This is a genomic window from Erwinia plantamica, from assembly GCF_043420595.1.
In the GTDB taxonomy this organism is placed as follows: domain Bacteria; phylum Pseudomonadota; class Gammaproteobacteria; order Enterobacterales; family Enterobacteriaceae; genus Erwinia; species Erwinia aeris.
On sequence record NZ_JBGCUC010000004.1, the window covers coordinates 1 to 57,333 of the forward strand.

Below are 57,333 nucleotides of genomic sequence, written 5' to 3' on the forward strand. Positions count from 1 at the left end.
GATTGCTGTTCAGCTGCCTGCACGGGCTGGCTTTCGGTCGTCTGCACGGCGTCGTCAGCAGAGGCTTTCGCGGCCGCTGCTTTCTTCGCTTTGGCGCGGGCAATTGCGGCCTCAACGGCTGCCTTACGCGGATCGACCGACGCGGCTTCCGGCTGTTCGTTTACCTGTACGGATTGCTGTTCAGCTGCCTGCACGGGCTGGCTTTCGGTCGTCTGCACGGCGTCCGCAGCAGACGCTTTCGCGGCCGCCGCTTTCTTCGCTTTGGCGCGGGCAATTGCGGCCTCAACGGCTGCCTTGCGCGGATCGACCTGTGCGGCTTCCGGCTGTTCGCTTACCTGTACGGATTGCTGTTCAGCTGCCTGCACGGGCTGGCTTTCGGTCGTCTGCACGGCGTCGTCAGCAGAGGCTTTCGCGGCCGCCGCTTTTTTCGCTTTGGCGCGAGCAACTGCCGCCTCAACCGCTGCCTTGCGCGGATCGACCGGTGCGGCGGCTGCCTGAACGGGTTGCGCCTGGGCTGCCGCTTCGCCTTCCGTCGTCGCTTTTTTCGCTTTGGCACGCGCGATAGCCGCTTCGACCGCTGCCTTACGCGGATCGCCTGCCTGACGCGTTGCCGGCTCGGTCTCGGACTGCTTTTCAGCCTGCTGCGCGCGCGCCTGCGCTTTCCGCGCTTCACGCTGCGCTACGGCCGCCGCAGTTTCCGCAGCCAATGCGTCTTCGCTGGTTGTCGTCTGCTTCGCTTTCACCCGCTCCAGCGCCGCTTCGACCTCGCCGCGATCCCGCTGGCTAACGGTGCGTTTTGCCTGCTGATGACGGTTTTCACGCGCCAGCTTTTCACGTTCCAGACGGGCCTGGCGTGCTTCAAAGCGCGCTTTTGCCTGCGCGGTGCGCTCCGCTTCCAGATCGATAGCGCGGATCTCCGCTTTTTCCTGGCGGTAATACTGCACCAGCGGAATATTGCTGGGGCAGACATAGGCGCAGGCGCCGCACTCAATGCAGTCGTCAATATTGTGCTCGCGCGCCTTATCGTGGTCGCCGCCCCGGCTGTACCAGTAAAGCTGCTGCGGCAGCAGGGCCGCCGGGCAGGCGTCCGCACAGGCGCTACAGCGAATGCAGGATTTTTCCTCTTCGCTATCGCCCATCTCGCTGGCGGAAGGGGCCAGGATGCAGTTGGTGATTTTCACCACCGGCACGTCCAGCGTCGGCAGCGTAAAGCCCATCAGCGGGCCGCCCATCACCACCATCTGGCCGGGGCCTGGCGTAAAGTCGGCCTGCTGTAACAGATGACTGATGGGCGTGCCGATGCGTCCCCAGACGTTGCCTGGGCGCTTAACTGCTTCGCCGGTCAGGGTCACCACGCGCTCGGTTAGCGGTTCGCCGTCGATAATGGCGCGTTTAACCGCCCAGGCGGTGCCGACGTTCTGCATCAGCACGCCGATATCGGTGGAGCGGCCGCCGTGCGGCACCTCCAGCCCGGTCAGAATTTTAGTGAGCTGCTTAGCGCCACCGGAAGGATATTTGGTCGGGATAACCCGGATCTGCATATCCGTCGCGCCGCCCAGCGCTTTTTTCAGCGCGGCGATCGCTTCCGGCTTATTGTCTTCGATGCCGATCAGCACGCGCTCGGCCTGCAAGACCCAGCCCAGGATGCGGCTGCCTTCGATGACCTCGTCCGCGCAGTCCTGCATCAGACGGTCATCGGCGGTGATATAGGGTTCGCACTCGGCCGCATTGATAATCAACGTTTTTACGCCGCGCAGCCCGCCTCTCAGCTTGGTAGCGGTAGGAAAGCCCGCGCCGCCAAGCCCGGCCACGCCGGCCTGATGAATACGCTCGACTATCGCCGCGCGCTCATGCTGGCGATAGTCGGCCAGCGGATTTTTTTCAATCCAGCGATCTTCGCCGTCCGGCGTGATAAAAATGCACATTTCCGCCAGCGCGGAAGGGTGCGCCGTCATATGAGGCGCAATATCGTCCACGGTGCCCGAAGTCGGCGCGTGTACCGGCAGCATCCGACCACGGCCAAACGTCAACGGCTGACCGCGCAGCACTTTATCACCCGGCTTCACCAGCATTTCGCCCTCGTGGCCGATATGCTGCTTAAGAGGAATAATAAAGTGGGAAGGCAGCGGCAGCTGGCGCAGCGGCGTGCGGCTGGACTGGGTTTTCATTTCCGGCGGATGAATACCGCCCTGAAAATCCCACAGCTTCTCTTTTTTAAACAGCTTGAACAGGTTACGCATGGCTTTCCACAGAAATGACTTTGACCGGGATAGTTTGCAGATCCCACTTCCAGTTTGCCGTTGTGGTGGCGACCGGACGCATCTCGATGCAGTCAGTCGGGCAGGGCGCGACGCAGAGATCGCAGCCCGTGCAGACATCGCTCAGCACGGTATGCATGGCGCGCGTGGCGCCGACGATGGCATCGACAGGGCAGGCCTGGATGCATTTGGTGCAGCCGATACAGTTTGCTTCGTCAATCCACGCGACTTTGCGCTCGGGTTCCCGTGCCGCTTCGTCGCCCAGCGGCTGTGGCTCGACGTTCAGCAGCGCGGCCAGCTTGAGCATGGTCTGTTCGCCGCCGGGCGCGCACTTGTTGATCTGCTCGCCGTTGTTGCCCACCGCATCCGCATAGGGGCGACAGCCGGGATAGCCGCACTGTCCGCACTGGCTTTGCGGCAAAATAGCGTCGATCTGCTCGACGATAGGATCTTCTTCAACTTTAAATCGGCGCGAGGCATAGCCCAGCAGGCCGCCGAAAATCAGGCCCAGCACGCTTAATACCGCCACCGCAATCCATACTGCACTCATCAGAATTTCACCAGACCGCTAAAGCCCATAAATGCCAGCGCCATCAAACCTGCGGTCACCAGCGCGATAGAGGAGCCTTTAAAAGGCGCAGGCACGTCGGCCAGCACCAGCCGCTCGCGGATACCGGCAAACAGCACCATCACCAGCGAAAAGCCGATCGAGGCGCTGAAGCCGTACAGCGCGGCCTGTAAAAAGGTATGGTTCAGGTTGACGCTCAGCAGCGGCACGCCAAGCACCGCGCAGTTAGTGGTAATCAGCGGCAGAAAAATGCCCAGCAGCCTGTAGAGATCCGGGCTGGTTTTACGCACCACCATTTCGGTGAACTGCACCACTACCGCGATCACCAGGATATAGGCCATGGTGCGCAGATAAACCAGATCCAGCGGCAGCAGGATCAGATGATTCACCAGCCATGCGCAGATCGAGGCCAGGGTGATCACAAAAGTCGTGGCGAGTCCCATGCCAATCGCCGTTTCCAGTTTTTTGGAAACGCCCATAAAGGGACAGAGGCCGAGAAACTTCACCAGGACGAAGTTATTCACCAGCACTGTGCCAATAAAAAGAAGCAGGTAGTCGGTCATTTTTACGCCTGAGAAAAAATAAAAGCGGCTTATTATCGGTCATTCGCGGCCGGACAACAACATCAGCGCGCCGTAGAGCAGCAACGACCGCACGGAGGATTAAATTATCGCCTGTTTTTTCGACACCGAATGCGCCAGAAAGCGTGATTAAAGCGTGCAGTATAGCGGAAGGTGGCAGGCCGACCGTCAACGTAGCCTGTCAGAGATAAAAAAACCGGGCGTTGCTCAGGCGAGCGGCAACGGCAGCCCGCCTTGATACAGGTTCAGGTTATAAAAACGCTGAGGATGGTACAGCGCGCCCGCGGGGGGAAGAGCTGCAGACTGGAGCAGGTAACAGGATCAGAACGGAAAACCTAAACGACATAATGCCAGACGGATTTGGGTACGCAGCCGAGATCGAACAGACGTCCACCCGAAGCCAGTTCAGCACGACGATGATCGGCGGCGCGATACATATCCATAATCTCTTTATTATCGGTCAGAGAATAGTTGAGATGATCAAACAGCTTCTCCAGGGTATCCGGAGAGCTTACTTTACGAAATTTTAACAGATAGTCTTGAACTGTCATGGTTGCCGTTATGATAAGAAATGAGGAGTTTTAAGTATATGACCAGGCAAGGGGCTGTCTATAGTAGAAAATGCACATTCCCGGTAAATTCAGAATAAAGAGTAAGGCATTTCCGCATCCTGCCGCCGTGATTGTCGACTTTAATTAGCATTTGCCCGACTCTTGTTAATAAATGTTATCAGTGTTAATAACTGGATCCAACGGGATGTGGTATTGCTCACAAAATAACGTTTTGCTCTTGCTACAGGCTATTTACGTAAGTCGGCAGATACAGTGCTTCTCATTGTAATCGCTTTCATGAAGCAGACGGATAAGCGCTTATCTTTATTACACTTATTTAACAATGACTTTTCCGCCTTGATGCATATTTTATCCATATTCCTTTCTTCACTGAAAATCCCTGCCGTTTTGCCCCGCCTTAATTGCTGAATTTTGTGAGCATTGTCGTAAATGTTTTTTTCTGGCTGAGCCACCCTTAAGCGGCAATCACACCCGGATAATGACCCCCGTCAGAGGAACAGACCTATGTGGAAACGTTTACTTTTAACCACGCTGATTGGCGCGGCGCTGAGCGGTAACGCGCTGGCAGAAAACCTAACGGTTGGCTTTTCTCAGGTTGGCTCCGAATCGGGCTGGCGAGCGGCGGAAACCAGCATGGCCAAAAGCGAAGCGCAAAAACGCGGCATCACGCTGAAAATTGCCGACGGACAGCAAAAGCAGGAGAACCAAATCAAAGCGGTGCGCTCGTTTATCGCGCAGGGCGTGGACGCCATCTTTATCGCGCCCGTGGTACAAACAGGGTGGGAACCGGTGCTTGAGGAAGCTAAAGACGCCAAAATCCCCGTGTTCCTGCTGGATCGCGCCATCGTGGTAAAAGATAAATCGCTCTATATGTCCGTCGTCACGGCGGATAACGTGCTGGAAGGCAAGCTGATTGGCGACTGGCTGGTCAAAGAGCTGGCCGGTAAACCCTGTAATGTTGTGGAGCTACAGGGCACCGTCGGCGCCAGCGTGGCGATAGATCGCAAAAAAGGCTTTGCCGAAGCCATTGCTAACGCGCCCGGCATTAAAATTGTGCGCTCGCAGTCCGGAGACTTTACCCGCAGCAAAGGTAAAGAAGTCATGGAGAGCTTTATTAAAGCGGAAAACAACGGCAAGAACATCTGCATGGTTTACGCCCACAATGACGATATGGCGATTGGTGCCATTCAGGCCATTAAAGAAGCCGGCCTTAAGCCGGGCAAAGATATTCTGACCGGCTCGATTGATGGCGTGCCGGATATTTACAAGGCGATGCTGGCAGGCGAGGCTAACGCTAACGTCGAGCTGACGCCTGATATGGCCGGCCCGGCATTCGACGCGCTGGAGAAATTCCGCAAGAACGGCACCCAGCCGCCAAAAATTATCAAAACCGAATCGAGGCTCTTTTTGCCAGCCGACGCCCAGGCCCAGCTGGATAAGAAAAAAGGAATGGGTTACTGACACCTTTGCCGTCCGCTTGTCGGACGGCGCTGCTTTCGAGGCCAGCCATGACCAGCTCATCGCAAACATTGCCGCTGCTCAGCATCAGCGGACTGAGTAAAAGTTTTCCCGGCGTCAAAGCGCTGGCAGGCGTTTCTTTCGATCTACAGGGCGGTGAAATCATGGCGCTGCTGGGCGAGAACGGCGCGGGTAAATCCACCCTGATTAAAGTGTTGACCGGCGTTTACCGGCGCGATGCGGGCACCGTTACGCTGGCGGGCCAGGCTATCGATCCGCGCAGCACGGCGGAGGCCCAGCAGGCGGGGATAGGTACCGTCTATCAGGAGGTCAATCTGTTGCCCAACATGTCGGTCGCGGACAACCTGTTTATCGGGCGCGAACCGCGTCGGCTGGGGATGATCGATCGTCGCCGCATGAATAAAGAGGCGCGAACGCTGCTGCACAATTACGGCTTTGAGCTGGACGTGACGCGCCCGCTTGGACACTATTCGGTTGCGATGCAGCAGATTATCGCTATCTGCCGCGCGGTCGATCTCTCCGCACAGGTGCTGATCCTGGATGAGCCAACGGCCAGCCTGGACGCCAGCGAAGTGACGATGCTGTTTACGCTGATGAACCAGCTGCGCGCGCGCGGCATGGGGTTGATTTTCGTTACCCATTTTCTGGACCAGGTATACAAAATTTGCGATCGCATCACCGTGCTGCGCAACGGCCAGTTTGTTGCTACGCGAGAAACGCACGCGCTGCCGCAAATCGAGCTGATTAAGCTGATGCTGGGGCGCGAACTGCTGGAAACCGCCCTTCAACGCGCGGGCAGCACCTTAAAAAGCCATCAGCCGGTGGTGGAGTTCAAAGATTACGGCAGGAAAGGGACGATAGAGCCCTTCAGCCTTAGCGTTCGTCCCGGCGAGGCCGTTGGCCTTGCCGGTCTGCTGGGCTCCGGACGCACGGAAACCGCAGAGCTGCTGTTCGGCATTAAAAGCGCCGACAGCGGCAGCGCCTTCATCAGAGGAAAACCTCGCTCTATCCGCACGCCCGCGCAGGCCTCGCGCGCGGGGATCGGCTTCTGTCCCGAAGATCGCAAAACCGACGGCATTATCGGCGCGGCCTCCGTGCGGGAAAATATCATTCTGGCGCTACAGGCCCAACGCGGCTGGCTCAGACCTATCGCCAGGCGCGAGCAGCAGCAGATAGCCGAACGCTATATCAAAAGCTTAGGCATTCGGACGCCGCATGCCGAACAGCCGGTGGAGCTGCTGTCCGGCGGCAATCAGCAAAAGGTGCTGCTCTCCCGCTGGCTGGTGACCAAACCGCAGTTTCTGATCCTGGACGAGCCGACGCGCGGCATTGACGTTGGCGCGCACGCGGAGATTATCCGGCTAATCGAAACGCTTTGCGCGGATGGCCTGGCGCTGCTGGTTATCTCTTCCGAACTGGAGGAACTGGTCGGCTATGCGGACAGGGTGATTATCCTGCGGGATCGCCGACAGGTTGCGGAGATCCCCCTGGAGGATCTCTCCGTCACCGCTGTGGTTAAGGCGATAGCCGCCGGAGGAACCCATGCTTGAGACAAGGCTGATGAAAAAAACCGCTTCGGGACGGAAACTTCCGCCGGGCATGCCGCAGCTCGCCGCGCTGATCCTGGTGCTGCTGGCGGACAGCCTGGTGGCAAACAACTTCTTTGCCGTGCATCTTCAGGACGGGCGGCTGTTCGGCAGCCCGATTGATATTCTTAATCGGGCCGCGCCGGTAGCGCTGCTTTCAATCGGCATGACGCTGGTGATTGCCACTGGCGGCATCGACCTGTCGGTAGGCGCGGTGATGGCGATTGCCGGTGCCACGGCGGCCACGCTGACCGTTTCCGGACACAGCCTGCCGGTCATCGTGCTCGCCTCGCTGGGCAGCGGGCTGCTGTGCGGCTTGTGGAACGGCGTGCTGGTGGCGCTGTTAAAAATCCAGCCTTTTGTGGCGACGCTGATTTTAATGGTGGCCGGGCGCGGCGTTGCCCAGCTGATTACCCAGGGGCAAATCGTCACCTTTAACAGCGACTCGCTGGCGCAGCTGGGCAGCGGCACGCTGTTGCTGCTGCCGGTGCCGGTATGGATAACCCTGGTCGTGGCCCTGCTGGTCTGGCTGCTGGCAAGAAAAACCGCGCTGGGCATGTTTATCGAAGCGGTGGGGATTAACCTGCGCGCCGCGCGCAACGCCGGGGTCAACGGCTGGGCGGTGGTGATGACAACCTATATCATCAGCGGACTGTGTGCCGCCGTGGCGGGGCTGATTGTCGCGGCGGATATTCGCGGCGCGGACGCCAACAATGCCGGGCTGTGGCTGGAGCTGGACGCTATCCTCGCCGTGGTTATCGGCGGCGCTTCGCTGCTGGGCGGCCGGTTTAACCTGCTGCTGTCGCTGCTGGGCGCGCTGACTATTCAGGCCATGAATACCGGTATTCTGCTTTCCGGCTTTCCGCCGGAGCTGAACCAGGTGGTCAAGGCCGTGGTGGTAATGGCGGTGCTGCTGCTGCAATCGCCCGCCTTTCTGCAACTGTTTAAGCGAGGTCGCCGTGATTAAACGCTATTTGCCGTTAATGATTACGCTGCTGGTGTTTGTGGCGGGCTACCTGTTCTGCCTGGCGCAGTATCCCGGCTTCGCCTCCACCCGCGTGATCGCCAATATCCTGACCGATAACGCCTTTTTAGGGATTATTGCCGTTGGCATGACCTTTGTGATCCTCTCCGGCGGCATCGATCTGTCGCCAGGCGCGGTGATCGCTTTTACCGGCGTTTTTCTGGCGCGGGCCATTGGCGATTTTCATCTCGATCCCTGGCTGGCGTTTGCGCTGGTGATGGTGCTTGGCTCGGCATTCGGCGCGCTGATGGGCTGGCTGATCGACGCGCTGAAAATGCCTGCTTTTATTATCACGCTGGCTGGCATGTTTTTTCTGCGCGGCAGCAGCTATCTGGTGTCGGAAAGCTCTATCCCCATCGATCATCCGCTGTACGGCACGCTCTCTTCGCTGGCCTGGAAAATTCCCGGCGGCGGGCGGCTCAGCCTGCTGGCGCTGATTATGCTGGTTGTGGTCGCGGCGGGGATCCTGCTGGCGCACCGTACGCGCTTTGGTAACGAAGTCTATGCTATTGGCGGGAATATCACCTCCGCGCGCCTGATGGGCATCGGCACGCGCAGCGCTACCGTACGCATCTATATGCTCTCTTCTGCGCTGGCGACGCTGGCGGGCATCGTGTTTTCGATCTATACCTCGGCCGGTTACGCGCTGGCGGGCATGGGCGTAGAACTGGACGCCATCGCGTCGGTGGTGATCGGCGGCACGCTGCTCTCCGGCGGCGTCGGCACGGTGCTCGGCACGCTCTTTGGCGTGCTGATCCAGGGGTTAATCCAGACCTGGATTAACTTTGACGGTACGCTCAGCTCATGGTGGACCAAAATCGCCATTGGCATCCTGCTGTTTGCTTTTATCGCGCTGCAAAGGCTGCTGACGGCAGTCTGGGATCGCCAGCAGAATGCGCCGGTGAAGCGTCTGAGCTGACTCGACTATTTTTTGCCGAAGAGGTAAACCGCACTGATTTATCGTGATTGTAATCACAGTATGCCCCGTCGGCAGTTGTGGGAACGGCCGTCGCGGGCTTAGTGTCATCCACGGCAGGGCGTAACCGCAGGGCGGGCGAAACCTGAAAAAAGAGCGTGAAATATTCCGCTTTTTTTTCAGGTTTTTTTTCGCCTGTTAGTCAGGGAAGGCATCGCAGCAGCACGCGTGATAACGCACCAGGAGGGGGTATGCAGAACGGCATCAATTTTCAGCTCATGGCCAAGCCTCCCGGCGCGGCCTGCAATCTTCGCTGTGATTACTGCTTTTATCTGGAAAAAATCCAGCTTTATCCGCAGCATACCGCGCACAGAAAAATGGATGACGCGACGCTGGAAAACTATATTCGTCAGACCATTGCAGCCCAGCACGCGCCCGTCGTCGACTTTATCTGGCAGGGCGGCGAACCAACGCTGGCGGGCATCGATTTCTACCGTCGAGCGCTCGAACTTCAGCAGCGTTACGCTCAGGGCCGGCAAATCAATAATTTTTTCCAGACCAACGGCGTCAATCTTAACGACGACTGGGCGCGCTTTTTCAAACGGCACCGCTTTCTGGTGGGGCTTTCGCTGGATGGCGACAGCATCACGCACGACCGCTACCGGCGTTCGCGTGCGGGCAAAGGCACCTTTAACGAGGTAATGGCCGGGCTGGCCTGCCTGAAACGTCACCATGTCGACTTTAACACGCTAACGGTAGTCAACGCCGATAACGTCGACAGGCCAAAGGAGATTTACCATTTTTTGCGCCGCGCAGGCAGCCGCTATATGCAGTTTATTCCGCTGGTGGAGCGGCGAGCGTCCGAGCCGGACGCCAGCGGCCTGACGCTGGTCACGCCGGATTTCAAAGGCGACTGCCGGGTCGCGCCCTGGTCCGTACCCGCGCTGGCTTACGGCCGCTTTCTTAACGCGATTTTCGACCACTGGGCGCAGCACGATATCGGCGCCATTTTTGTGATGAATTTTGAACAGATGCTGGCGAAGCTGGTCGGCCAGCCCGGCATCTGCGTACAGAGCGAAACCTGCGGCGGTAATCTGGTGGTAGAGGCGCAGGGCGATATCTATTCCTGCGACCATTTTGTTTATCCGCAGCACCGGCTGGGCAATATCAACCATGATGTTTTACGCACGCTGGTGAACGGCGAGAAGCAGCGCGCGTTCGGCCAGCGCAAGCTGACCCAGCTGAATCAGGCCTGCCTGCGCTGCGACGCCAGATCGCTTTGCCATGGCGGCTGCCCCAAACATCGTTTTCTGTATGCCGAAGGCGACTGGCCGCAAAACTATTTCTGCGCGGGGCTGGCGTTGCACTACAGGCACGTGCTGCCGGTGATGCAGCAGATACTCTCGCTGGCGCAGCAGGGAGAAAGCGCGACGCAGCTGCAAAAAAGCATCCGGCGATTTTACCAGGGGCTGCGCTCCTGAACCAAACGGACGAGCGCGCAGGTCGTCGCCGTCCGGTTACCGTCACGGAGGATAAAGTTATGAAGAAAACAACCTTAACCGCGCTGGCGCTCTGCTGCCCGGTATTATATCAACCCGCTACGGCGGCCCCGCCGCCTGCGGCAGGCGCGTCGGCAAAACCCAATATCGTTTATATCCTGCTGGACGATCAGCGCTACGACGCCTTCGGTTTTATTAACCCGCGGATCAAGACGCCGCATATGGATGAGATCGCCCACAACGGCACCTGGTTTAAAAACGCTTTTGTTACCACGTCGCTCTCTTCGCCCAGTCGGGCTTCTATTCTTACCGGGATGTACGCGCATAACCATGGCGTAGCGGACAATAATCCGACCGATCTTTCGCGGCTACGCTATTTTCCGGAGCTGCTGCAAAAGAGCGGCTATCAGACCGCCTTTTTTGGCAAATGGCACTTCGGCGGCGCAGACAGCACGGCGAAAGCGGGTTTTGCCGGATTTGACCGTTGGGTAGGGCTGCTGGGCCAGGGCGACTATTATCCCATCAATATGTTCGGCGAACCGGCGATGCTGAATATCGACGGTAAGCTCACGCCGCAACAAGGCTACATTACCGACGAGCTGACCGACTATACGCTGGACTGGCTTGACCATACCGACAAGTCCAGACCCTTTATGGTTTATCTGTCACACAAGGGCGTTCATGCCGATTTTTATCCCGCCGTGCGCGATAAGGGCAAACTTTCCAGTGTGACTTTCCCGCTGCCGGAGACGTGGGCCGATACGCAAGAAAACTACGTCGGCAAGCCAATGTGGGTAAAAAACCAGCGTAACAGCTGGCACGGCGTGGACTATCCCTATGACAGGAAAATGGATCTCCAGCAGTTCCAGCGCGACTACTATGAAACGCTGATGGCGGTGGACGACAGCGTGGGGCGCGTGCAGGCGTGGCTGAAGAAAAACGGCCTGGCCGATAACACCATCGTGATGGTGATGGGCGATAACGGCTTTATGTTCGGCGAGCATGGTCTGATCGATAAACGCGCCGCCTACGAGGAGTCGATGCGCGTGCCGCTGATAGCGTCCGGTCCCGGTTTCGCTAAGGGCAAAGTGGTCGAGGACGTGGTGGCGAACATTGATATCGCGCCGACCCTGCTGGATGCGGCGGGCATGGCAAAGCCGGCGAACTACGACGGCAGCAGCTTTCTCGGGCTGGGTACCGGCCGTAAAGATTTGCCGCCGCGTAAGGATTACTTCGTCTATGAATATTTCTGGGAATACAACTTTCCCTATACGCCGACTACCTTTGCCATTCGCACGCCGCAGTATAAATACATTCAGTACTACGGTATCTGGGATAAAGAGGAGCTGTACGATATCGCCAAAGATCCGCATGAGAAGCACAATCTGATCGACGATAAATCCAAAGCGATGATTGAAACCAAAATCGCGCTGCGCAAAAAGCTGTTTGACGGTCTGAAAGATCATCAGGGCAACAGTATTATTCCCTACAACGAGCGCACCAGTCAGGGCGTGGTGTTGCGTTATCGGGAAGGCGGAAAAAAAATGGCCGATTTTCCGGCGGAGTGGCTGCGTGGCGACAATCCCCGGGACAAATACGACGGCGTGCTGCCGGACCAGTATCAGAAAGAGAAAGCAGACGAGCAGGTGTTCGCCTCTTTTGAAAAAACGGAGGCGCTGATCCACCAAATGCTCCAGCAGCCAGCCCGATAACGGCGGAGAGCCCGTCCGGCGACAGATAAAATAAAAGCCCCGACGTCTCCGTTGGGGCTTTATAGGCTTGCCAGATCGGCAGGCTTAACGCTGGTTCAGCCGATAGTACGCCTCGTTCCAGCGCAGCGCGTCCTTAAAGCCGTGCAGCGTGGTTTCTTCGTCAATCACCAGCACCTCAATACCGTGCATTTCGCCGTACTGACGCATATCCTCCACCGTCAGCGCCTGGCTGAACACGGTATGGTGCGCGCCGCCGCCGAGGATCCAGGTTTCGGAGGCCGTTGCCAGCGAAGGCTGTGCGCGCCACAGAGCGCGGGCTACCGGCAGCTTCGGCAGCGGTTTTGGCTGCTCCACGGCGTCGACGACGTTCACCAGCAGGCGGAAGCGGTCGCCCATATCGATCACGCTGGCGTTTACCGCGCGTCCGGCTGGCGTGGAGAAAATCATGCGCGCCGGATCGGCCTTGCCGCCAATGCCCAGATACTGCACGTCAATCAGCGGACGGCTTTCTTTGGCGATGGAAGGGCAGACTTCCAGCATATGCGAACCCAGCACCAGCTCGTTGCCCGGCGAGAAGTGATAGGTGTAATCCTCCATAAAGGAGGTGCCGCCCGGCAGACCTGTCGCCATCACTTTAAAGATGTGCAGCAGCGCGGCGGTTTTCCAGTCGCCTTCGCCGGCAAAACCGTAGCCCTGGCCCATCAGTCGCTGTACCGCCAGGCCCGGCAGCTGGGTCATGCCGTGCAGGGTCTGGAAGTTGGTGGTGAACGCCATGCAGCCTTCGGCCTGCAAAAAGCTTTTGATCCCCAGCTCGATGCGGGCCGCATCCAGCACGTTCTGTCGCTTCTCGCCGTTGGCTGCCGCCGCTGGCGTAAAGTCATACAGGCTCTCGTATTCATCGATCAGCGCGTTGACGTCGCCATCGCTGACGCCGTTAATCACCTCCACCAGGTCGCCCACGCCCCAGCCGTTAACCGAGTAGCCGAACTGGATCTGCGCCGCCACCTTATCGCCTTCCGTTACCGCTACTTCGCGCATATTGTCGCCAAAGCGAGCGACCTTAAGCTGCGAGCTGGCCTGCTTAGCGGCAGCGGCGCGCATCCACTTGCCGATGCGCTCCTGGGCAGTTTTATCCTGCCAGTGGCCGGTGATCACGCTGTGCGGTAGCCGCATCCGCGCGCCGATAAAGCCGAACTCGCGGCCGCCGTGCGCGGTCTGGTTCAGGTTCATAAAGTCCATATCCATGCTGTCCCACGGGATCTCCGCGTTGAACTGGGTATGGAACTGCAACAGCGGCTTGTTCAGCACCGACAGGCCGCCAATCCACATTTTGGCGGGCGAAAAGGTATGCAGCCAGGTGATGATGCCTAAACACTCGTCGGCATAGTTCGCCTCGCGGCAGAGCGCCAGCGCCTCGTCAGGGCTTTTCACCAGCGGCTTGAGCTGAAGACGAAACGGCAGATTGCCGTCGCGGTTAAGCCCGTCCACCACCTGCTGAGCATGATGCTCCACCTGACGCAGCGTCTCACTTCCGTAAAGGTGCTGTGTACCGATAACAAACCAGACGCTGAGCGCATTGAGCTGAGCCATACTTTCTCCTTAACTGTTGAGCTGGCGCGGGGCGAACAGGGGTTCGGCCACGTCGCACCATTGAAGGTAACGCTGATAAAGCTGCTGATAGCGATCGACGCGGCTGGCGTCGGGCTGCAGCGTGGTAGCAATTGGGCTGGCCATTTTCTGCTGGGCGGCAGGCACGTCGGGATAGACGCCGGCGGCCACGGCGGCAAAAATCGCCGCGCCCAGCGCACAGCATTCGTCCGACGCGACGATATCCAGCGGTCGGTTCATCACATCGCAGCAGACCTGCATAATGGCCGGGGATTTACGGGCGATACCGCCCAGGGTCAGGATGTTTTCTACCGGAATATCCTGACGCTCGAAACATTCCATAATGGCGCGTGCGCCAAAGGCGGTGGCGGCGATAAAACCGCCGAACAGCGTGGCCGCGTCGGTGCCCAGGTTAAGATCGGTAATGACGCCTTTCAGGCGCTGATTGGCAAAAGGCGTGCGGCGGCCGTTAAACCAGTCCAGCACCACCGGCAGATGATCCAGCTGTGGATCGGCAGCCCAGGCCTGAGTTAATTCGTTAAGCAGATTTTTCTGTATCTCCGCCAGCTCCGCCTGAAGATGCGGGTGTTTTTCGGCGGCCTGAATTAGCGGCCAGCTGAGCAGGCGGCTGAACCAGGCGTACATATCGCCAAACGCCGACTGGCCCGCTTCCAGCCCGATCATATTCGGCACCACGCTGCCGTTAACCTGGCCGCAGATGCCGTCAATGGCGCGCTCACCGACGCGATCCACATCAGCGATCAGGATGTCGCAGGTTGAGGTGCCAATCACTTTTACCAGCGTGTAAGGCGTGGCGCCCGCGCCAACGGCGCCCATATGGCAGTCGAACTCGCCGCCGGAAATCATCACGCCAGACGGCACGCCAAGCCGCGTCGCCCATTCCGCCGTAATCTGCCCAACGGGCTGTTCGGCCGTCCAGGTTTCGCTGAACATCGGCGTATCCAGATGCTCCGTCAGCAGCGGATCCAGCGCGTTAAAGAAATCCGCGCCCGGCAGGCCGCCCCAGGCAGGATGCCACAGCGATTTATGCCCGGCGGCGCAGCGTCCACGGCGGATCGCTTCCGGCGCGGTAGTGCCGCTGAGCAGGGCGGGCACCCAGTCGCACAGCTCCACCCAGGCGACCGCCGCCTCGCGCACCGCTTTATCCTCACGGCTGACGTGCAGGATTTTTGCCCAGAACCACTCTGAGGAGTAGGTGCCGCCAATAAAGCGAGCGTAGTCCTCGAAACGCCCGCTGTGGCACAGCGCGGTAATTTCTTCCGCTTCTTTAATGGCCGTGTGATCTTTCCACAGCACAAACATGGCGTTGGGGTTTTCGGCGAATTCCGGACGCAGCGCCAGAACGTTGCCGTCGCGATCGATGGGCGCTGGCGTGGAGCCGGTGGAATCGACGCCGATCCCCACGATGTTTTGGCGCTGAGCGGGCGTTAATTTAGTGACAACGTCACTTATGGCCCGCTCAAAGGCGTCGATATAGTCCTGCGGATGATGACGGAACTGATTGATGCGGCTCTGGCTGTACAGACCCGCCTGCCAGCGCGGATAGGCGACGACTCCGGTTTGCAGCTCTTTACCGCTTGCACACTCTACTGCCAGCGCGCGTACGGAATCACTGCCAAAGTCCAGACCGATTGTGATGGCGTCCAACTGCATTTTTCTCTCCGGGCGGTCAATGAATACGATATGACTACCCTAAGAAATCGCGCGCCAGGCGGTTAGTCTAAAGAGCGCTGCAAATATGCACTTTTCTGTCGTCGCGCAGCGTTTTGTGACCAACTTCAAATGTTTGATTTGTGTTAATTTTGCTAAATATATGGATTAAACAGCTAAAAGCTCAGGGTGTGATAGCGCTCTCCCTTTCTACGCATCTTTACCATTACAACTAGCGCTTATCGGCGTCTGCGCTAATGCCGAATATGCTGGCGTTACAGCGTGCCAGGACCGAATGATACCGTTTACATTAAACCGCCAAAAGCGGGCACTGAGCCGGAGAGCCTCATGCACAAATTTACTCAGGCGTTAGCCATCGCTGGCCTCGCCGCCGTTATGTCACATTCAGCTATCGCTGACACCATGAAGCTGGGTTTTTTAGTCAAGCAGCCGGAAGAACCCTGGTTTCAGACCGAATGGAAGTTCGCCGATAAGGCGGGCAAAGATTTAGGCTTTGAGGTAATTAAAATCGCCGTGCCCGATGGTGAAAAAACGCTGAACGCTATCGACAGCCTGGCCGCAAGCGGCGCGAAGGGCTTTGTGATCTGCACGCCCGATCCCAAACTCGGTTCCGCCATCGTGGCGAAGGCCCGCAGTTACGATCTGAAAGTGATTGCCGTGGACGATCAGTTTGTTACAGCCAAAGGCAAACCGATGGATACGGTGCCGCTGGTGATGATGGCGGCAACCAAAATTGGCGAGCGTCAGGGGCAGGAACTCTATAAGGAGATGAAAAAGCGCGGCTGGGACGCGAAAGAAACGGGCGTCATGGCGATTACGGCGGACGAGCTGGATACGGCACGTCGCCGCACCAGTGGGTCAGTGGACGCGCTGAAGGCGGAAGGCTTCCCGGAAGCACAGATTTATAAAGTACCGACCAAATCCAACGATATCCCCGGCGCTTTCGACGCGGGCAACTCGCTGCTGGTGCAGCATCCGGAAGTGAAACACTGGCTGATTGTCGGCATGAACGACAACACCGTCCTCGGCGGCGTGCGCGCAACCGAAGGCCAGGGCTTTAAGGCGCCGGACGTGATCGGCATCGGCATTAACGGCGTGGACGCCATCAGCGAACTCTCCAAAGGCAAGGCGACCGGTTTCTTCGGTTCGCTGCTGCCAAGCCCGGACGTACACGGTTATAAAAGCATTCAGATGCTCCACGACTGGGTGACCAAAGACGCCGAGCCGCCGAAGTTTACCGAAGTCACCGACGTGGTGCTGATCACCCGCGACAACTTTAAAACCGAGCTGGCTAAAAAAGGCCTGATGTAATCGGACGGGGGCCGCACTGCGGCTCCCGGCGCACCTTATAGCGAGGAATGACCATGGCATCCCCGTATCTGAGCTTTCACAATATCGGCAAAACCTTTCCCGGCGTTAAGGCGCTGACGGATATCAGCTTCGACTGCGCGGCGGGCCAGGTGCACGCCCTGATGGGCGAAAACGGCGCGGGCAAATCGACGCTGCTGAAGATCCTGAGCGGCAGCTATCAGCCGTCCAGCGGCGAAATCCGCCTGAAAGGCCAGCCGGTTAATTTTGCCAACACGCTCGACGCGCTGAACGCGGGCGTGGCGATTATCTATCAGGAACTGCACCTGGTGCCGGAAATGTCGGTAGCGGAGAACATCTATCTGGGCCAGCTGCCGCAGCGCGCGGGCTTTGTTAACCGCTCGCTGCTGCGCTACGAGGCGGGATTACAGCTAAAAAACTTAGGGATGGATATCGATCCCGATACGCCGCTGAAGTCGCTGTCGCTTGGCCAGTGGCAGATGGTGGAAATCGCCAAGGCGCTGGCGAGGAATGCCAAAGTCATCGCTTTTGACGAGCCGACCAGCTCGCTCTCCGCCCGTGAAATCGAGCAGCTGTTCCGCGTGATCCGCCAGCTGCGCGACGAGGGCAAAGTGGTGCTGTATGTTTCGCACCGCATGGAAGAAATCTTCGCGCTCAGCGATGCCATTACCGTCTTTAAAGACGGCCGCTACGTGCGGACCTTTCAGGATGTTGGCGCCACCAGCCATGATGAACTGGTGCAGGCAATGGTTGGCCGCGAAATTGGCGATATTTACGGCTACGCGCCGCGTAAAACCGGCGAGGTGCGCCTGAAGCTGGATAACGTGCAGGCCAAAGGCGTGCGGACGCCGATCTCGCTGGAGGTGCGCGCGGGAGAAATCGTCGGTCTGTTTGGCCTGGTGGGCGCGGGCCGCAGCGAATTGCTGAAAGGGCTGTTCGGCGGCACGCGCATCAGCGGCGGCGAAGTGCAGCTTGACGGCAAAGCGTTAACCATTCGTGAGCCGTCCGACGCTATCCGCGCCGGGATCCTGCTCTGTCCGGAGGATCGCAAGGCGGACGGCATCATCGCGGTGCATTCCGTGCGCGACAACATCAATATCAGCGCGCGGCGCAATAACCTCACCGCAGGCTGCCTGATCGACAACCAGTGGGAAAGTAAAAACGCCGCCAGCCATATTCGCTCGCTGAATATTAAAACGCCCGGCGCCGACCAGCTAATCATGAATCTTTCCGGCGGTAATCAGCAGAAGGCGATCCTGGGACGCTGGCTGTCGGAAGAGATGAAAGTGATCCTGCTGGACGAGCCAACGCGAGGCATTGACGTCGGCGCCAAGAATGAAATTTACCGTTTGATTTACGCGCTGGCGGAAGAGGGCATCGCCGTGCTCTTCGCCTCCAGCGATTTACCGGAAGTGATGGGGCTGGCCGATCGCATTCTCGTGATGCGCGAGGGCGCCATCGCGGGCGAGCTGAGCCATCAGGAAGCCACCGAAGCCCTGACGCTGGCGCTTGCCATGCCGAAAACCACGCAGCGCGTAGCCTGACTTAAGGAGTCAATCATGTCTTTAACTACCTCTTCCGCCACGCCGCCAACGCAGCGCGTCAACCTGAGCCGCATCTGGGATAATTTCGGGATGCTGGTGGTGTTTGCCGTGCTGTTTATCGGCTGCACGATCTTTGTGCCCAACTTCGGCACGCTGATTAATATGAAAGGGCTGGGCCTGGCGATGTCGATGTCCGGCATGGTGGCCTGCGGCATGTTATTCTGCCTGGCCTCCGGCGACTTCGATCTCTCGGTCGCCTCGGTGATTGCCTGCGCCGGCGTCACCGCCGCCGTAGTGATCAATATGACGGAAAGCCTGTGGATCGGCATTGCGGCGGGCCTGCTGTTGGGCGTGCTCTGCGGGTTCGTCAACGGCTTCGTGATCGCCAAACTGAAAATCAACGCGCTGATCACCACGCTGGCGACGATGCAAATCGTGCGCGGCCTGGCCTATATTTTCTCTGACGGCAAGGCCGTGGGCATTGAAGACGAACGTTTCTTCGCGCTGGGCTACGCCAGCTGGCTGGGCGTTCCGGCACCGGTCTGGCTGACCATCGGCACGCTGATTGTCTTTGGCTTTCTGCTGAACAAAACCACCTTTGGCCGCAACACGCTTGCTATCGGCGGCAACGAAGAAGCGGCTCGCCTGGCTGGCGTACCGGTAGTGCGCACGCGTATCATCATTTTCATTCTTTCCGGGCTGGTTTCCGCCGCGGCGGGCATTATCCTCGCTTCGCGCATGACCAGCGGCCAGCCGATGACCTCGCTGGGCTATGAGCTGATCGTTATCTCCGCCTGCGTGCTGGGCGGCGTCTCGCTGAAGGGCGGCATCGGCAAAATCTCCTACGTGGTGGCGGGCGTGCTGATCCTGGGCACGGTGGAAAACGCGATGAACCTGCTGAATATCTCGCCGTTCTCGCAGTATGTGGTGCGCGGCCTGATCCTGCTGGCGGCAGTGATTTTCGACCGCTACAAACAAAAAGCCAAAACGGCCTGAGGAGGCGTTATGTATCATCGTCTGGCGCCGGTGGCGCAATCCAATCCGCTGCTGCCCGGCTATCCCTTTAACGCCTGGCTGGTGGCGGGCCTGACGCCAATCGGCGCGGGCGATCCGCTCGACTTCTTTATCGATCGGCCCTCCGGGATGAAAGGCTATATCATCAACCTGACCATCAAGGGCCGTGGCCAGGTCTTCAGCGGCGAAGAGGCGTTTGAGTGCGAGCCGGGCGATCTGCTGCTGTTTCAGCCTAAAACCTCGCACTACTACGGCCGCTCGCCGGAGAGCGACTGCTGGCACCATCGCTGGATCTACTTCCGCCCGCGCGCCTACTGGAGCAGCTGGCTGGTGTGGCAGGATGAGAAGCGCGGCGTCGGCAGGCTGCGGCTGCCCGAACGGCTGTGGGGCGAGTTCGAACGGCTGTTTACCACCATTGAGCAGACGCACACCTCCGGCAAACGCTTTGCGGAAGAGCTGGCGATGAACCTGCTGGAAAGGCTGCTGCTGCGCGCGGTGGAAGAAGATCCGCGCAGCCATCAGCAGATCCGCGATCCGCGTATCATCGAAGCCTGCCAGTACGTGACCAACAACCTGGCGGGCGAGCTGAAGATTGACGAGGTCGCCAACCACGTGTGCCTGTCGCCGTCGCGGCTGGCGCACCTGTTCCGCGAGCAGATGGGCATCAATCTGCTGCGCTGGCGAGAGGATCAGCGCATCATTCGCGCCAGGCTGCTGTTGCAGACCACTCAGGAGCCTATCGCCACCGTGGGGCGCATTGTGGGCTATGACGATCAGCTCTATTTTTCCCGCGTGTTTCGCAAGCGCGTAGGCGTCAGCCCCAGCGATTTCCGTCGTCGCTCGCTGGACGCCGACACGCTGGTGACGCGCGAAAGCTGGGATCTGCTGAGCGCCAGTCAGTAACTTTCTTATAACATTCAGCCTAATCCGTCTTGTCCTTGCCCGAACGATAGTCTTAAATCATTCGGGTAAGCGACAAGAGGAATTGACATGAACGACACTATTCGCGTTGGCCTGGTGGGCTACGGCTTTGCCAGCAAGACGTTTCACGCGCCCCTAATCAGCGGCACTTCCGGCATGGAACTGGCCGCCGTATCCAGCAGCGACGCTGCTAAAGTACATGCCGACTGGCCCACCGCCACGGTCGTGGCCGAACCGCAGGCGCTGTTCGATGACCCATCCATTAAGCTGATTGTTATTCCCACCCCTAACGACACCCATTTCCCGCTGGCCAAAGCCGCGCTTAACGCAGGCAAGCACGTGGTGGTGGACAAGCCCTTTACCGTGACACTGTCACAGGCGCGCGAGCTGGAAGCGCTGGCGGCCGCCAAAGGCCTGCTGCTGTCGGTCTTTCATAACCGCCGCTGGGACAGCGATTTCCTGACCCTGAAAACGCTGCTGGCAGAAGGCACGCTGGGCGAAGTGCGCTACTTTGAATCCCATTTTGACCGTTTCCGGCCGGAAGTGCGCAACCGCTGGCGCGAGCAGAAGGGCGCGGGCAGCGGCATCTGGTACGATTTAGGGCCGCACCTGATCGACCAGGCGCTCCAGCTGTTCGGTTCGCCGGTGGCGATTAATGTGGATCTGGCGGAGCTACGCACGGGCGCGCAGACTACCGACTATTTCCACGCCGTACTGACCTATCCAAAGCGTCGGGTGGTGCTGCATGCCAGCATGCTGGCGGCGGCGGAATCGCCACGCTATCAGGTACACGGCACGCGCGGCAGCTATGTAAAATATGGTCTGGATCCGCAGGAAGACAGCCTGAGAGCGGGCGCGCGTCCGCCGCAGGAAGAGTGGGGCTACGATATGCGCGACGGCGTGGTCACGCTGGCTAACGGCGAAATGATGGCGGAAGAGACGCTGCTGACCACGCCGGGCAACTATCCGGCCTATTACGCCGGCATTCGCGACGCCATCAACGGCGACGGCGCGAATCTGGTGACGGCGCAGGAAGCGATTCAGGTGATGGAGCTGATCGAACTGGGCCTGCAATCCGCCGAGAAGCGTCAGACCCTGTCGCTGAAGTAGTCTTATGGCACTGCAGCAGGCTTAGCGAAAACTGCCCCGGCGCGCTGCCGGGCAGTTTTAGCGATCAGGCCGCTACGCTGGCGCGGATCGCCTCTTTTTCCGCTTCGCTTAAGAAAGCGATTTTCAGGCCGTTTTCCTGGGCGGTACGGATCTGCTGCTGGCTCAGGCCTGCCTGCGGCGCGGCGATTTTGTATTCGTGCCCAATCTCAATACCCTGCACGGCAGGATCGTCAGTATTGATGGTCGCCAGAATGCCGTGATCCAGGAACGTCGCCAGCGGATGGTGCAGCAGCGAAGAGACGGTGCTGGTCTGGATATTGGAGGTCAGACAGGACTCAATGCCGATCCCTTTTTCCGCCAGGTAATCCATCAGTTTTGCATCTTCTACCGCTTTCACGCCGTGACCAATACGCTCGGCGCCCAGCTCGTGGATCGCCTGCCAGATGCTTTCCGGCCCTGCTGCTTCACCGGCATGAACGGTAATACGCAGGCCAGCGTCGCGCGCGCGGGTAAAGTGGCTTAAAAACTGGCTGCCGGGGAAGCCCAGCTCGTCGCCAGCCAGATCCAGCGCGGTGATGGCGTCACGGTGCGCCAGCAGCGCCTCCAGCTCCAGCAGACAGGCTTCTTCGCCAAAGGTGCGGCTCATAATGCCGATCAGGCGTACGGTAATGTTGTGCTTTTCGCAGCCCGCGCGTACGCCGTCAATAACGGCTTCCACCACGCCCGCGATCGGCAGGTTGTGGGTCATCGCCATATAGCCGGGAGAAAAACGCAGTTCCGCATAGTGGATACCGGCGCGGGCGGCGTCTTCAACGTTCTCCATCGCGATACGGCGGCAGGCTTCCAGCGAGCCAAGCACCTTGACGCCCCAGTCCAGCTTTTGCAGAAAGCTGACCAGATCCGGCTCGTTTTTCATTACCTGCACGTGCGGGCGCAGCGTTTCCAGCGTGGTGGCGGGCAGCGTAAGGTTAAATTCACGGCCTAAATCAAGAATGGTTTGTGCACGGATATTGCCGTCAAGATGGCGATGGATATCGGTAAGGGGAATACGGGAATCAATCATGGCGGTGCACTCTGTAGTGATAAAAGTGCATAACAGTATAAAAACATTCCGCGCTGCTGTACCAGCGAATTGCGCGATTGTCGGGCCAACTGCCGATTAATTGCCCGCTGGCGCAATAAAAAACCGTACCGGCCTTGCGCACGGTACGGTTGGTAGCTTAACGATGGGGTTACTGCTGCGGCATTGCCGCCGGTTCGCCGCCCAGCATATAGCGGGCAAAGAACTGGTCGAGCGTCATTTTCTCGCCGTTCATCGTAACCTGGCCGCTCGCATACTGTAGGCTGGTGACGATATTGTTGTCCTGCTGTTTGGTCAGACGGAACATCTGGCCCATTGCGGCCACGCCTTTCACCTGCTGATCGGCCAGCTTAGCGGCTTCTTCCTGCTTATAGCCTTCCGCCATAGCAACCTGCGTCATCATCTCCGTGGCCATATCCATAGAGATAGTCAGCTTGCCGTCCAGCGTTTTCAGCACGTTATCCAGCGCCTGGCTCAGGGTTTGCGGCTGCGGCGCACCGGCAACGCGATCTTTAAAGTGCACGGAAAGGTTAAAGTTGCTTTCGCCTTTGGCGTTTTTCCAGCTCAGCGGCGCAATAGTGATGACCGGGTTACCTTTCAGCAGCAGCGGCAGGTTGGCATTGAGGATTTCGCCGATACGCTGCTGATAAAGCGCAAAGTTATCGCTCACGCCCGGTTCGTTCATCAGCGCCTGCACCTGGCTTTGATAGTTATCGCTGAAGGCCTTAAGACCGTCGGCGTCAAACTGGGAAAGCTTGAGCGACAGTTTGACCTGACCGAAGTCCCGATCGCGGATTTTCATCGCGTCCAGCGCAAGGTCGGTGGTGCCGGAAACCTGATTGTTCACGCTATCGTAAGCGGAGTTCAGCTTAATGCCGTGCAGTTCAAAAGAGGGCTGGCCGTTTACGGTCGAGCTGAGCTTATCCAGGCTGCTTTTCTGATCGCCAATGCGCAGGCCCTGGGCGTTAAGGTGCGTTTTGCCGTCCAGGGTCAGGCCGTTCAGGGTAAACATAACCGGCATATTAAGCTGATTGCGCATGGTCAGCACCAGGCTTTCCAGCTTGCCGTCGTAATCAACCTTATCGCCTTTTTTATCGGCGCTGAGGTTGATGGTGCCGCCGTTAGAGGCAAAGCGCTCACCGGTCTGGGCATTGGTATAGTCCAGCGGCAGCAGCTTAATAACGGAAGCGGTCGCGCCGCCGTAGCCTACGCGGGTTTCCGCCTGCAACGCCGACTTGCCTTTAGCCATCTCAAACAGCTTTTTCACCGCGTCGGTATTTTCGAGCTGGGTATGTACCGAAGCCATGCTGGGGATCAGATTGAATTTTTTCAGCTGGGCGAAAGGGAAAGGGCCGTGATCGATTTTTTCGTCAAATACCACGCTCTGGCCCGGCTTCAGCGGCGAAGTATCTTCGGTCTGTGAGTCAGACTGGACAACCAGGCGCAGCGAGCTGCTGAAAACGCCGCGCTGCCAGTCCTGATAGCTTACCTTCAGGCGGCTGTTCGGTGCCAGCGCGTTCAGGCGAGCGTTGGCCTCCTGCACCAGTTCATCCCTGTTCTTTTCCAGCTGTTTACCGGTAAACCACGCCGTACCGGTCCAAATCACGCCAAGAGCGACAATCACGCCCACCGCTACTTTTGTTTTTTTCATCTGTAAAATCGTCCTTTTTTAAGTCACCGATGCCGACAATCGCATCCGGCGCAATCCGGCAAGAAAAACGTTTCTGTATAACAGGTTAATTATGATAGCAACTGTGGCTCGCGGCGTCAGCCGCAATCTGGCTTCCGTGCGTAATGTAAAAAGAATGCGGCAGGTTGCCAGAATAAATGCGGGCCAGACAGAAAGAAAAAAAAGTATTAACTCTGTGTTATATGAAAGAAATTTTCGGCGGCGGCGAAATGCGATAAGGACGACCGGCTCGCAAAATGTTAAATTATTGTATGTCATACTATGGCCCGCGCAAAACGCCCGGACGGGCAAGTTGGGTTTCATCATAACCAGTAAAGGAGAGAGACATGGCCGCCAACCGCATTGAAAAAGATTCAATGGGTTCCATCGAAGTGCCGGCAGATAAACTTTGGGGCGCGCAAACGCAGCGTTCTCTGGAGCATTTTCGCATCTCCAGCGAAAAGATGCCTGTTGAACTGGTGCACGCGCTGGCGTTAACCAAACGCGCAGCGGCGAAGGTGAACAGCGATCTGGGCCTGCTGCCCGCAGAACGCTCGCAGGCGATAGTGCAGGCTGCCGACGAGGTTCTGGCCAACCAGCACGCAACCGAGTTTCCGCTGGCTATCTGGCAGACCGGTTCCGGTACCCAGACCAATATGAATATGAATGAAGTCCTGGCCAACCGCGCCAGCGAGATCCTGGGCGGCGAGCGCGGCATGTCGCGTCTGGTGCACCCTAACGACGACGTTAACAAGAGCCAAAGCTCTAACGACGTTTTTCCTACCGCCATGCACGTTGCTGCCGTTATCGCGCTGAAAGAGCACCTGATCCCTCAGCTGAAAGTGCTGCAAAAAACGCTGGATGAAAAAGCACAGGCCTATAAGGACATCGTGAAGATTGGCCGTACCCATCTTCAGGACGCCACGCCGCTGACGCTGGGCCAGGAGATTTCCGGCTGGGTGGCCATGCTGAAGCACAATCTGACGCATATTGAGCAGAGCATTCCGCACGTGGCGGAGCTGGCGCTGGGCGGCACGGCGGTTGGTACCGGGCTGAACACGCACCCGGAATATGCGGTACGCGTAGCCAAAGAGCTGGCGGAGCTGACTAAGCAGCCTTTCGTCACCGCGCCAAACAAATTTGAAGCGCTGGCAACCTGCGACGCGCTGGTGCACGCGCACGGTTCGCTGAAAGGACTGGCGGCCTCGTTAATGAAGATCGCTAACGACGTGCGCTGGCTCTCTTCCGGCCCTCGCTGCGGTATCGGCGAGATCGCCATCCCGGAAAACGAACCGGGCAGCTCTATCATGCCAGGTAAAGTGAATCCGACGCAGTGTGAAGCGATGACCATGCTTTGCTGTCAGGTGATGGGCAACGACGTTGCAGTCAATATGGGCGGCGCGTCCGGTAATTTTGAGCTTAACGTTTATCGTCCAATGATTATTCATAATTTCCTGCAATCGGTGCGGATGCTGGCGGACGGTATGGACAGCTTTAATCACCATTGCGCCGTAGGCATTGAGCCGAACCGCGATCGTATTTCACAACTACTGAATGAATCGCTGATGCTGGTAACGGCGTTGAATACCCATATCGGTTACGACAAAGCGGCGGAAATTGCCAAAAAAGCGCACAAAGAAGGCCTGACGCTGAAAGCGTCCGCGCTGAAGCTGGGCTACCTAACGGAAGAAGAGTTTGACCTTTGGGTCAGGCCGGAAGAGATGGTCGGCAGCATGAAAGCGTAATAGCTGAATAAGAGCGGAAATGTTTCCGCTCTTTTTTTATGCAAGGCGGTCACTGTAAAGGTGTAAACGAGGGATCAGCGAAAAGAGCTTTTTTGCTTCCGGTTTAAATCGATGCACGATCTTACCGGCATCGTAATTTAATAATTCGCCCAGCTTAGGGACGGATAAGGCATCGGGGCAGAGCACCAGCAAGGGAGAAGGGCAGGCGAGCTGCGTTTGTTTTTGCTGTTCCTTATTCCATACGCGGGCAATCGGCTGCACCTTGACCGGCCTTTTTATCTTCAGCTTTGCCGTAGCGGGCAGCGAATTAAGCATGGCGATCTCATCCTGTAATTTTTCCCCCCACTGTTCGCGCGTCCAGGGCGCCATAGCGCGACCGGAGCGCAGGCTTTTTTTCAGTTTTTCTACTATCTCTTCGCGGCTAACGTTTTTAATTATATGTTTATTTGCCCAGCCGAAACGCACGGAATCGGGCGCGTCGAGTAAAGAGATAGAGCGATAAGCGTTAAGCGTTATTAGCCCCCGCAAATGGCTGTGCACAAATTCAAAACGATCTTCGCTGGGCACGCCCGACTCTACCGTAATAATTTCCTCCAGCCGCTTTTTTAGTTTATTAACGGTCTCTACCTGCTGCCGTAAAGCATCGGCCTGTTCCGGTGAAGCCTCAAGGCAAATGGCGCCGGGCAGGCGAACGGCGGCCTTGGTGCTGACCGTTTCCGACTGGTGCTGCATATAAAGGCGGCCGTAGTGGGCGAGGGCCATGGCGAAGGCGGGCTGCGCCAGATGCTGCACGACGGCGATTTCCGTGACGGGATCGTGTTCCTGACCTTTTTGAACAGGCGGCAGTTCAAACACGCGGGCGGCCAGCAGGCGCTGCCCGGAAAGCCGCTGCGTAAGCTCGCCTAAAGCGGCCTGCAAATCCGTGGCGCAGCGGTGCAGATTTTCAACGGCGTCGTATCGACTCATCATATGTCCTTAGTTACAACATACTTATAAGAGGGTAGAGAGTAAAGATTAACTACGCAAGCGAGGGAATAAAGGAACCGGTCAGAAAGGGAATAAAAGCTGCCACGCTGAATGACCAGCGTGGCTGAAGATTTAAATCAGGAAATCTTCCAGCTTTTTACCCTGATCCAGCGCCTGCTTAATCACCGCTGGCGTACGGCCCTGGCCGGTCCATGATTTGGTTTCGCCATTTTCATCGGTATATTGATATTTAGCAGGACGTGGCGCGCGCTTGGCACGAGATTTACCTGAATTAGTTTCAGCTGCGGTCAGCTCGCTTAAATCGATACCGTCGTCCAGAAGCATCTGACGATATTTCGCCAGCTTCTCTTCTTTTTCTTTGATTTCAGAAGCGATAGCCGCTTCTGCATCACGACGTTCGTTAACGACTGCTTCGAGTTTTTCCAGCATCTCTTCCAGTTCAGATAAAGAAACTTCACGAGCCTGTGCACGAAGAGTTCGAATGTTATTTAGTACTTTCAGAGTTTCGCTCATAAAGGAATCCGTAGCGTTAAGTTAGTTAAAAAACATAATCAGTGTATGTATCGTAGGACAGTGTACATAGAATTGCCTCAGTTAAAAACACTAAATCTCAAAAAAAATCCTTAATTACGCGACTTTTTCATATTTTTTGCAAAATAGCGCCGGCAGAATGACGCTATATTTTTTTATGAATGGGAAAATTCTTAACGCCATACTGAAGTGTGACAATAAAAAGGCACGTCAGGCTTATCAAACACCTCTACAATTACAGCGCCGAAGCGCACGGGTAAAGAGAGCTGATTTAATCTGCTGTAACGGCATCGTAAGAAATTTTTGCAAGCTGCCAGCAGGATTGTTTATCGGCCTGTTATGCTGCACGGCTTTAAACTCTGCCGCCAGGTAAAATCAGTAAAGCCGCCGCTTATAATGAAAGCGGCAAAGATAAAAATATCAGGATACAAAGTTGCCCTGCTTCGCCTTGCCCGTTTCACTAATTATCGTCAAATTCATCCGTTCGGCTTATCTTTGTAGTTACAACATACCTTTAGTCAGGTTTTTAAAGGTGGCGTTAAGTCCGCTATTACATGCAGCTCCTCTGTGGCTTTAAAACAGAGAACTAAAGCTTTATAGCTCGGGCAGGTAATAACCAGCGATACTGGTACGGTTTGTTTTGATGTGCCAGGATAAACTTATCTGTTTCAGCAGGATAAATTAATGCACGCCTCTTTTTTACGCTGGCCCGTTCTCATTCTGTTGTCTGCGCTTGTAGTAAGCCTTCTTGAACAGCTACGGCTGCCCGCCGCGCTGCTGCTTGGCCCCATGCTGGTGGCGATTGTCTTTGCCGCTCGCGATAAGCCGGTGATCATTGCCAGACCGCTCTTTTATTTAGCGCAGGGCGTGGTGGGGTGCATGATCGCCCGCGCCATGCCGCCCTCAATATTTACAGAAATAGCCGCAAACTGGCCGCTGTTCGGCGCGGCTATTTTCTCCGTTATTATCGCCAGCGCGCTGTCGGGATGGTTGTTAACCCGCTGGCAGGTGTTGCCAGGCTCAACGGCAATATGGGGATCGTCGCCCGGTGCCGCTGCAGCAATGACGCTGATGGCGGAAAATTATGATGCCGACGTGCGGCTGGTCGCCTTTATGCAATATCTGCGTGTGGTTATTGTCGCGGTGCTGGCTACCTTCATCGCACGTATCTGGGCGCCTTCGCCAACAGCCTCGTCAGCTTCGGCGTTTGCCATTATTCAGCCGGTGGCATGGCCCGCGTTCGGCGCCACTTTATTAGTGATTGTGGCCTGCGTGGGAATTAGCCGCCTGTTAAGGCTGCCTGCGGGCGCTTTATTAATTTCGCTGGCTGGCGGACTACTGGTGCAAAATACCCACTGGGTAAAACTGGAATTACCGCCTGTTTTACTGATGACGGCCTATGCTTTGATTGGCTGGAGCATCGGGCTGCGCTTCAATCGCGCTATCCTTATCTATGCGGCAAAGGCGCTGCCGCGTTTGCTGCTGGCGATATTTAGCCTGGTGGCCGTTTGCTGCGGGCTGGCTTTTTTACTGGTACGTTTCGCCGGTATCGATCCTTTAACCGCTTACCTGGCAACCAGCCCCGGCGGCGCCGACTCCGTAGCCATTATTGCCGCGTCCAGCCATGTCGATCTTTCCTTTGTTATGGCCATGCAAACCGGGCGTTTTATGGTGGTGCTGCTTACCGGGCCGCTTTTAGCTAAATGGTTAGCGAAGCGGGCAGGCGCGCGGCAGCTGACAGGCAATAAAAAGCCGGACTAAAAGTCCGGCCCTTGTTTTTTTATCAGGCTTCCGGGAAAGGCATGGTGCTGCCCGGCGCTTCCCGATGAATATGCAGGAAGGTCAGATGACGCTCGTACTGATCGAGAATGTCATTGATGATCTGCTCTTTGGTATAGTCCATCAGATCGTTGCCCTGCGTACCCTCAAGCAGGAAGGTTTCCAGACGGAAATAGTCCGACTTGCCGCTGCGGGCGCGATAGGTAAACGCCGGTACGGAGTAGCGCTGCGGCCAGATCTGATACAGGAAGCTCTGCTCGTCGCCCAGGTTGACCACCATTTCCAGATGGTTGAGGCGTTCATCCTCCAGCGGCGGCAGCTCGCTGACCTGCACCTTAGCACCGCGTCGCTCCAGCTCCAGCGCGACTTCTTCCATCGCTGGTCGACAAACATTATCCAGCATCTTTTTCGTATGCGTGCTGCCGGGATAGTTCATCACGCGGGAGATACGCTGTTTCCAGTTCAGGCGATCCTCGCGGGAAACCGGCGCTGGCGGCGTGCTGACGATGGTACTGGCGCGGCGGTGATCTTCCACGCGCAGCGACTTATAGAGACCGGCCATCACAAAGAAAATCACAAAGCTGAAGGGCAGACCCATAATCACCGTGGTTTTCTGTAGCGCGGTCACGCCGTTAACCATCAGCATACCCAGCGTCAACAGGCCAATCGCCAGCGACCAGAAAATACGCAGCCAGTTAGGCGCATCGTTATTGATGTCGCTCAGCTTCGAGGTAAAGTTGCCCAGCACCAGCGAGCCGGAGTCCGCCGAGGTGACGTAAAAGAGCAGGCCGGTGATAGTGGCTACAGAGGCGCTGAAGGTAAAGGCAGGATACTGCGCCAGCAGGCTGTAGAAGCCGCGTTCCGGGTGAGCCAGCGTTTCCTGCGCCAGCGCGGTGTTGCCGTGAATAATTTCATACAGCGCGCTGTTGCCGAAAATCGACAGCCACAGCAGGGTAAAGATAAACGGAATGGTCAGCGTGCCCACCACAAACTGGCGGATGGTGCGGCCGCGTGAAATTCGCGCCAGGAACAGGCCGACAAACGGCGACCAGGCAACCCACCACGCCCAGAAGAACAGCGTCCAGTTGTTCATCCATTCGGTAGGGCGGTCGAAGGCAAAACTGTTCAGCGTCATGCCCATAAAGCGGTTGATATAGTCGCCAACGTTCAGCACCAGCGCATTAAGCAGGAAGCTGGTGTTACCCATGCACAGCACGAACAGGATCAGACCCAGCGCCAGCAGCACGTTAAGTTCCGACAGCAGACGGATCCCTTTATTCACGCCGGAAGTCACCGAAATAGTCGCCATAATTACCGACAGCGCAATCAGCGCTGCCTGGGCCGTCAGCCCTTCCGGCACGTCAAACAGCACCTTCAGACCGTAGTTCAGCTGCACCACGCCAATCCCCAGCGTGGTGGCGATACCGAAAATAGTCCCGATAACCGCCGCGATATCCACTGAATGGCCGATAGGGCCGTTGATCCGCTTGCCGAAGATAGGGTAGAGCGCAGAGCGGATAGTCAGCGGCAGGCCATAACGATAGCTGAAGTAGCCCAGCGCGATGCCCATCAGTGCGTACATCGCCCAGCCGGTTAAACCGTAGTGGAACAGCGTCCAGACCATCGCCTGTCGCGCTGCCTCCAGCGTCTGCCCCTGGCCTTCCGGCGGCATCATATATTGCGTGACGGGTTCCGCTACGGAGAAAAACATCAGATCGATGCCGATGCCGGCGGCAAACAGCATCGCCGCCCAGCTCATCAGGCTGAACTCCGGCTTGGACTGCTCCGGGCCGAGCTTGATAGAACCAAAACGGGAAGCGGCAATCAGCACCACAAAGACGATATAAACGGTGGCCGCCAGCAGGTAATACCAGCCGAACGTATTGGAGACCCATTGCAGGGTATTATTTATCCAGCGATCGGATAAATCGGTAAAAAAGATAGTGGCAAGCGAGAACAGCAGAATTAACGCTGCTGAGGTATAAAAGACCACGGGATTAATGCGGTCTTGCTGATCTTTCCTGGGTATTTCAGTCGTCGGCATAGATTCTCCGAAAAAATGCTCAAGAATAAACCCGGTTTTCACAAAGCGTGCCTTAGCGCATACTGGGAAACATCCGCCGCATATCCGCTAACTACACTGGGGAACCGCTCGGGCAGGTAGTTTATGAGGTTGATCTTTGTCGATTATTTAGCTGTTTGCTCTGTCTCCTTCCTTCAATTGTTAAAAAATAAGCTCCACATGATAGTTTTTATTGATTGAGCATTCAATTAAAAATAACAAAGCGGTAAATTCATCGCATCAGACCTTATAGTTTCTGTGCGTTATTGGTTTTGGCTTTTACTCTAATAACCAGCACCGCATGGAAGGGCGTAGCAATAATTAAAAACTTATGCTGCAATGATTAACGAGGCTTGCAAAAGCAAATAAGGAATTATGATGACTGAATATGCAATTATCGCGGGTGGCTGTTTCTGGTGTACCGAAGCCGTGTTTAAACAGATTAACGGCGTGGAATCGGTAGAGAGTGGCTACATTGGCGGCCACGTTGCCAACCCGACTTACAAGCAGGTCTGCACGGGCGAAACCGGCCATGCGGAAGCTATCCGCCTGGGCTTCGATCCGGAAAAAATCAGCTACGGCGAGCTGCTGGATATCAGCTTCGCGACCCATGATCCAACCCAGCTAAACCGTCAGGGTAACGATATCGGTACCCAATACCGTTCGGCGATTTTCCCGCTGAATGAAACGCAGGCGGTGGAAGCCAAAGCGGCTATCGCGCGCGCGCAGGCGGAGCTGGCGGAGCCGGTGGTAACGACCATCGAAAGCGCCAGCGAATGGTATCCGGCGGAAGATTATCATCAGAACTATTGGGAAGGCGAAGGGCAGGAAAACCGTTATTGCCTGGCCGTGATCCCGCCAAAACTGCAGAAGCTGCGCAAGCACTACGCCAGCCAGAATAAATAAGGCCTTACTTCTGAAAGCGGGCAGCCAGCCCGCTTTTTTTACAGCTTTTTACTGCGCAGGCGGAAACCGGTCATCAGCGCCAGCAGCAGCAGCAGCGTAATAAAACCGGCAATGCCCGGCCAGCCGAAATGATGCCAGAACACGCCGCCAAGCGTACCCGCCAGGCTCGATCCCAGATAGTAGCTAAAAAGATAAAGCGAAGAGGCCTGTCCTTTGGCACGTCTGGCGCGCGGGCCTATCCAGCCGCTGGCAACGGAATGCGCCGCAAAAAAGCCGGCCGTAAACAGCATCATGCCCGGAAAAATCAGCCATAACGTATTCGCCAGCGTGATCAGCACGCCAGCCAGCATCAGGGTCACCGACGCCAGCAGCACCGCCGCCCGGCCGTATTTAGCGGTCATCGCGCCCGCTTTCGGCGAGCTCCAGGAGCCGGTGAGATAGACCACGGAAAGCAATCCTACTACCGCCTGGCTCAGCGACCATGGCGGTGACAGCAGCCGGTAGCCAATATAGTTAAACAGCGTGACGAACGCGCCCATCAGCAAAAAACCTTCTGCAAACAGCAGCGGCAGGCCGCTGTCGCGCCAGTGCAGCCGAAAATTGATCAGCAGGCTGCGCGGCCTTAGCGAGGCGGGGCGAAAATGGCGCGAGGGCGGCAGAATTTTCCAGAACATCAGCGCCCCCGCCAGCGCAAAGCAGCCAATAACCGCGACCGCGACTCGCCAGCTGGTAAAATCGGCGATCACGCCGCTTAACAGACGGCCGCTCATGCCGCCGATGGAGTTGCCGCTAATATACAGGCCCATCGAAAAGGCGATGGCGCTGGGGTGGATCTCTTCGCTCAGATAAGTCATTCCCACCGCCGCCACGCCGCTCAGCGCCAGGCCGGTCAGCGCCCGCATCAGCAGAATGCCGTGCCAGCTGGACATGCCTGCCGACAGCAGCGTAAACAGCGCGGCCAGCATCAGCGCCGTCACCATAACGTTTTTACGGCCGACCGCATCGGAAAGCGGGCCGGTTACCAGCAGGCCCAGCGCCAGCAGACCGGTAGAGATAGACAAAGAAAGGCTGCTGGCGGCAGGCGAAACGCCGAATGCCTGCGACAGAATGGGCAAAATGGGCTGTACGCAATACAGCAGCGCAAAGGTGGCTAAACCCGCAGAAAACAGTGCCAGCGTCACGCGCATAAACTGCGGCGTGCCGCGCTTAATGTAGATTTCGGCGGGTGGGGTAACGCTTTCTTCTGCGGTAACGAGTCGGGTCGCAACGTTCACTGCCTGTCCTTAAACGTAGAAAAGTTGATGTTAATTTTATGTAACATTGAGCAGGTTGTATAATCTATTAATCCTCTCGATTGAGATTTTTAAGATATGAATATTGAGCTTCGTCATCTGCGCTATTTTATTGCCGTCGCGGAGGAGCTGCACTTTGGTCGCGCCGCTCAGCGTCTTGCCCTTTCCCAGCCGCCGCTCAGCCAGCAGATCCAGCAGCTGGAGCAGCAAATTGGCGCCAGGCTGCTGGCCCGCACCAACCGTAGCGTACGGCTCACGCCTGCTGGCGCCCAGTTTCTGGTCAGCGCCCGGCAAATCCTGCAAAACGTGGCCGTAGCGGGCGATAAGGCCGCCAGGCTGCATCGCGGGGAAGAGGGCACGCTGCGGATCGGCTTTACCTCCTCCGCGCCGTTTATTTCTGCGGTTTCCGACGCGCTGTTCAGCTTTCGCCAGCGCTACCCGGACGTGCATTTACAGATGCAGGAGATTAATACACGCCAGCAGCTGGCTCCGCTGCATGAAGGACGGCTGGATCTGGGCGTGATGCGCAATACGCCGCTGCCGGACACGCTGGAGCACCGGCTGCTGCTGCGGGAACCGCTTTGCGCCGTGGTTCATCGCGCGCATCGTCTGGCCGGGCGCGGCTCTGTCTCGCTGCGCGAGCTGGCGGCTGAACCCTTTGTTTTTTTCGATCCCCAGGTAGGCACGGCGCTCTACAGCGAAACCCTGACGCTGCTGGAGCGCTATGCCGTCCGGCCCAATATTGCTCAGGAAGTGGGCGAGGCGATGACCATCCTCGGGCTGGTCGCCACCGGGCTGGGCGTTTCGATCCTGCCCGCGTCGTTTCGTCGGGCGCGGCTGGAGCAGCTCAGCTGGCTGACGCTGCAGGAAGAAGATGCGCTGTCGGAAGTCTGGCTGGTATGGCAAAAGCAGGGCGAAATCAGCGCCGCTACCCAGCATATGCTGAGCCTGATGTTAAGAAACGATGAGTTGTAATGATCAAGTAGCTAAGCGTTATTCTGTGCTGTTAATCACAATAAAAATCAAAGCGTTGACGAGCCAGCGGAACTGTTTCACCATGAGTAGAGATTTATTTTGAGGCGCGAAAATAAAGTGATAGCCGATAGTCAGCCTGGCCATATCGATCAGATCAAACAGACCAATGCGGGCGTGGTGTATCGCCTGATCGACCGCTACGGCCCGATATCGCGCATTGCCCTGTCGAAAAAAGCACAGCTGGCCCCGGCAAGCATCACAAAAATCGTGCGCGAGATGCTGGAAGCACATCTGGTGCAGGAAACGGAGTTTCAGGAAGCGGGCAGCCGCGGCCGCCCGGCTGTCGGCCTGGTGGTGGATACGCCGGCCTGGCACTATCTTTCCGCCCGCATCGGCAACGGCGAGTTCACGCTGGCGCTGCGGGATTTAAGCAGCCTGCTGGTGGTGGAAGAGGTGCGGCCGCTGCCCGTTGACGATCCGCAGCCGCTGCTGTCGCGCATTATTAATGAAATCGACGCCTTCTTTATTCGCCACCAGCAGAAACTGGAAAGGCTAACCGCTATTGCCATCACGCTGCCGGGCATTCTCAATGCGCAAAAAGGCATCGTGCATCGCATGCCTTTTTACCGCGTCAGCGATATGCCGCTGGGCGAGGCGCTGTCGGCGCGTACCGGCCTGCCGGTTTATATCCAGCACGATATCTGCGCCTGGACCATGGCGGAAGCGCTGTTTGGCGCCTCGCGCGATCTTAGTAACGTTATCCAGGTCGTTATCGATCACAACGTCGGCGCGGGCGTGATTACCGGTGGCCGCCTGCTGCACAGCGGCAGCAGCACGCTGGTAGAGATAGGCCATACGCAGGTCGAGCCATGGGGCAAACAGTGTTACTGCGGCAATCATGGCTGCCTGGAGACGGTCGCAAGCCTGGAAAGCGTGCTGGAGCTGGCCGCGCAAAAAATGCAGGCCGCGCCGGACTGCCTGCTGCATCAGCAGCCGCTTACCGCCGCGTCGCTTTGCGATGCCGCGCTGGCGGGCGATCCGCTGGCGAAAGGGATTGTCACCGGCGTCGGGCATCACGTGGGTCGTATCCTGGCAATTATGGTTAACCTCTTTAACCCTGAAAAAATAGTTATAGGATCGCCGCTTAATCGCGCCAGCGAAATCCTCTATCCCGCCATTGCCGATTGCGTGCGCCGTCAGTCCCTGCCGGTTTACGGCCAGCATATCGCCATCGAACCTACCCAGTTTTACAATCAGGGCACCATGCCAGGGGCCGCGCTGGTCAAGGATGCGCTCTATAACGGCACGCTGCTGGTGAAACTTCTCCAGGGCTGACGCCACGCCCTTTATTACGCAAAAGATTGCGCTAACGCAAGCCTCACTCCTGTTCGCTACCCTAAGATGTTGCGTCTTAATTGTTAATTATTGTTTATAAATTATCGACAGAATCGGAGCGTAGAGAGAGTATGTTAAAGCGTTTATTTGTCACTGGCACCGATACAGAAGTGGGTAAAACAGTGGTCAGCCGCGCACTCTTGCAGACGCTGTCCGAAGGGGGGCGGCGGGTGGCTGGCTATAAGCCCGTCGCCAAAAGCAGCCAGCAAACCGATGAGGGGCCGCGCAACAAGGACGCGCTCGTGCTACAGGCTTCTTCTTCCGTTACGCTTCCTTATTCCGCCATTAATCCGCTGACCCTGCTGGATGATGAGATCAGCACCAGCCGCGATGCCGTTATCAACTACCAGAAGCTGAGCGAGAGCCTGCACGCGCTGTCAGCCCAGGTTGATTCCGTAGTCGTGGAAGGCACCGGCGGCTGGCACAGCCTGATGAACGATCTGCGTCCGCTTTCCGCCTGGGCGGTTGATGAGCGGCTGCCGGTAGTGATGGTGGTCGGCATCAAGCTGGGCTGCATCAGTCATGCGCTGCTGACGGCGCAGGCGATAGCCAACGACGGCCTGCCGCTGTTGGGCTGGGTCGCCAACCGCATTAATCCCGGTCTGGCGCATTATGCGGAAATTATCGACGTGCTGAGCCAAAAAATTCAGGCACCGCTGCTGGGCGAGCTGCCTTACCTGCCGAAACCGGAACAGCGTGAGCTGGCCCGCTATCTGGATTTGAGCGTGCTGCGTCAGCCATAGCAACTGCCGCCGTTCCCCTTACGTTTTCTTTTCTGCCTGCCGCTGCAGCACCTGCTGTAGCGGTTTTTTTATCGCGCCAGCGCACAAACAGGAAACATCCGGCGCCAATCCAGGCCAGAATAAGAACGGACAACACTAAGGAGCGGTATGACTGAAACAGCACACACCGGGGTGAGCCATCGCCACTGGATACTGATCGCCGCGATGCTGGCGATGTTTATGGCGGCCATTGAGGTGACCATCGTCGCCACGGCCATGCCCACCATCGTGGCGGAGCTGGGCGGATTTTCACAATTTGGCTGGGTTTTTTCCGTTTATCTGCTGACTCAGGCGGTCAGCGTGCCCCTTTACGGCAGGCTTGCCGATCTGTGGGGAAGGAAACGCGTCTTCTTTATCGGCACGTCGTTGTTCCTTCTTGGCTCGGTACTGTGCGGTTTCGCGCCCGCCATGAGCTGGCTGATCCTGTTTCGCGCCGTTCAGGGGCTGGGGGCGGGCGCAATTATGCCGCTGACCGCGACTATTATCGCCGACGTCTACTCGCCAAAAGAGCGGGCGGGTATCCAGGGCTGGCTCTCCAGCGTCTGGGGCGTGGCGGCGGTGGTCGGGCCGCTGACCGGCGCCTGGATAGTGGCGCATTTCAGCTGGTCGCTGGTGTTCTGGGTTAACGTGCCGGTAGGGATCGTTTCGATGCTGATGCTGGCGCGCTGGTTTCCGGAATCGCGAGGTGAAACGCGACAGAGGCTTAACCTGGCGGGCAGCGGCTGGCTGATGCTGACGGTCAGCGCGCTGCTGACGGCGCTGCTGCAGGCACAGCTGCTCGGTAACTGGGCATTTGTGCTGTCTGGCGTCGCCATACTGTCGGCTTTTATGCTGGTACGGCATGAAAAAAGGGCGCCCGCGCCGCTGTTCCCGTTGGTGATATGGCGTAGCCGGACAATCGTGGCGGGCAACCTCGGCAACCTGATTATCGGCGCGGCAATGATGGGCATCAGCGCATTTTTGCCCACGTGGATCCAGGGCGTTAACGGCGGCACGCCGCTCCAGGCAGGCAGCGCGCTGGCGATGATGTCGATCGGCTGGCCGCTGGCCAGTACGCTCAGCGGCAGGCTGATGCTGCGCACCTCTTACCGTTTCACCGCCCAGCTTGGCTCGCTGCTGCTGATTGCCGGTACGGCGCTGCTGCTGACGCTGCACGTGGACAGCGGCATTAGCTACGCGGGGGTCGCCGCGTTCGTTATTGGCACCGGTATGGGCATGACCAGCACCACGTTCCTGATCGCCGTGCAAAACAGCGCGGAGTTTTCAGTACGCGGCATTTGTACCGCCTCGGTGATGTTCAGTCGCCTGCTGGGATCGGCGGCAGGCACGGCGGTCATGGGCGCCGTGCTCAACTATAACCTGGCGCAGCGGCTGCCGCAGCACGACGATCCGGTGCAGCAAATTATGGCGCAGGCGCAGAGAGAGGCTTTATCGCAAGGGAGTTTGCAGCATGTGATTAGCGAGGTGGCCAGCTCGCTGCACTGGGTGTTTGCCGTTTCGTTGGTCATCGCCTTCGCCAGCCTGGCGGTGGCGCGGTTTATCCCGGCGAAGAAACCGGAATAAAGAAAGGGCCGCGCAGGCGGCCCTTATCCATCAGGAAGAAGGGGCATCCTGAGAGGTGCCGGCGCTGGCCGGTACGGCTGCGTCGCTATCGCCGTTGCGTTCACGCTTGTAGACTATTTTTTGCGAATCGTTTTCACAATGGCCTACCACCTGACCGCCAGCCTGATCGGCCTGGTCGCTGGGCACCACGTCCAGCGTAAAGCCGGAAGCAGGCACGCCGTTATTGATAATTTTCTGATTAATGTCCGCTTTAACCGTCTCACAGGAAGCCTGTACAGCCAGCGGAGCGGCGACCATCAACGCCGGTAACAGCCATTTTATCGCTTTCATCGTCCTTTCCTTTTGCCTGAAAATTACGCTAACTATAGCAGCTATCCGCTATCAGGGCGCGACGGGACGTCCGCTGCGGCGATCCAGGCAGCGCAATGTGCTCGGCTCCCAGTAGGCATTAACGTTCAGGCTCTGCTCACAGGCGTCGCGAGTATCAATGGCGCGGTCAGCCTTATCAAAATTCTTTTCCACGCGCTGATTCACTTTGCTGCGCAGACGATGGGTTTCATCCCACTGCTCTTTCTCCTGGCGGGCCTGCTCTTTAGTCAGCGAGCTGTCGCCGTCCTGAATGATCAGCCTGTCCGTTCTTGCTTCGGCGGTCTGCTGAAAAGAGGCCAGCGCGCCAAACAGAACCAGCGGCAGCGCAGCCCTGACCAGCGTAGATTGCCAGAAAGTCATCTTTTTCATCATCAATTCCTTATTCCTGTTTTACAGCCGCGCGGCTGCATCGAACGCCGCGAATAGTATATCATCTGCGCGCGCGGGCTAACCAGCCGACTTGCGCATCCGTTTAGCCTGTAGTGAGGAAACATGCTGCTGAAAACCGTCCTGCTTTTTTTTCTGACCGCGCTGGCCGAGATCGTCGGCTGTTTTCTGCCCTGGCTGTGGCTACGCAAGGGTGGCTCCGCCTGGCTGTTGCTGCCCGCGGCGGCCAGCCTGGGGCTGTTTGTCTGGCTGCTGACGCTGCATCCGGCGGCGAGCGGGCGCGTCTATGCGGCCTACGGCGGCGTATATGTGGCGACGGCGCTGCTGTGGCTGCGTTTTGTGGATGGCGTAAAGCTAAGTCATTACGACTGGGCGGGCGCGGCAATCGCCCTGGGCGGGATGCTGATTATCGTGGCCGGTTGGGGAAGAGGGTAGCAAATCAGAACAGGCCCGGCAGAAGGTAGCCGCCGGGCCAGATAGCACATTACGACTTATGCACTTTCAGCCCGGCCAGGGTTTGCGCGACCGGCATCATTTCCAGCGTGTTGATATTGACATGCTTCGGCAGCGTGGCAACCCACCAGACCGCTTCAGTCACGTCTTCGGCAGTCAGCGGCTCGGTGCCGTCGTAGACGCTATCGGCCTTAGCGTTATCGCCTTTAAAGCGCACGTTGGAAAACTCCGTGCCGCCCACCAGTCCCGGCTCAATATCGGTCACGCGCAGAGCGGTGCCGTGCAGATCGGTGCGCAGATTCAGGCTGAACTGCCGCACGAAGGCTTTAGTCGCGCCATAAACGTTGCCGCCCGCGTAAGGCCAACTGCCGGCAATCGATCCCAGATTGATAATATGGCCCACGTTGCGCTCAACCATCGCCGGCAGCACGGCGCGGGTCATATAGACCAGCCCTTTATTATTGGTGTCGATCATCGCTTCCCAATCGTCCAGGCTCGCTTTATGCGCGGGTTCGATGCCTAACGCCAGCCCGGCATTATTGACCAGCACGTCGATATTGCGCCATTCGGCGGGAAGCTGCTCCAGCGCCTCTTCAATGGCCGCACGGTTGCGGACGTCAAGCTGTAGCGTATAAAGGTTGTCGCCCAGCTCCTGTTTCAACGTTTGCAGACGCTCCTGACGACGGCCGGTGGCGATTACCTTGTGTCCTTCACGGATAAAGCGTCGGGTAATGCTTTCGCCGAATCCGGCAGTGGCACCCGTAACAAATACGATCATCTCACTGTTCCTCAACGCATTTTGGATTCTCAACACGATAACACTTCAGATCGATTCTGATAAGAAGGATTGGTTATGGTTGATAATACAGGCTGCACGATCGAGGTGCATTCTGCGTAAAAACGCCAGAAAACGGTGCAATGGCACAGGGAAAAACTGCTCGCTGCGCAAGAAAAAAAGGCAGGCAATCGTTTGCTGATTGCTGCAATCGGTTGCGCATACGATTGCCTCGATTCATTCAGGGTTTCTTAATGCATCCATATTTAAGTAACTGATAAATAGCATATAAATTCCGATTATTAATGTGGCACAGCAATTGCAACTCTGAACGCAGGCCGTTCACTGATTGCCGAAGACTTGTTCAGAAGGAAGCGCTATGCCATCCATCACCGCCATTCGCGGCAGTTTTTTTGATATCACCGCACCGGTCAGCCAGCCTGAAGAACTGCCGGCCCACGCCCGCTACATTGAAGACGGCCTGCTGCTGCTGCGCGAAGGCGAAATTCTTTCGCTTCAGACGTGGGAAGCGGGGCAGCATCAGCTCGCCGCCGGGCAGCCGATAACCGACTACCGAGGCAAGCTTATTGTGCCGGGTTTTGTCGACAGCCATATTCACTATCCGCAAACGGAGATGATCGGCGCTTTCGGCGAGCAGCTGCTGGAGTGGCTGCAACAGTACACTTTCCCGGTAGAAAGCCAGTATCACTGTCCGCAGCACGCGGCAAAGATGTCGGCCTTTTTTCTGCACCAGCTGCTGAGTAACGGCACCACCACGGCGCTGGTTTTCGGCACCGTGCATCCGGAATCGGTGGATGCGCTGTTCAGCGCGGCCGAAGGGTTGGGAATGCGTCTGATCGCCGGGAAAGTCATGATGGATCGCCATGCGCCGGACTACCTGACCGAGACGCCCGAACAGAGCTACCGGCAAACCCGCGAGCTGATTGAGCGCTGGCATAATCGCGGGCGCCTGAGCTATGCGCTGACGCCGCGCTTTGCGCCAACCTCTTCGCCAGCGCTGCTGGAAAAGGTCAGGCAGCTGAAGGAAGCCTATCCGGATATCTGGCTGCACACCCACCTGAGCGAAAACCCGCAGGAAGTTGCCTGGGTCAACGCGCTTTTCCCCGAGCGCGACGGCTATCTGGACGTGTATCACCATTATCAGCTGACGGGCCGCCGCAGCGTCTTCGCGCACTGCATCCATCTGGAGGATAGCGAGTGGGACTGCCTGCATCAGACTGATTCGGCAGTCGCCTTCTGTCCTACTTCTAACCTGTTTCTCGGCAGCGGCCTGTTTAAGCTACAAACCTGCTGGCAAAAAAACGTCAGGCTGGGCATCGGTACGGATGTCGGCGCGGGCACCACTTTTAATATGCTGCAAACGCTGGGCGAAGCCTACAAGGTCGGGCAGCTACAGCAGTATAAAATGGCCGCCTGTGAGGCGTTCTACCACGCCACGCTCGGCGGCGCGCAGGCGCTGGATCTGCATCATAAGATCGGTAACTTCCAGCCCGGCAAAGAGGCGGACTTCGTGGTGCTCGATCCGGCCGTCTCGGCGCTGCAAAAGCTGCGCTGCGCCAACAGCCGCGATATCTGGGAGAAACTTTTTGTGCTGATGACGCTGGGCGACGATCGCAATATCGCCTGTACCTGGGTCAACGGCAAACTGGTCTGGCAGCCGCAGAGCGAGGAGAAAGCCGCATGATCCAGTTTTTACTGAACCAGACGCTGGTCACCGAGCAAAGTCTCGATCCTGAAACCACCGTACTGAACTATTTACGCCAGAACCAGCGCCGCTGCGGCACCAAAGAGGGCTGCGCTTCGGGCGACTGCGGTGCCTGTACGGTCACGTTGGGGCGCGTCGAGGCGGGCAAAATGGTGTATGAAACCGTCAACAGCTGCATCACCTTTGTCAGCAGCCTTCAGGGCAAACAGCTGATCGCCGTTGAGGATCTCCGCCAGGGCGACGAGCTGCACGAGGTGCAAAAAGCGCTGGCGACGTGCCACGCCTCGCAGTGCGGCTTTTGCACGCCGGGTTTTGCGATGTCGCTGTTTACGCTGCAAAAAAACAGTGAAGGCTGGCGGCGGCAAGAGGCGGAGCAGGCGCTGGCGGGCAACCTGTGCCGCTGCACCGGCTATCGGCCGATTATTGATGCGGCGCGTCAGGTCTGCGAACGGCCGCAGCCGGACAGCTTTGCGCAGCGCGAGGCGCAGACGGTGGCAAAACTGATGGCGATCCACAACGGCGAAGAGCAGGAGCTGGCGTTCAACGGCAACCGCTGCCTGCTGCCGAAAAGCCTCGATCGCCTGGCGGAACTGCTGCTGGCGCATCCGGAGGCGAAGCTGCTGGCGGGCGGCACGGATTTAGCGCTCCAGGTGACGCAAAGCTATAAACCGCTGCCTTTGGTTATCGCCCTGGATCAGATAGCAACGCTGAAAGCCTGTCGGGAAGAGGAGCAGGCGATTGTGCTGGGGGCGGGCGCTTCCCTTCAATCCTGCGCCACGCTGTTGCGGCCCCATATTCCTGCCTTCGCGCAGGTGCTGGAGCGTTTCGCTTCGTTGCAGATCCGCAATCGCGGCACGCTGGGTGGCAATATCGCCAACGGCTCGCCCATCGGCGATACCCCGCCGATGCTGCTGGCGCTCAACGCAACGCTGACGCTTCAGCGCGGCTCGCAAATCCGCACGCTGCCGCTGGATGAATTTTTCGTGGACTATCGCAAAACTGCGCTACGGCCCGGCGAATTTATCCTGTCAATCAGCGTGCCAAAAGTGACCGCGTCACAACATTTCCGCGCGTGGAAGGTGTCCAAGCGGCTGGAAGATGATATTTCCGCCGTTTTCGGTGCATTTATGCTGGAGCGCGACGCCGATGGCCGGGTAACCGCCGCGCGTATCGCCTTTGGCGGCATGGCGGCAACGCCAAAACGCGCCGTCCATTGCGAAAGCGCGCTGGTGGGCAAACCGCTGACGCAGCAGTCGCTGGCGCTGGCCTGCCGTGCGCTGGAGCAGGACTTTACGCCGCTGAGCGACTTCCGCGCCAGCGCGGCCTACCGGTTACAGGTAGCGAAGAACCTGCTGCGTCGCTATCACGCTTCGCTTACGGAAGAACTAACCCTGCTGGAGGTAACAGACTATGTCCAATAATCGTCCCTTAGTGGCGGCTGACGTTATCGCCCGGCAGTATCAGGCTGGCATTCAGAGCGGCGTCGGCAAAAGCAATAAGCACGAGAGCGCGGATAAGCACGTCTCCGGCGAGGCGATCTACATCGACGACAGGCTGGAGCTGCCGGGCATGCTGCATCTCTGTCCCCGCCTTAGCGAGCATGCGCACGCCCGCATCCTCAGCATAGATACCGAACCCTGCTACGCCATTCCCGGCGTGGTCAGCGTGCTGACCTGGCAAAGCGTGCCGGGCGAAGGGGATATCGGGCCGCTGGAGCCGGGCGATCCGCTGCTGGCAAAAGACGTCGTAGAGTATGCCGGACAGATCGTGCTGGCGGTGGCGGCGTCAAGCCCGCAGGCGGCCCGCCGGGCGGCGGAAGCGGCCATCATTGAGTACGAGCCGCTGACGCCGGTGCTGGACGTCAAAGAGGCGCTGGCGAAAGCGCATTTTGTGCAGCAGCCGCACGTGCACCAGCGGGGCGACGCGGAAGCCGCGCTCGCTCGCGCCAGCCATCGGCTTCAGGGCGAGTTCCACATCGGCGGCCAGGAGCATTTTTACCTGGAAACGCAGATTGCGCTGGTGTTGCCGGGCGAAGACCAGTCGCTACAGGTTTTTTCCTCCACGCAAAACCCGACGGAAGTGCAGAAGCTGGTAGCGTCGGTGATGGGGATCACCATGAACAAGGTGACGATAGATATGCGGCGGATGGGCGGCGGCTTTGGCGGTAAAGAGACGCAGGCCGCCGGCGTTGCCTGCCTGTGCGCGGTAGCGGCGCGGCAGACGGGCAGACCGGTGAAAATGCGGCTGGCGCGACGTGACGATATGCACATAACCGGTAAGCGGCATCCCTTCTACGTGCGCTATGACGTAGGGGTGGATAACGATGGGCGCTTCTGCGGCGTAAAAATCGATCTGGCCGGCAACTGCGGCTATTCGCTGGATCTCTCTGGTTCTATCGTCGATCGCGCCATGTTTCATGCCGACAACGCCTACTATCTTGGCGACGCGCTGATCACCGGCTATCGCTGCCGCACCAATACGGCGTCCAACACGGCCTATCGCGGCTTTGGCGGCCCGCAGGGCATGGTGGCGATTGAGCAGATCATGGATCATATCGCCCGCGAGCTGAACCTCGATCCGCTTGAGGTACGCAAACGCAATTATTACGGCAAAGAAACGCGTAACGTCACGCACTACCACCAGCAGGTGGAAGGCAATTTGCTGGAGGAGATGACCGCGCAGCTGGAGGCCAGCGCGGACTATGCGGCCCGCCGCCGCGAAATCACCGCCTTTAATCACGGCAGCGCTTATCTGAAACGTGGCCTGGCGCTGACGCCGGTGAAGTTCGGCATCTCTTTTACCTCCAGCTTCCTTAATCAGGCGGGCGCGCTGATCCTGATCTACACCGACGGCACCGTACAGCTTAACCACGGCGGCACGGAAATGGGCCAGGGCCTTAATACCAAAGTTGCGCAGATCGTGGCGGAAGTGCTGCAAATCGACGTCGATCGCATCCAGATCACCGCAACGGATACCGGCAAAGTGCCTAATACCTCGCCGACGGCCGCCTCAAGCGGCACCGATCTTAACGGTAAGGCCGCCCAGAACGCGGCGCAGATCCTGCGCGACCGATTAACGGCTATGCTGTGCAGCCTGCATAACTGTAGCGCTGAGCAGGTCAGCTTCAGCAACGGCATCGTCAAGGCAGGCGAAAAACATTTCACCTTTGCGGACGTGGCGCAGCTGGCCTGGCTGAACCAGGTGCCGCTTGCCGCGACCGGCTACTACAAAGTGCCCGGCATTCATTACGATCGTGAAGCAGGGCGCGGCACGCCTTTTTACTACTACGCCTTTGGCGCGGCCTGCGTGGAGGTCATTGTCGATACGCTGACCGGCGAATATCGGCTGCTGCGGGCGGATATTCTGCATGACGTCGGCGCCTCGCTGAACCCGGCGATCGATATTGGCCAGGTTGAGGGCGGCTTCGTGCAGGGCGTGGGCTGGCTGACCAGCGAGGAGCTGGTGTGGAACGAGCAGGGCCGCCTGATGACCGACGGCCCCGCCAGCTACAAAATTCCGGCGATTGGCGACGTGCCTGCGGATCTGCGGGTTACGCTGGTGGAAAACCGTAAAAACCCGAAAGACACGGTGTTTCATTCCAAAGCGGTGGGCGAGCCGCCGTTTATGCTGGGGATAGCCGCCTGGTGCGCACTCCAGGATGCCGTAGCCAGCGTTGGCGACTACCGTCAGCACCCGCTGCTGGATGCGCCCGCCACGCCGGAAAGGGTCTTCTGGGGGGCAGAAAAAATGAGGGAACATAATGCGACCTGACGACTGGATTAAAATACTGGCCTCGCTACACGAAAAGCGTGAGCCCTGCGTACTGCTGACGGTGCTGGAGGAAAAAGGCTCGGTGCCGCGCGACAGCGGCAGCAAAATGATTGTCACCGCCGGGCAATCTTTTCTGACCATCGGCGGCGGCCATCTGGAATATCAGTGCATCGCCCTTGCCAGAGAGATGCTGACGACGCGCAGCAGCGAACCGCGTAGCGAGCATTTCAACCTGGGCGCCCGGCTTGGACAGTGCTGCGGCGGCATGACCTCCGTGCTGTTTGAGCCGTTGATCCAGCCGCAGCCGCAGATAGCGGTGTTTGGCGCAGGCCACGTAGGCCGGGCGCTGGTCACCATTCTGGCGACGCTGCCCTGTCATGTCTGTTGGGTAGACGAGCGTAAAGAGCAGTTCGTTCAGGTGCCGGAAGGGGTGACGATCTGCTGCCCGGAAGATCCGCGCGACGCGGTGAAACAGATGCCGCCGGAAAGCTATTACGTGGTGATGACCCACCATCATCCCACCGATCTGGCGCTCTGCGAGGCGATCCTGACGCGCGGCGACTATCGCTACTTTGGGGTGATTGGCTCGGCGACCAAACGTCAGCGGTTTGATTATCGGCTGGAGGGCAAGGGCTTCAGTCGCCAGCAGCTGGATACCCTGCGCTGCCCGATTGGCCTGCCTGACGTGAAAGGCAAGCTGCCCGCCGAGATTGCGGTAGCGGTAGCGGGTGAGATTATTGCCTGCTATGGGCAATAAAACGGCCAGCATGGCTGGCCGGGAAAAGGAGAAGCGCGTCAGGTCACGCGATAAAATCTGATTGACTGATTATTTGAGGTTATCAGGAAAATTCGCAGGCAGCTCGCTGGCCGCACAGTCAATCACGCTGTCGTTATCGGGTCCGCAGTCGCGGATAAACGTGATCGTCGCGAACTCATCGATAATTTCCGTTGGATAAGCCGGGCCGGCTTCGCGATAGCGTTCCATTTCCGCAATATGCTCGTTCTGGAAACAAACGGTTTTTTGCGGGTCATTCATGACCCAGCGCGGGAAGAAGATGGTGCCGTGAAACAGGCGGTCGCCCAGGTTAGCTATCAGGCTGACGTCGGTGCCGGTCGGCTCCGTCCAGGAAATTTTATAGCTCTCCTCGCCGACACGCACGATATAAGCCCGCTGATCTTTCACCCAGCGGTTGCCGACCATGCCGCTGTGAATACGATAATCCAGCGTCTGCTCGTTCTTGACGTAAATTTCGTAATTCCAGCCGTTGTCGTAGGTATAAACCAGGTGTTTACCGATAAAGCCGCTCAGGTCATTTCGATCGAATTTCATCTTATCCTCCTGTGTTTTTTGACACTTTATCGGTTTATTTTCTGAATTAATAACGCTAATTTTAAGTCAAATTCATCTGATAATTAAATCAATCATGCATAAAACGACGCTGGAACAGTGGGCGCTGCTGGAGAAAGTGGTGGAGTCGGGCAGCTTTGCGAAAGCAGCGGAGGCGACCTGCCGCAGCCAGTCTTCGGTCAGCTACAACCTCGCGCTGCTGCAGGAAAGGCTGGGCGTGGCGCTGCTGCGGCCTGAAGGGCGGCGGACCGTACTGACGGCGGCGGGCGAGCAGCTGCTGGCGCGGGTCAGACCCTTGCTGAAAGCGTTCTGGTATGTGGAAGCCCATGCCGCTCTGTTGACCACGGGCGTGCGGACGCGCCTGGATTTAGTGGTGGATGCCATTTTCCCGCGCGGGCGCCTGTTTACCATTCTGCGGCAGTTTCAGCAGCAGCATCCGCATACGCAGGTAAACCTTACCGAAGTGCTGGAAAGCAACGCGGCAGAAAGGCCGGAAGCGGACGTGATGGTGCTGACGCGTCGTCAGGATCTGACCGGTCGGGGAGAATGGCTGATGAATATTGATTTTGTCGCGGTGGCGCATCGCGATCATCCGTTGCACCAGCAGGCGGCACCGCTGAGCGGCGAGGATCTGGCGGCTTACCCGCTTATCCGCATCGCAGAGCGGGAATCCGACGGCCAGGACGACAGCCTCGATGTGGCCGAATGCTGGACTTTCTCCACCATTGATGCCGCGGCGGAGGCCGTGATCGCGCAGGTCGGCTACGGCTGGCTGCCGGAAGAGCGTATCGCCTCGCAGCTGGCTGCCGGCACGCTGAAAATTCTTCCCATGACGCACGGCGGCAGACGTGCTACACCCTTACATCTGATTGTTAAAGATTTATCATCGGACGATCGGCAAATCCAGACGCTGACCAGGCTGTTCAGCATGCCTGCCTGATGCCGCCCGTTTCGCCTATTCGGAGAGTCGATAAGGAGTCATGCCATGCCCACTAATCCGTTCAGCCAGCCCAGCCCGCTGCCGTTTCAGGCGCCGCCTTTCGATCGCATTACCGAAGCCGACTATCGTCCGGCGCTGGAAGAGGGAATGCGGCAAAAACGGGAAGAGGTAGAGCGCATCGCCAACAGCGCCGAGCCGCCGACCTTCGCCAATACTTATCAGGCGCTGGAGCAGTGCGGACTGATGCTCCGGCGCGTGGAGAGCGTGTTTAACGCCATGACGTCAGCCAACACCAGCGATCTGCTCCAGCAGCTTGACGAGGAGATGTCGCCACGGCTGACGGCGCTGGAGGATGATATCCGGCTAAACAGCCAGCTGTTTGCACGTCTCGACAGCGTTTACCAGCAGCGCCAGAGCCTGGGGCTGGACGACGAATCGCTGCGCCTGGTGGAAGTAACCTGGCAGGCGTTTCAGCTCGCCGGGGCCAGCCTCAGTGACGACACAAAAGCGCAGCTGAAGGTGCTGAATCAGCAGGCGGCCACGCTGACCACGCAGTTCACCAATAAGCTGCTGGCGGCGACCAAAGCGGGCGGGCTTGCCGTCAACGATGCGGCAGCGCTGGCAGGGTTAAGCGAGGCCGAACTGAGCGCGGCCGCCGCAGCGGCGCAGGAGAAAGGCCTGCAGCCGCAGTGGCTGCTGGTGCTGCAAAACACCACGCAGCAGCCGGCTCTGCAAAGCCTCAGCAACCGCGACACGCGGGAGGCGCTGTTTTCGGCTGCCTGGCAACGGGCTGAAAAGGGCGACGGCAACGATACCCGCGCGCCGATCGCTAATCTCGCCAGCATCCGCGCGCGTCAGGCGCAGCTGTTGGGGTTTGCCAGCTATGCCGACTGGAAGCTTCAGGATCAGACGGCCTCAACTCCCCAGGCCGCCCTCGATTTTATGCGTGCCATCGTGCCTGCTGCCACCGCGCGTGCTAACCGCGAGGCGGCGGATATTCAGGCGGTGATTGACCAGCAGCAGGGCGGTTTCCGCCTTCAGCCCTGGGACTGGCTGTTCTATGCCGAACAGGTGCGCAAGGCGAATTACGATCTGGATGAAAACCAGATCAAACCTTACCTTGAGCTGAATAACGTACTGGAAAACGGCGTATTTTGGGCAGCCACCCAACTTTATGGCATTACCTTTAAGGCGCGCAGCGATATCCCGGTTTACCATCCCGACGTACGCGTCTATGAAATTCTGGACGTCGATGGCGAACCGATGGCGCTGTTCTATACCGACTATTTCAAGCGCGACAACAAGGGCGGCGGCGCGTGGATGGGTAATTTTGTTGAACAGTCCACGCTGCTCGGCACTAAGCCCGTTATTTATAACGTCTGCAACTATCCCAAACCGCCTGAAGGGCAGCCCGCGCTGCTCGCCTGGGATGACGTGATTACGCTGTTCCACGAGTTCGGCCACACGCTGCACGGTCTGTTCGCCGAACAGCGTTATCCCTCGCTTTCCGGCACCGCCACGCCCAGGGATTTCGTTGAGTTCCCCTCTCAGCTTAACGAACACTGGGCCAGCGATCCGCAGGTATTCAGCCATTTCGCCCGCCACTATCAAACCGGCGAGCCGATGCCCACGGCGCTGCATAAGAAAATCATCAACGCCAGCAAGTTCAATAAAGGCTACGACATGACCGAGCTGCTGGCCGCGGCGCTGCTGGATATGCACTGGCACAGCCTGGCCGCTGACCAGCAGGAGCAGGACGTCGCCACTTTTGAACAGCAGGCGCTGGAAGCCGAGCAAATCGCGCTCGCCGCCGTGCCGCCACGCTATCGCTCCAGCTATTTTCAGCATATCTGGGGCGGCGGCTATGCGGCAGGCTACTACGCCTATCTGTGGACGCAGATGCTGGCCGACGACGGTTTTGTCTGGTTCAGCGAGCACGGCGGCCTGACGCGGGAAAACGGCCAGCGGTTCCGCGACGCCGTTCTGTCGCGCGGCAACAGCGGGGATCTGAAAGCGCTGTATGCACAGTGGCGAGGCAGAGAGCCGGAAATCGAAGCCATGCTGATTAACCGGGGATTAAAAGAAGAAGGCTGACGGCGTCTTCAGCGCGACGGCAGCCACCGTCGCGCTGGCGTGAGTCAGGCGAAAGGCCCGCCCTGAATGGTGTCGCACATGCCCTGAAGAATGCGCTCGCCGGTTTCGCTTTGCAGTTCCCGATACCACTGCTCCGTGACGGCCATATCCTTGCCGTGCGTAACGTCGCAGCGTTTGCGGGCTTTCAATACCAGATCCTTCACGCGTCCGGCGCGCCGGGCCTGATAGCGCAGCAGCGCGTCTTCAATACCCATCGAATGCGTTTGCAGGCAGTTTGCCAGCACTACCGCATCCTCCATTGCCGCGCAGCCGCCCTGACCAATATCGGGCGTGGTGCTGTGCGCCGCATCGCCCAGCAATGCCACGCGGCCTTTTACCAGCTGAGGAAACGGTTCGATATCATGGATTTCCACACGGTTGGTGGTGGCCGGATCGATCTGCGCAATCAGCTTCTGCACCGGCGCGGCCCAGCCTTGAAAATAGCGTTGCAAATCGGCGCGCAGCGTGCTGCGATCTTCCGCCAGCCCCGGCGGCAGCGGCACGTCAAAGAAAAAGTAAAAGCGGTTGTTCGCCACCGGCATCAGCGAAACGCGCTTGCCTTCGCCGACAAAGGTCGTCCACTGCCGGGCTGGCGCGATGCTTTCGTCCAGCGCCACCAGCCCGTTCCAGTTAACATAGCCCGCGTAGCGCCGCGGCACGGTTTGTCCCAGCACGTAAGGACGGACGGCGGAGTGCGCGCCGTCGCAGGCAATCAGCAAATCGCCCTGCGCCTCGCTGCCGTCGGTAAAAAAGGCCGTCACGCCCCGATCGTGCTGTTCCACGCTCGCCACGCGTTTGCCGAACCGTACCCGGTCAAAGCCATAGTGTCCCAGCAGCATGGACTGTAATTCCGCGCGCGCGACCGGGTAAGGGCGCTCGCCGGACTCGGCAATCAGCGGCGCCAGGCTGAACTGCGTCAGAGGATTGCCCGTCCGCGCATCATGATAGGCCATGGTCTGCATCATGCCGCCCAGCGCCCGCAGCTGCTCTTTCATGCCCAGATAATTCAGGCACTTCACGCCGTTGGGCCAGATGGAGATGGCCGCGCCGACGGGCTTAATTTCTTTTACCGCTTCAAATACTGCGGTTTCGATACCAAAACGCTGCAGCGCAATGGCGGTGCACATGCCGCCGATCCCCGCGCCCATAATCAATGCTTTCATCTGTTTCTCCTTCAGGCTTCCCTGGAGGCTTTGCAACTTTTGTACCAGTTGCGCCGTCCGGTTCGCGCGGGGTGAAACAATCTGAACTATACAGGCGTTATGGCGACGGAGTGCGTCCAGTCCGCGCGCCGGGTGAAACGATCGTTTCGTTAAATTCCTGCTTCAGGCTGGCGCATTGCACCAGCATGGTGATCCATCAGTGAAACAAAAGTGACGGAAAGGGCCGAAGTGTTGGCAAAGCGCTAAAGAATTTGCCACAGTGGCAAAAGACCTTTTTCAGGAGAAAGCAAGATGGCAACCATAGCCTGTCTGCATGCGGCAAGAAGCAACATAGTGCTGTTTGAAGAGGCGCTGCAAGCGTTGGATTATGATGAGGTTCAGCTGCTGCACTGCGTGCAAAGCGAGCTGTTAACTCAGGCGGCAGAAGCGGGCGAAGTGACTCCCGACATTGAGGCGGCCGTCAGCCATATCCTTGACGAGCTGTGCCAGCAGGCCGATGCGGTGATCGTCACCTGTACCACGCTGGGCGTGGTGGCACTGGATCCTAAACGTTTCAGCAAGCCTGTTATTCGCGTGGACGCGGCGCTGGCGAAGGCGGCCTCGCACTATCACGGCGCGGTGCTGGTGCTCTGCACTGCCCATTCTACGCTTGCGGCCACCACGCGGCTGTTCGAGGCGTTTATTCCCGGCAGCCGTCTGGCCGTAGAACTGATCCCGCGCGCCTGGGCCTTTTTCAACCAGGGGGATATGGATGGCTACCATCGTGAGATCGCGCACTATATTCGCGATCGCCACGAGTGCGCGCTGGGCTGTATCGTGCTGGCGCAAAGTTCGATGGCGGGCGCGGCAAAGCAGATCAATACCACGCTGGCGGTGCTGACCGGCCCGGAAACCAGCCTGCAGGCCGCGCTCGAAGCTATTCTTTAATTTTTAAGGCGTTAAAAAGAGCTAGAGCGCAGCGGCAAAGCGTTTTAAGGTGTAGCCCCACGCTTTGACAGGAAACCACTATGTTCGATTTAACGCTGTTTATTCTGCTGTTTCTGGCGGGGCTCAGCTACTTCAGCCACAACCTGACCGTCGCTATCGCTTTGCTGGTGCTGATCGTGGTGCGCATGACGCCGCTGAACGCGCTGTTCCCGTGGATTGAAAAGCAGGGCGTCACCGTCGGGATTGTGATCCTGACCATTGGCGTCATGGCGCCCATTGCCAGCGGCGCGCTGCCGACCAGCACGCTGATGCACTCCTTTCTGAACTGGAAATCCCTGCTGGCGATCGCGGTAGGCATTTTCGTCTCCTGGGTAGGCGGGCGCGGCGTCAGCCTGATGGGATCGCAGCCTACTATCGTCGGCGGCCTGCTGATCGGCACGATTATCGGCGTGTCGCTGTTTCGCGGCGTGCCGGTCGGGCCGCTGATCGCCGCCGGGCTGGTGTCGCTGTTTATCGGTAAAATGTAGCCGTCCGCAGAAAGCGTTCTCTGCTATGATGACGCTCTTTTTTTTCGCCAGGAGAAACCGGTGAGCAAGCAGGACAAGCGCAGCAAGCGCGCCAAACTCAAAGCCAAACAGGCCAACAACGCCCGCGCGCGTGGCAAACAGCTGGATGCGGTCGGCCGCAGCAGCTACGTCGCCACACCCGAAATGATCGAGCTGTTCGCCAGCCTGCCGCCGCTGGACGAGCAGGGCGATATGCCTTTTGTCGGCGACGTTTACCGCTGGTGTGACGAGGAATATGGCTTTGACGGCGATAGTGCGGAAAACGAGATGTTGCAGGTTGCCGCGCTTTGCGTGCTCTATATCCACTGGCGCACCAGCGAAGGCGCGACCTCGCTGAACCAGAACGAGATGATTGAAGCGGCTATCCGCCTGAGCGAAGAAAACGAAGCCTTTAAAACGCATTATCAGGCGGCGCGCACGCTTATAGTAAAATAGCGCTAACGGGCGTTCCGGATGAGGAAACCCGCATAACTGTCCGCGCTTTCCAATGCATTTCCGCCCGGTCGATATCAGCGGCAACGCCGACGCAAAGACGGAAACCATTGCTTTAGCGCTGGTGGAGAAATATCTGACGCCATAACCAGGGAGCAGGCAAGATGTTAATAAAAAGGGGTTCAGGCTGGCTTGGGGCGATGCTGGTGCTGCTTATGGCAGGCTGTAGCCATAAGTCTGAGGTCAAATCGCTGGTCACGCCTTATGTGCCGCCCACGCCCGTAATAAAGCCTCAGCCTGTGCGCGGCGTCTGGCTGGCAACGGTGAACCACCTCGACTGGCCGCCGCCTGCTTCTCTAACGCTTGCCGATCCCGAACTGCGCATCGCGCGACAGCAGCAGGCGCTCGTTCAGCGGCTGGATAAGTATGTGGCGTTGGGCATCAATACGGTCTTTTTCCAGGTGAAGCCTGACGGCACCGCGCTTTATCGCTCCGCGATTTTGCCCTGGTCTGCCGAGCTGACCGGGGCAATCGGCCAGCATCCCGGTTACGATCCGCTGCAGTTTTTGCTCACCGAGGCGCATAAAAGAGGCCTCAAGGTACACGCGTGGCTTAATCCTTACCGGATCACGATGAACACTTCGCCAGCCACGGTCAGTGCGCTGCAAAAAACGCTGCGTCAGTCACCGGCCAGCGTTTTCGTGCTGCATCGCGACTGGGTGCGCGTCGCCAGCGATCGCTACGTGCTGGATCCGGGACTGCCGCAGGTTCGCCAGTGGATCAACAGCGTGGTCGCCGAGCTGGTAAAAAACTATGCGATCGATGGCGTGCAGTTCGATGACTATTTCTATTATGAAACGCCCTCGTCGCCGCTGGATGACAGCCGCAGCTGGCAGCAATACGGCGCAGGCTTTGCTGATAAGGCCAGCTGGCGGCGCAACAATACGCTGCTGCTGGTTAAAGAGGTGGCGGCGACGATCAAGTCCCTGAAGCCGGAGGTGGCGTTCGGCATCAGTCCGGCAGGCGTCTGGCGCAATGCGGACAAAGACGAGCGCGGTTCCGATACGCGCGGCGGCGAGGCTTACGATCAGGCCTTTGCTGATACCCGACTGTGGGTTAAAGAAGGGCTGCTGGATTATATTGCGCCCCAGCTTTACTGGCCGTTCGAGCGGAAAATCGTGCGTTATCCCACGCTGGCGAAATGGTGGGCTGACGTGGTCGGCAGCGGCCCCGTCAAACTCTATATCGGCGTGGCGCTGTATAAAGTGGGCAAGCCTACGGCTACCGAGCCGCAGTGGGGCGAAGAGCAGGGCGTGGCCGAGCTGAAAAGGCAGATTGAGCTCAACGAGACGCAGCCCGGCGTGGCCGGAACCATTCTGTTTCGCGACGCTTTTCTTGACGAGCCGCAAACGCAGCAGGCGGTGAACTACCTGCGCAGCCGCTGGGGTAAGCAGTAAAAAAAGAAACGCCGCCCATAAGAGGCGGCGTTCTGTTTTTGCAGGCTGCCTAGCCCGGATAAATGCCGCGATCTTTCCTTGCCATCAAAATACGCTCACAGGCAACGATATAGGCAGCGGTACGCAGGCTGCACTCTTTTTCCCGCGCTTTGTCCCAGATATGGATCATCGCTTCGGACATAATTTTGTCCATTCGCTCATTGATCTCGCTCTCGCTCCAGAAGAAGCTGGCCATATCCTGCACCCACTCGAAGTAGCTGACCGTTACGCCGCCCGCGTTACAGATAACGTCCGGCACTACGGTAATGCCGCGCGACGCCAGCATATCATCTGCGTCCGGGTAGGTTGGGCCGTTAGCGCCTTCCAGGATCAGCTTGCAGCTCAGTTTTTCCGCGCGCTCACGGGTGATTTGTCCTTCCAGCGCCGCCGGGATCAGAATATCCATCGGCAGCTGCCAGAACGCTTCCGCGTCAATCGTCTGCGCGCCGCTGAACCCGGCGATATTTTTATGCGTCGCCTGCCAGTCGGTCAGCGCGGTCAGATCGATGCCTTCGGCATTGTAAAGCGTGGCGGAGTGATCCTGAACGGCCACCACCCGCGCGCCAGCGGCGACAAACAGTCGAGCCGCTTCGCTGCCGACGTTGCCGAAGCCCTGAACGGCAAGGCGCGCGCCGTCCGTTTCGATATTCAGGCGACGGGCGACTTCACGACCGGTAACAAATACGCCCCGACCGGTGGCTTTTTCACGGCCCAGCGATCCGCCGAGATGCACCGGCTTGCCGGTCACCACGCCGGTAATGGTGGTGCCCTGATTCATGGAATAGGTATCCATCATCCAGGCCATCACTTTGGCATTGGTGCCCACGTCCGGCGCCGGAATATCCTTTTGCGGGCCGATCACCAGGCCGATTTCGCTGGTGTAGCGACGGGTCAGTCGCTCCAGTTCGCCTTCGGAAAGCTTAAAGGGATCGACGCGGATGCCGCCTTTGGCACCGCCGTAAGGCAGGTTTACCGCGGCGCACTTGATGGTCATCCAGGCGGAAAGCGCCATGACCTCATTTAAGTCGACGTTGGGATGATAGCGAACGCCGCCCTTGCCCGGCCCGCGCGACAGATTGTGCTGCACGCGAAAGCCTTCAAAGTGACGAATGGAGCCATCGTCCATCTGAAGAGGAATATCCACGATCAGCGCGCGTTTAGGATGGCGTAGCGTATCGACCCAGCGACTCAGCTCGCCCAGGTAGGGCGCGACGCGATCGATCTGCTGCAGGTAGGTGGACCAGGCGGTGTTGGGGCTTTCTGACGCGTAAGATAGCTTATCCATAACAATGCTTTCCTGACAGTTATAAATGCTACGAAATGATGAGGGAGCCAGTGCTTCTGACCTGAACGCGGCATAATCTAACATTAATGAGTTGTTTTTAATTCATTAAATTAATGTTAATAAGAGCACGGAAAGGTGGATCGGCTGAGGGCAGGCGAATAATTAATTACCGCATTGACCCGTAGCCAGCCTTTGTATCAGGCTTTGGGAATAATTATGCATATCCACTGCATGTAGTTCGGTACGCCTTTATTTATCAGAACTTTGAGCCGGTTCAAACTTTGCCGAAAGCCTGCCAGGCGCGCGCGCTGCACGAAAAGGTTAACGTCTGCCACATCTTTTGTTACATTATAACACTCACTTTTTCAGTACCAACGGTAAACTCACCTGCGTTTACCTTGTCTTACGCCGTATCGTTAGAATAATAACGTTTTCAATACCAAAGCCGCTTTGGTCATGCCATTCACTGCCATAACAATGACGGGACAGATGAAAAGATTGCTTTTTTTGACGCAGTATCGGGTCTGCTGCTTTATCGCCTTTTACACGGGCATTTTATTAAACCTGCCGATTTTTCTCCGCCGCTTTCATCAGCTTCACTACGACGCCCTGCTGTCGATCGCCATTGAGGTGGTCGCGGCTTTTGCGCTGGTGCTGTTTACCACGCTGCTGGCCTCGCTGGCCGGCCGGCTGCTGTTCCGTGTTCTGACTTCGCTGCTGGTGGTGTTTTCCGTGGCCGCCAGCTATTACATGATCTTTTTCAACGTCGATATCGGCTACGGCATTATCGCGGCGGTGATGACCACCGACAGTTTCGATCTGTCCAGGGAGTCGGTCGGCTGGGATTTTGGCGTCTGGCTGGGCCTGGTGAGCCTGCTGCCGCTGCTGATCCTGTGGCTCGCGCCGCTGCCGGAAGCGGCCCTGCGGCGGCGTAACGGTGGCGCTATCGCCCGGCGCATCGGCGTCATGCTGGCCGCAGGCCTCTGCTGCTGGCTGCCGCTGAAGGTGATGGGCGAGCACCAGGATAATCTGGATCGCCAGCATAACCGCATGATGGCCAGCTACGGCGGCGTGGTCGCCGGCACCTATTCGCCATCAAACTGGCTGTCGGGCATGGGGCTGCTGGCCTACAGCAGCTGGAGCCAGGCAGAAGACAGTCGTAAACTGTTCGATCCCGCCGCGCACTTTACCTATAAGCCGCCAAAAGATGCGGACAGCCTCTATATCGTGTTTGTGATTGGCGAAAGCGCGCGGCGCGATCATATGGGGGTTTACGGTTACCAGCGCGACAATACGCCTTACCTGGATAAAGAGCCTAATCTGGCTGCGCTCCAGGGTTACTCCTGCGACACCTCAACCAAACTCTCGCTGCGCTGCATGTT

The 57,333-nt window shown here is 58.0% G+C and carries 48 protein-coding genes (1 of these 48 only partly in view); 30 read left to right on the forward strand and 18 right to left on the reverse strand.

Annotated features, from left to right (window positions below):
* The 4 genes from rsxC to ydgT form a co-directional block, all read right to left on the reverse strand.
* A partial coding sequence (rsxC, locus tag AB3U87_RS04755) for an electron transport complex subunit RsxC (protein WP_394148576.1) occupies positions 1-2,240 on the reverse strand: 2,240 nt, incomplete at its 3' end.
* Positions 2,233-2,808, reverse strand: coding sequence for an electron transport complex subunit RsxB (rsxB, locus tag AB3U87_RS04760; protein ID WP_125290113.1), 576 nt, complete (start codon positions 2,806-2,808; stop codon positions 2,233-2,235). The genes rsxC and rsxB, both read right to left, overlap by 8 nt.
* Positions 2,808-3,389: an electron transport complex subunit RsxA gene (rsxA, locus tag AB3U87_RS04765; protein ID WP_034914646.1), complete on the reverse strand. Its 582-nt coding sequence runs from the start codon at positions 3,387-3,389 to the stop codon at positions 2,808-2,810. Before rsxA ends, rsxB begins: the two co-directional genes overlap by 1 nt.
* A gap of 353 nt (positions 3,390-3,742) precedes the next feature.
* A complete protein-coding gene (ydgT, locus tag AB3U87_RS04770) occupies positions 3,743-3,958 on the reverse strand; it encodes a transcription modulator YdgT (protein ID WP_125290112.1) in 216 nt (71 codons plus the stop codon).
* Positions 3,959-4,483: 525 nt separating this feature from the next.
* Here ydgT and ytfQ point away from each other — a divergent pair.
* The 6 genes from ytfQ (at position 4,484) to AB3U87_RS04800 (ending at position 12,195) form a co-directional block, all read left to right on the forward strand.
* Positions 4,484-5,440, forward strand: a complete 957-nt coding sequence (ytfQ, locus tag AB3U87_RS04775) for a galactofuranose ABC transporter, galactofuranose-binding protein YtfQ (protein WP_125290111.1) — start codon at positions 4,484-4,486, stop codon at positions 5,438-5,440.
* Positions 5,441-5,487: 47 nt separating this feature from the next.
* Complete coding sequence (gene ytfR, locus AB3U87_RS04780; protein WP_253454358.1) at positions 5,488-7,008, forward strand: galactofuranose ABC transporter, ATP-binding protein YtfR; 1,521 nt, start codon at positions 5,488-5,490, stop codon at positions 7,006-7,008.
* Positions 7,001-8,011, forward strand: a complete 1,011-nt coding sequence (gene ytfT / locus AB3U87_RS04785) for a galactofuranose ABC transporter, ATP-binding protein YtfT (RefSeq protein WP_253454357.1) — start codon at positions 7,001-7,003, stop codon at positions 8,009-8,011. Before ytfR ends, ytfT begins: the two co-directional genes overlap by 8 nt.
* On the forward strand, positions 8,004-8,987 hold the full coding sequence (gene yjfF, locus AB3U87_RS04790; protein WP_253454356.1) for a galactofuranose ABC transporter, permease protein YjfF: 984 nt from the start codon (positions 8,004-8,006) through the stop codon (positions 8,985-8,987). Before ytfT ends, yjfF begins: the two co-directional genes overlap by 8 nt.
* Positions 8,988-9,235: 248 nt before the next feature.
* Positions 9,236-10,465, forward strand: coding sequence for an anaerobic sulfatase maturase (locus AB3U87_RS04795; RefSeq protein WP_394148581.1), 1,230 nt, complete (start codon positions 9,236-9,238; stop codon positions 10,463-10,465).
* Positions 10,466-10,524: 59 nt separating this feature from the next.
* Positions 10,525-12,195 carry a sulfatase family protein gene (locus AB3U87_RS04800; RefSeq protein WP_394148583.1) on the forward strand — a complete coding sequence of 557 codons (1,671 nt, stop codon included), beginning with the start codon at positions 10,525-10,527 and terminating at the stop codon, positions 12,193-12,195.
* Between the two features lie 84 nt (positions 12,196-12,279).
* Here the strand turns inward: AB3U87_RS04800 and araA are convergent, their stop codons facing one another.
* Both araA and AB3U87_RS04810 read right to left on the reverse strand, forming a co-directional pair.
* Positions 12,280-13,785, reverse strand: a complete 1,506-nt coding sequence (araA, locus tag AB3U87_RS04805; RefSeq protein ID WP_301250963.1) for an L-arabinose isomerase — start codon at positions 13,783-13,785, stop codon at positions 12,280-12,282.
* A 9-nt stretch (positions 13,786-13,794) separates the two neighbouring features.
* Positions 13,795-15,477, reverse strand: coding sequence for a ribulokinase (locus AB3U87_RS04810; RefSeq protein ID WP_253454353.1), 1,683 nt, complete (start codon positions 15,475-15,477; stop codon positions 13,795-13,797).
* Positions 15,478-15,822: 345 nt separating this feature from the next.
* Here AB3U87_RS04810 and AB3U87_RS04815 point away from each other — a divergent pair, with 345 nt between their 5' ends.
* The 5 genes from AB3U87_RS04815 to AB3U87_RS04835 all read left to right on the forward strand — a co-directional run bounded on the left by AB3U87_RS04815 (position 15,823) and on the right by AB3U87_RS04835 (position 21,413).
* Positions 15,823-16,806: an arabinose ABC transporter substrate-binding protein gene (locus tag AB3U87_RS04815; RefSeq protein ID WP_125290104.1), complete on the forward strand. Its 984-nt coding sequence runs from the start codon at positions 15,823-15,825 to the stop codon at positions 16,804-16,806.
* A 47-nt stretch (positions 16,807-16,853) separates the two neighbouring features.
* Positions 16,854-18,368 (forward strand): L-arabinose ABC transporter ATP-binding protein AraG, encoded by a 1,515-nt coding sequence (araG, locus tag AB3U87_RS04820; RefSeq protein WP_125290103.1) that lies wholly within the window; start codon positions 16,854-16,856, stop codon positions 18,366-18,368.
* A 15-nt stretch (positions 18,369-18,383) separates the two neighbouring features.
* A complete protein-coding gene (araH, locus tag AB3U87_RS04825) occupies positions 18,384-19,364 on the forward strand; it encodes an L-arabinose ABC transporter permease AraH (RefSeq protein WP_253454351.1) in 981 nt (326 codons plus the stop codon).
* A 9-nt stretch (positions 19,365-19,373) separates the two neighbouring features.
* Positions 19,374-20,285: an arabinose operon transcriptional regulator AraC gene (araC, locus tag AB3U87_RS04830; RefSeq protein WP_125290101.1), complete on the forward strand. Its 912-nt coding sequence runs from the start codon at positions 19,374-19,376 to the stop codon at positions 20,283-20,285.
* Between the two features lie 87 nt (positions 20,286-20,372).
* Positions 20,373-21,413 carry an oxidoreductase gene (locus tag AB3U87_RS04835; RefSeq protein WP_394148586.1) on the forward strand — a complete coding sequence of 347 codons (1,041 nt, stop codon included), beginning with the start codon at positions 20,373-20,375 and terminating at the stop codon, positions 21,411-21,413.
* Between the two features lie 64 nt (positions 21,414-21,477).
* Here the strand turns inward: AB3U87_RS04835 and add are convergent, their stop codons facing one another.
* Together add and AB3U87_RS04845 are read right to left on the reverse strand one after the other, a co-directional pair.
* Positions 21,478-22,476, reverse strand: coding sequence for an adenosine deaminase (add, locus tag AB3U87_RS04840; protein WP_301250959.1), 999 nt, complete (start codon positions 22,474-22,476; stop codon positions 21,478-21,480).
* Positions 22,477-22,645: 169 nt separating this feature from the next.
* Positions 22,646-24,145, reverse strand: coding sequence for a YdgA family protein (locus AB3U87_RS04845; RefSeq protein ID WP_394148587.1), 1,500 nt, complete (start codon positions 24,143-24,145; stop codon positions 22,646-22,648).
* Between the two features lie 365 nt (positions 24,146-24,510).
* On the opposite strand from AB3U87_RS04845, the gene fumC reads away from it, so the two are divergent.
* Positions 24,511-25,908 carry a class II fumarate hydratase gene (fumC, locus tag AB3U87_RS04850; RefSeq protein WP_253454347.1) on the forward strand — a complete coding sequence of 466 codons (1,398 nt, stop codon included), beginning with the start codon at positions 24,511-24,513 and terminating at the stop codon, positions 25,906-25,908.
* A gap of 36 nt (positions 25,909-25,944) precedes the next feature.
* Here fumC and tus read toward each other — a convergent pair whose 3' ends face one another.
* Together tus and AB3U87_RS04860 are read right to left on the reverse strand one after the other, a co-directional pair.
* Positions 25,945-26,874 (reverse strand): DNA replication terminus site-binding protein, encoded by a 930-nt coding sequence (tus, locus tag AB3U87_RS04855; RefSeq protein WP_301250958.1) that lies wholly within the window; start codon positions 26,872-26,874, stop codon positions 25,945-25,947.
* 132 nt (positions 26,875-27,006) lie between these two features.
* Positions 27,007-27,408, reverse strand: a complete 402-nt coding sequence (locus AB3U87_RS04860; protein ID WP_125290095.1) for an H-NS family histone-like protein — start codon at positions 27,406-27,408, stop codon at positions 27,007-27,009.
* 702 nt (positions 27,409-28,110) lie between these two features.
* Here AB3U87_RS04860 and AB3U87_RS04865 point away from each other — a divergent pair.
* Positions 28,111-29,187 (forward strand): AbrB family transcriptional regulator, encoded by a 1,077-nt coding sequence (locus AB3U87_RS04865; protein WP_253454345.1) that lies wholly within the window; start codon positions 28,111-28,113, stop codon positions 29,185-29,187.
* Positions 29,188-29,209: 22 nt separating this feature from the next.
* Here the strand turns inward: AB3U87_RS04865 and AB3U87_RS04870 are convergent, their stop codons facing one another.
* A complete protein-coding gene (locus AB3U87_RS04870; RefSeq protein ID WP_253454344.1) occupies positions 29,210-31,249 on the reverse strand; it encodes a choline transporter in 2,040 nt (679 codons plus the stop codon).
* Between the two features lie 393 nt (positions 31,250-31,642).
* Here AB3U87_RS04870 and msrA point away from each other — a divergent pair, with 393 nt between their 5' ends.
* Entirely contained in the window at positions 31,643-32,173 is a 531-nt protein-coding gene (msrA, locus tag AB3U87_RS04875; protein ID WP_253454343.1) for a peptide-methionine (S)-S-oxide reductase MsrA, read from the forward strand.
* Positions 32,174-32,211: 38 nt separating this feature from the next.
* Here msrA and AB3U87_RS04880 read toward each other — a convergent pair whose 3' ends face one another.
* Positions 32,212-33,447 carry an MFS transporter gene (locus tag AB3U87_RS04880; protein WP_394148590.1) on the reverse strand — a complete coding sequence of 412 codons (1,236 nt, stop codon included), beginning with the start codon at positions 33,445-33,447 and terminating at the stop codon, positions 32,212-32,214.
* A gap of 96 nt (positions 33,448-33,543) precedes the next feature.
* On the opposite strand from AB3U87_RS04880, the gene AB3U87_RS04885 reads away from it, so the two are divergent.
* From AB3U87_RS04885 to AB3U87_RS04900, 4 genes are all read left to right on the forward strand, one after another.
* The gene (locus AB3U87_RS04885) at positions 33,544-34,440 is read left to right on the forward strand and encodes a LysR family transcriptional regulator (protein ID WP_394148591.1); all 897 of its coding nucleotides are present in this window, start codon (positions 33,544-33,546) and stop codon (positions 34,438-34,440) included.
* 117 nt (positions 34,441-34,557) lie between these two features.
* Positions 34,558-35,775, forward strand: coding sequence for a sugar metabolism global transcriptional regulator Mlc (gene mlc / locus AB3U87_RS04890; protein ID WP_301729609.1), 1,218 nt, complete (start codon positions 34,558-34,560; stop codon positions 35,773-35,775).
* Positions 35,776-35,906: 131 nt separating this feature from the next.
* Positions 35,907-36,578, forward strand: a complete 672-nt coding sequence (gene bioD, locus AB3U87_RS04895; protein WP_253454340.1) for a dethiobiotin synthase — start codon at positions 35,907-35,909, stop codon at positions 36,576-36,578.
* A 147-nt stretch (positions 36,579-36,725) separates the two neighbouring features.
* The gene (locus tag AB3U87_RS04900) at positions 36,726-38,180 is read left to right on the forward strand and encodes an MDR family MFS transporter (RefSeq protein WP_394148594.1); all 1,455 of its coding nucleotides are present in this window, start codon (positions 36,726-36,728) and stop codon (positions 38,178-38,180) included.
* A 30-nt stretch (positions 38,181-38,210) separates the two neighbouring features.
* On the opposite strand, the gene AB3U87_RS04905 is transcribed toward AB3U87_RS04900, so the two are convergent.
* Both AB3U87_RS04905 and AB3U87_RS04910 read right to left on the reverse strand, forming a co-directional pair.
* Complete coding sequence (locus tag AB3U87_RS04905; protein WP_253454338.1) at positions 38,211-38,510, reverse strand: DUF1161 domain-containing protein; 300 nt, start codon at positions 38,508-38,510, stop codon at positions 38,211-38,213.
* Between the two features lie 51 nt (positions 38,511-38,561).
* Positions 38,562-38,909 carry a DUF1283 family protein gene (locus AB3U87_RS04910; protein WP_253460987.1) on the reverse strand — a complete coding sequence of 116 codons (348 nt, stop codon included), beginning with the start codon at positions 38,907-38,909 and terminating at the stop codon, positions 38,562-38,564.
* A 132-nt stretch (positions 38,910-39,041) separates the two neighbouring features.
* On the opposite strand from AB3U87_RS04910, the gene AB3U87_RS04915 reads away from it, so the two are divergent.
* Positions 39,042-39,371, forward strand: a complete 330-nt coding sequence (locus tag AB3U87_RS04915) for a YnfA family protein (protein ID WP_301250949.1) — start codon at positions 39,042-39,044, stop codon at positions 39,369-39,371.
* A gap of 49 nt (positions 39,372-39,420) precedes the next feature.
* Here the strand turns inward: AB3U87_RS04915 and ydfG are convergent, their stop codons facing one another.
* Entirely contained in the window at positions 39,421-40,167 is a 747-nt protein-coding gene (gene ydfG, locus AB3U87_RS04920; RefSeq protein WP_394148596.1) for a bifunctional NADP-dependent 3-hydroxy acid dehydrogenase/3-hydroxypropionate dehydrogenase YdfG, read from the reverse strand.
* Positions 40,168-40,543: 376 nt separating this feature from the next.
* Between ydfG and guaD the strand changes: the two genes are divergently transcribed.
* Genes guaD through xdhC form a run of 4 tightly spaced genes read left to right on the forward strand, consistent with a single transcriptional unit; the run spans position 40,544 to position 46,418 of the window.
* Positions 40,544-41,869, forward strand: a complete 1,326-nt coding sequence (gene guaD, locus AB3U87_RS04925) for a guanine deaminase (RefSeq protein WP_301250947.1) — start codon at positions 40,544-40,546, stop codon at positions 41,867-41,869.
* Complete coding sequence (gene xdhA, locus AB3U87_RS04930) at positions 41,866-43,311, forward strand: xanthine dehydrogenase small subunit (RefSeq protein ID WP_394148598.1); 1,446 nt, start codon at positions 41,866-41,868, stop codon at positions 43,309-43,311. Before guaD ends, xdhA begins: the two co-directional genes overlap by 4 nt.
* Positions 43,301-45,661, forward strand: coding sequence for a xanthine dehydrogenase molybdopterin binding subunit (gene xdhB / locus AB3U87_RS04935; protein WP_394148600.1), 2,361 nt, complete (start codon positions 43,301-43,303; stop codon positions 45,659-45,661). Before xdhA ends, xdhB begins: the two co-directional genes overlap by 11 nt.
* The gene (xdhC, locus tag AB3U87_RS04940; RefSeq protein ID WP_125290082.1) at positions 45,651-46,418 is read left to right on the forward strand and encodes a xanthine dehydrogenase accessory protein XdhC; all 768 of its coding nucleotides are present in this window, start codon (positions 45,651-45,653) and stop codon (positions 46,416-46,418) included. The genes xdhB and xdhC overlap by 11 nt, the downstream gene beginning before the upstream one ends.
* A gap of 69 nt (positions 46,419-46,487) precedes the next feature.
* On the opposite strand, the gene AB3U87_RS04945 is transcribed toward xdhC, so the two are convergent.
* Entirely contained in the window at positions 46,488-46,991 is a 504-nt protein-coding gene (locus AB3U87_RS04945; protein WP_125290081.1) for a phenolic acid decarboxylase, read from the reverse strand.
* A 94-nt stretch (positions 46,992-47,085) separates the two neighbouring features.
* Between AB3U87_RS04945 and AB3U87_RS04950 the strand changes: the two genes are divergently transcribed.
* Positions 47,086-47,949 (forward strand): LysR family transcriptional regulator, encoded by an 864-nt coding sequence (locus AB3U87_RS04950; protein WP_394148603.1) that lies wholly within the window; start codon positions 47,086-47,088, stop codon positions 47,947-47,949.
* Positions 47,950-47,994: 45 nt separating this feature from the next.
* Positions 47,995-50,043, forward strand: coding sequence for a peptidyl-dipeptidase Dcp (gene dcp, locus AB3U87_RS04955; RefSeq protein ID WP_253454332.1), 2,049 nt, complete (start codon positions 47,995-47,997; stop codon positions 50,041-50,043).
* Between the two features lie 44 nt (positions 50,044-50,087).
* On the opposite strand, the gene hpxO is transcribed toward dcp, so the two are convergent.
* Positions 50,088-51,245: an FAD-dependent urate hydroxylase HpxO gene (gene hpxO / locus AB3U87_RS04960; RefSeq protein ID WP_253454331.1), complete on the reverse strand. Its 1,158-nt coding sequence runs from the start codon at positions 51,243-51,245 to the stop codon at positions 50,088-50,090.
* 291 nt (positions 51,246-51,536) lie between these two features.
* Here hpxO and AB3U87_RS04965 point away from each other — a divergent pair, with 291 nt between their 5' ends.
* From AB3U87_RS04965 to AB3U87_RS04980, 4 genes are all read left to right on the forward strand, one after another.
* Complete coding sequence (locus AB3U87_RS04965) at positions 51,537-52,172, forward strand: aspartate/glutamate racemase family protein (protein ID WP_301250941.1); 636 nt, start codon at positions 51,537-51,539, stop codon at positions 52,170-52,172.
* Between the two features lie 80 nt (positions 52,173-52,252).
* The gene (locus AB3U87_RS04970; RefSeq protein ID WP_125290076.1) at positions 52,253-52,699 is read left to right on the forward strand and encodes a DUF441 domain-containing protein; all 447 of its coding nucleotides are present in this window, start codon (positions 52,253-52,255) and stop codon (positions 52,697-52,699) included.
* A 60-nt stretch (positions 52,700-52,759) separates the two neighbouring features.
* Positions 52,760-53,173, forward strand: coding sequence for a hypothetical protein (locus tag AB3U87_RS04975; protein WP_301729604.1), 414 nt, complete (start codon positions 52,760-52,762; stop codon positions 53,171-53,173).
* Positions 53,174-53,334: 161 nt separating this feature from the next.
* The gene (locus AB3U87_RS04980) at positions 53,335-54,627 is read left to right on the forward strand and encodes a glycoside hydrolase family 10-like protein (protein ID WP_253454328.1); all 1,293 of its coding nucleotides are present in this window, start codon (positions 53,335-53,337) and stop codon (positions 54,625-54,627) included.
* Between the two features lie 49 nt (positions 54,628-54,676).
* On the opposite strand, the gene AB3U87_RS04985 is transcribed toward AB3U87_RS04980, so the two are convergent.
* Positions 54,677-55,951: a Glu/Leu/Phe/Val family dehydrogenase gene (locus AB3U87_RS04985; RefSeq protein WP_253454327.1), complete on the reverse strand. Its 1,275-nt coding sequence runs from the start codon at positions 55,949-55,951 to the stop codon at positions 54,677-54,679.
* A gap of 489 nt (positions 55,952-56,440) precedes the next feature.
* On the opposite strand from AB3U87_RS04985, the gene eptB reads away from it, so the two are divergent.
* On the forward strand, positions 56,441-57,333 hold the 5' portion of the coding sequence (eptB, locus tag AB3U87_RS04990; protein WP_394148607.1) for a kdo(2)-lipid A phosphoethanolamine 7''-transferase. The gene runs 763 nt beyond the window's last position; the window shows 893 of its 1,656 coding nt (coding positions 1-893); it begins with the start codon at positions 56,441-56,443; its stop codon lies beyond the right edge, outside the window.

What these genes read in the sequence shown, in the direction of transcription:
- rsxB (WP_125290113.1), bottom strand. Translation starts at nt 2,808, where the DNA reads ATGAGTGCAGTATGGATTGCGGTGGCGGTATTAAGCGTGCTGGGCCTG.
- rsxA (WP_034914646.1), bottom strand. Translation starts at nt 3,389, where the DNA reads ATGACCGACTACCTGCTTCTTTTTATTGGCACAGTGCTGGTGAATAAC.
- ydgT (WP_125290112.1), bottom strand. Translation starts at nt 3,958, where the DNA reads ATGACAGTTCAAGACTATCTGTTAAAATTTCGTAAAGTAAGCTCTCCG.
- ytfQ (WP_125290111.1), top strand. Translation starts at nt 4,484, where the DNA reads ATGTGGAAACGTTTACTTTTAACCACGCTGATTGGCGCGGCGCTGAGC.
- ytfR (WP_253454358.1), top strand. Translation starts at nt 5,488, where the DNA reads ATGACCAGCTCATCGCAAACATTGCCGCTGCTCAGCATCAGCGGACTG.
- ytfT (WP_253454357.1), top strand. Translation starts at nt 7,001, where the DNA reads ATGCTTGAGACAAGGCTGATGAAAAAAACCGCTTCGGGACGGAAACTT.
- AB3U87_RS04795 (WP_394148581.1), top strand. Translation starts at nt 9,236, where the DNA reads ATGCAGAACGGCATCAATTTTCAGCTCATGGCCAAGCCTCCCGGCGCG.
- AB3U87_RS04800 (WP_394148583.1), top strand. Translation starts at nt 10,525, where the DNA reads ATGAAGAAAACAACCTTAACCGCGCTGGCGCTCTGCTGCCCGGTATTA.
- araA (WP_301250963.1), bottom strand. Translation starts at nt 13,785, where the DNA reads ATGGCTCAGCTCAATGCGCTCAGCGTCTGGTTTGTTATCGGTACACAG.
- AB3U87_RS04810 (WP_253454353.1), bottom strand. Translation starts at nt 15,477, where the DNA reads ATGCAGTTGGACGCCATCACAATCGGTCTGGACTTTGGCAGTGATTCC.
- AB3U87_RS04815 (WP_125290104.1), top strand. Translation starts at nt 15,823, where the DNA reads ATGCACAAATTTACTCAGGCGTTAGCCATCGCTGGCCTCGCCGCCGTT.
- araG (WP_125290103.1), top strand. Translation starts at nt 16,854, where the DNA reads ATGACCATGGCATCCCCGTATCTGAGCTTTCACAATATCGGCAAAACC.
- araH (WP_253454351.1), top strand. Translation starts at nt 18,384, where the DNA reads ATGTCTTTAACTACCTCTTCCGCCACGCCGCCAACGCAGCGCGTCAAC.
- araC (WP_125290101.1), top strand. Translation starts at nt 19,374, where the DNA reads ATGTATCATCGTCTGGCGCCGGTGGCGCAATCCAATCCGCTGCTGCCC.
- AB3U87_RS04835 (WP_394148586.1), top strand. Translation starts at nt 20,373, where the DNA reads ATGAACGACACTATTCGCGTTGGCCTGGTGGGCTACGGCTTTGCCAGC.
- add (WP_301250959.1), bottom strand. Translation starts at nt 22,476, where the DNA reads ATGATTGATTCCCGTATTCCCCTTACCGATATCCATCGCCATCTTGAC.
- AB3U87_RS04845 (WP_394148587.1), bottom strand. Translation starts at nt 24,145, where the DNA reads ATGAAAAAAACAAAAGTAGCGGTGGGCGTGATTGTCGCTCTTGGCGTG.
- fumC (WP_253454347.1), top strand. Translation starts at nt 24,511, where the DNA reads ATGGCCGCCAACCGCATTGAAAAAGATTCAATGGGTTCCATCGAAGTG.
- tus (WP_301250958.1), bottom strand. Translation starts at nt 26,874, where the DNA reads ATGAGTCGATACGACGCCGTTGAAAATCTGCACCGCTGCGCCACGGAT.
- AB3U87_RS04860 (WP_125290095.1), bottom strand. Translation starts at nt 27,408, where the DNA reads ATGAGCGAAACTCTGAAAGTACTAAATAACATTCGAACTCTTCGTGCA.
- AB3U87_RS04865 (WP_253454345.1), top strand. Translation starts at nt 28,111, where the DNA reads ATGCACGCCTCTTTTTTACGCTGGCCCGTTCTCATTCTGTTGTCTGCG.
- AB3U87_RS04870 (WP_253454344.1), bottom strand. Translation starts at nt 31,249, where the DNA reads ATGCCGACGACTGAAATACCCAGGAAAGATCAGCAAGACCGCATTAAT.
- msrA (WP_253454343.1), top strand. Translation starts at nt 31,643, where the DNA reads ATGATGACTGAATATGCAATTATCGCGGGTGGCTGTTTCTGGTGTACC.
- AB3U87_RS04885 (WP_394148591.1), top strand. Translation starts at nt 33,544, where the DNA reads ATGAATATTGAGCTTCGTCATCTGCGCTATTTTATTGCCGTCGCGGAG.
- bioD (WP_253454340.1), top strand. Translation starts at nt 35,907, where the DNA reads ATGTTAAAGCGTTTATTTGTCACTGGCACCGATACAGAAGTGGGTAAA.
- AB3U87_RS04900 (WP_394148594.1), top strand. Translation starts at nt 36,726, where the DNA reads ATGACTGAAACAGCACACACCGGGGTGAGCCATCGCCACTGGATACTG.
- AB3U87_RS04905 (WP_253454338.1), bottom strand. Translation starts at nt 38,510, where the DNA reads ATGAAAGCGATAAAATGGCTGTTACCGGCGTTGATGGTCGCCGCTCCG.
- AB3U87_RS04910 (WP_253460987.1), bottom strand. Translation starts at nt 38,909, where the DNA reads ATGACTTTCTGGCAATCTACGCTGGTCAGGGCTGCGCTGCCGCTGGTT.
- AB3U87_RS04915 (WP_301250949.1), top strand. Translation starts at nt 39,042, where the DNA reads ATGCTGCTGAAAACCGTCCTGCTTTTTTTTCTGACCGCGCTGGCCGAG.
- ydfG (WP_394148596.1), bottom strand. Translation starts at nt 40,167, where the DNA reads ATGATCGTATTTGTTACGGGTGCCACTGCCGGATTCGGCGAAAGCATT.
- guaD (WP_301250947.1), top strand. Translation starts at nt 40,544, where the DNA reads ATGCCATCCATCACCGCCATTCGCGGCAGTTTTTTTGATATCACCGCA.
- xdhA (WP_394148598.1), top strand. Translation starts at nt 41,866, where the DNA reads ATGATCCAGTTTTTACTGAACCAGACGCTGGTCACCGAGCAAAGTCTC.
- xdhB (WP_394148600.1), top strand. Translation starts at nt 43,301, where the DNA reads ATGTCCAATAATCGTCCCTTAGTGGCGGCTGACGTTATCGCCCGGCAG.
- xdhC (WP_125290082.1), top strand. Translation starts at nt 45,651, where the DNA reads ATGCGACCTGACGACTGGATTAAAATACTGGCCTCGCTACACGAAAAG.
- AB3U87_RS04945 (WP_125290081.1), bottom strand. Translation starts at nt 46,991, where the DNA reads ATGAAATTCGATCGAAATGACCTGAGCGGCTTTATCGGTAAACACCTG.
- AB3U87_RS04950 (WP_394148603.1), top strand. Translation starts at nt 47,086, where the DNA reads ATGCATAAAACGACGCTGGAACAGTGGGCGCTGCTGGAGAAAGTGGTG.
- dcp (WP_253454332.1), top strand. Translation starts at nt 47,995, where the DNA reads ATGCCCACTAATCCGTTCAGCCAGCCCAGCCCGCTGCCGTTTCAGGCG.
- hpxO (WP_253454331.1), bottom strand. Translation starts at nt 51,245, where the DNA reads ATGAAAGCATTGATTATGGGCGCGGGGATCGGCGGCATGTGCACCGCC.
- AB3U87_RS04965 (WP_301250941.1), top strand. Translation starts at nt 51,537, where the DNA reads ATGGCAACCATAGCCTGTCTGCATGCGGCAAGAAGCAACATAGTGCTG.
- AB3U87_RS04970 (WP_125290076.1), top strand. Translation starts at nt 52,253, where the DNA reads ATGTTCGATTTAACGCTGTTTATTCTGCTGTTTCTGGCGGGGCTCAGC.
- AB3U87_RS04980 (WP_253454328.1), top strand. Translation starts at nt 53,335, where the DNA reads ATGTTAATAAAAAGGGGTTCAGGCTGGCTTGGGGCGATGCTGGTGCTG.
- AB3U87_RS04985 (WP_253454327.1), bottom strand. Translation starts at nt 55,951, where the DNA reads ATGGATAAGCTATCTTACGCGTCAGAAAGCCCCAACACCGCCTGGTCC.